This window comes from Lacticaseibacillus thailandensis DSM 22698 = JCM 13996 (assembly GCF_001312865.1).
GTDB lineage: Bacteria > Bacillota > Bacilli > Lactobacillales > Lactobacillaceae > Lacticaseibacillus > Lacticaseibacillus thailandensis.
Window position 1 is genome coordinate 1 of sequence record NZ_BBER01000008.1, and the last position, 57,671, is coordinate 57,671.

The following is a 57,671-nucleotide window of genomic DNA, read 5'->3' on the forward strand; positions in this document are numbered from 1 at the left end:
CATTCAAGAATCAGTCGTTGGACTGGTTCTTTTTTTTATGCCTGAAAAATTGAACCGTACACAAAACGACCGTCCTTCTGCACATGGACGGTCGTTCGAATTGATTCTTTCTGTTAATCAGGGAGGTTAGTGAAGACCCCATCAATTGCCTGGTATTCGTCCGCAGTCAACGTAACGGATAATGTTTGCGCATTTTGCTCGACCTGGGCGGCTTTGCGCGCACCCGGAATGACCACGGCGACCGCCGGGTTCTGGATGTACCACGCCAAAACCAGCTGACTTGGCGTTACGTGGTGTGCCGCCGCAATGTCCTTAACGCGGTCCATACCCGCAACAATTTGTTTAAACCGTGCGCCTTGGAAGTTCGGATTGTGGGACTGCCAGTCATCGGGGCCAAACTGCTCGTCCCCCGTGTACTTACCCGTCAGGATACCCGAGGCGAGTGGGTAGTAAGGCACAAAGCTGATGCCCTGCTGCTGTAAGTACGGAAACAGCTGTTGCTCGGCGTCACGCTGAACGAGGCTGTACGCATCCTCGACCACATCGACGTAACCGTCCTGGTTAGCCTCTTGCACCTGCGCCGGCTTGAAGTTGGACACACCGATTGCACGAATTTTGCCGGCTTCCTTTAACCGCTGCAAGGCACCCACCGCTTCATACTTAGGTGTATCCGCGTCTGGAAAGTGGATATAAAAGATATCGATGTAGTCGGTACCTAGCCGCTGCAAAGCCGCGTCGACTGCCCGGGTAAGAAATTCGGGGCGGTTGTTGGGGTGCAGATCCTGGTCGGGATCTTGCGCCCCTTTGTCAGCGATGACTACATCCTCACGCTTGTAGTCACGTAGTACTTCGCCAATAAGCTCTTCCGAGCGGCCCACGCCGTACATAAACGCGGTGTCCAACGTCTTCACGCCATGATCCAGCGCGGCCCGGACAACCGCACGCCCATCGTCGTCGTTCAGACCCGGGAACAGGTTGTGGCCGCCGACTTTGTTGGTGCCCAATCCCAGTGGGCCACTGGTAACCTCGCTATGACCAATTGTAATTGTCTTTGTCATGGTTCACACTCCTTACCAATAGTTAGTTTTATTGTAGCGCCCGTGTGTGAATGATGCTAGGCGTTAGATTAGGGCAAAGTGGCGTAACCCCTTTGGAATGCCCTTATGCATGTTATCGGCGGTCACAAACTCAGCAGCATGCCGGGCCTTGTGCGTCCCGTTCTGCATGGCCACAGGGTGGTCAACCGCGTCTAGTAACGGTAAGTCGTTATCGGCATCCCCGAATGCGTAGGTTGGCACACCGTGCAGCGCAGGCTGTGCGAGCAGTTCCGCGATGCCACTAGCTTTGGAAACGTCTTGGCTGATGGTATCCACGTCGTACGGTGAGTCACGATAAAACGCCATCTCGGGGAATTCACGCTGGTAAGCGGCTTTGACCTGATTGCCCGCGTCGTCGTTGCCAATGAACAGCAACATCCGGGTGAGGGGCGTGGTGGTATCGAAGTCGGGGTCGATCACCGGTTGCACCTGCTGGACGTCCGCGTAGTTAGCCCGCGTGAGGCTGTCGTTGCCTGACAACACAGCGTGGTGCTCATTGTAGTACGCCACCTTGAGGCCATCACGCTTGGCGGCCGCGTTGATACGTTCAACCAGTTTCGTCGGGATATAGTGCTGCCCCACGGTGTGGTGGTTAAACAGTACCGTTGCCCCGTTACCGGCCACGACGGTGTTGATCTTGGTGACAGCCATCAACGTGTCGATTTCCCATAGGTCGCGGCCGGTCGTAATGACCGGTAACACCCCGTTGGCCCGCAAACGTTTGATGGCCGAAAGGTTGCACGCCGGCAAAGTTTTGTCGTCCGCATACAACGTACCGTCCAGGTCAAAAAAAAGACTACCGCTCGATACATATCATCGTCTCCTTTAACGTATAAGTTAGGATAACCATAGCAGTTTTAGCAACCGCTTACAACACCACGCGTCCTGGTCCGCTGTAGTTGCGTTGTGTGCCAACTTACTTTAGAATTGTAAGCAGTAATGAACGGAATGCTGGGGAACTACGCGGACGTGTCACCCCCCAGCAAGGAGGATATTGATGCCACAAATGGTTACCTTTGATAATATTGATACTTATACTCAGCACGGCACGGTGGTGCTCGATCTGTGGGCGCCTTGGTGTGGTCCATGCAAAATTTTGAGCCCGCTACTCGCTGAATTGGAACAGGAGCTCGATGGTTTGACGGTGGTTAAGCAGAACGTGGACGATGACAAACGCCTTGCGGAGCGGTACCACGTCCAGTCGATTCCGACGATGGTCATTTTCCAAAACGGTCGCGCGGTGGAAAAGGTCACGGGCGCATTTCCTAAAGATAAGCTACGGCGGTATTTTGAGCAGAAGATTGCTGAGGGGCAAAACGACTAGCTTTATTTGGCTCCAAAATATGCAAACGAAAAATCGCGGTTGGGCCACGCAACGTTACGTGGCCGGGCCGTGCTTTTTTTATGCGTGCTACTTTGCCAGCCCCCTCGGCTGGGTTAAGATAGAGTGACAGAATTGACCTAGAGTGGGGTGACTAATAATGGCAACCGTCGATAAAGCGGAACTACTGGATACCTGCCTGTTAGCGGGACGAATCATGATCGAGGGTGGCAGCGAAATGTACCGGGTGGATGACACCATGGCGCGCATCATCGATAACGCGGGGGTCCGCGGTGTGTCGCTCTTTACCACGCCCACGGGCATCGTGGCCGGCTTGAACAACCAACAGTACGTGCAAGTGCGCCAGATTCAGCGGCGTGAGATTGACCTGGAGAAAGTGAGCCGGGTCAACCAGCTTTCCCGGGAGTTCGCCGCGGGCCAGTTAACGCTGGCGGAATTGCACCACCATCTACGGGCCTTAGCCCTCCACGTCCCCTTTTTCCCGATGTGGCTCCAAATTATTGGTGCTGGCGTGTTGAGCGCCACGATGATGGTGGTCTTCACCCAGCGGTACGATTGGTTCGACATTCCCATTGCGGCGGTAGCTGGCATCGTTGGTTTCTTGGTGTCCACCTACATCAGCCGGGTAACTAATGTCCGGTTCGTGGCTGAGCTCGCGGGGTCGTTGGCGCTGGCACTGGTCACGCTGGTGGCGTGCAAAGTTGGTTGGGGACTCAATCCCGATAATATTTTGATTGGTGCCGTGATGCCGATGGTACCCGGGGTGGCCATTACTAACTCGATTCGTGACATGATGGCGGGGCACCTGTTGACGGGACTTGCACGGGGGATGGAAGCCGTTCTGACTGCGTGCGCGATTGGTTTTGGCATCGCGGTCGTATTGCCGTACTTTTAGGAGGGCACCATGAATATATACATACAAGCATTAGTGCAGTGTGTCTTTGCCTATCTGGGGACCGTTGCCTTTGCGCTCATCATTAACGTTCCCCGACGGGCACTCAACTTAGGTGGTTGGGCCGGAGCGACTGGTTGGATGGTGTACTGGGTACTGTTCAAAGTCGGGTGCTCCATCGTGCTCGCTAACCTGCTGGGGGCGTTTGCGATTGGTATCGCCGCCATCGTCTTTGCCCGTTGGCGTAAAATACCGGTGATTGTCTTCACGATTCCTGGCCTGGTGCCGTTGGTGCCTGGCGGAACGGCGTACGAGGCCGTGCGCATGTTTGTGGAGGGGCAAACGGACGCGGGGATTGGGTACCTGGTGCGGGTCATCATGGTGGCAGGCGCGATTGCGGTCGGTTTCATGCTCGCCCAACTCTTTGGCGACCTCACCAAGCGTCGTATCCGGCTCCGGTAGCGTGAATCAGGACCGCACGCATAATTCTGTCTACTTGCGGTTGAGCGTTGGGGTACACCCAGCTCGCGGAATAGCGACGGCACGGCCACTTGTCCCGGACGCGGCTTTGCAGTAGAATAACAGTATGCGATGAGTCGAGTAACACACTATGTGTGAAAGAAAACGGCCAGCATGTTTCACCCACCGGATTTGCGGGCGCTGGTTTTCCCTCTGGATTGTGGAGTCCATGGAATCGGCCGTGGGTTACCACGACTGCGTGCATAAGCCTGCCGATATTTTCGGTAGGCCTTTTTTTATTTCTGGGTGGTGCGCCAACATTTCCTGGGTGTCGGCCACCAAAGATGGCAGGGAGGTTCTATTGATGGCGGCAATTTTAACTGTAGATGGCATACATAAATCCTTTGGCAGTCACCAAGTCCTGCGCAAAGTAAGCTTTACCGTGGAGCCAGGTCACGTGGTCGGCCTCGTTGGTCCTAACGGTGCCGGCAAGAGTACCATCATGAAAATCGTGCTGGGACTGATTCCCTACGACCGGGGTAGTGTCACGATCGATGGCGTTCCGGTCAGTATTACCAGCCACCGGACGTTGGGCCGTGTCGGTGCACTCATTGAGTATCCGGGTATCTACCCATTTCTGACTGGGCGGCAACACTTGCAACTCTTTGCACAGGGTGCGAACAAAAAGCAACGAATTCAGGCCGTAGTGCACGATTTGGGCATGGAAAAGTTTATTAATAACAAGGCCAAGCGGTACTCGCTGGGGATGAAGCAAAAGCTGGGTATTGCCCAGGCGTTCCTGAACGAGCCGGCACTAGTAATTCTGGATGAGCCCATGAACGGCCTCGACCCTGAGGCCGTCAAGCAACTGCGGGACCTGATCCGCGCCAAAGCCGACGCGGGTGTCAGCTTCCTGATTTCGAGTCATATTTTGAGTGAACTGGAAAAGGTCGCTGACGACGTCTTGATGCTGAACAAGGGACTGATTGTTGAGCAAACCACCATGCACGCCATGGTCAACCAGGGTGCAGAGGTGTACTTGGTACGTACTGCCGACGACCAGGCCACCAAGCAAGCGTTGGGCAACGCCAGTATCCCCATCATGGAGAGTCCGCAGGGGATTCTCATCAACCACGAGGACCTCAACGACGTGCTCCGCGTGCTCGTTATGTCCAACATTCACGTGGAGGACATTGCCCACGTCCAGCACGACCTGGAAAGCTCATTTCTCGATATGATCAACAGCGGCAAAGGGGGCGCGGTCGATGCTAACGCTCGTTAGACAAGAACTGTACAAGCTATTTCATAAAACGGGTACCTGGGTGGCAATGGTCATCATGGTAGCCATCCAAGTGGCGTTTGCTATCGCCGCGCGGCAACTCCCGGACATCTTTAACGCGACCGCACTTTTTAACGACCAGTTCGTGGGTGGCGAACTCGTTATCTTCTTGGCCATCGCCCTGACTGCTAGCATTATTGCCATGGAGTTCCAGTACGGGACGATTCGTCAGTTGCTGTACCGGCGCTATTACCGTAGCCAGGTGTTTGTCAGTAAAGTCATCACCGTCCTGATTGGCTTGGTGTTGATGGAGGTGCTCAGCAATGCCGTGACTTGGGCGCTGAAGTTCGGGCTGTTTCCACAAGTTGACCTCAATACTAAGGTAAACGGCGGGCGGACCTTGCTGGTGTATTACGCCCAGAATTTGGGCGCGACCCTACTGACGACGTTGCTACTTCTGAGTTTGGTGCTCCTACTGGCGACCCTATTTAAGAGCAATGCCGCTGCAATCGTTACCGGGATTATCGGCTACTTTGTGGCCAGTCTTGCCGGTAGCTTCTTAGTGTTACTCATTGGTCAGTACGAGTGGGTCAAGTGGAATCCGTTTACGATGCTGATGCTGGCAAACCAGGTGGATACGCCCAGTTATGCGCAGCTAACCATGCTGAGTACTCCGGTGATGATTGGTTGCTCGCTGGGGTACACGGTGGTACTCGGGTGCTGTGCCTACTTGAGTTTTCGGCACCGGAGCGTTTAAGATGATGTTGTTTTGGGGGTGCAATGATGATTAATGATCCACAGTTTCAGGCATTATCCGCCCGCGCACAACGGGTCGTGGGCCTAGTATTATGGCGGGGAAACCCAGACCGGGAGATTACCGTTGCGCAGGACACCTTTTATGCCCGGCTCAAGTTGTTTCCGGGCCAAACGGGGGCCACAATGGTCGAGCGGGCGCTAGCCGACTTGATCAACGAGTTGCGCCACTCGCTGCTACCTAACTTCATGATTCGCGTGGGCGATAATGATGTGGGGGAGCAGGAGCAGGTGCTGACGATTACTTACTAGACATTTGGTTTTGGGGGCGAGGACGTTACGGTCTAGCCCCTTTTTTTTATGCCCATGTAGGGGGTCGGTCGCCCGTATTTGGTCCAGAAGCGTTTTTTTGTCATCTTTAAGCGCACACAGATTGGACTATACTAGTGGTATAAGCGCCTTAATGTAATCCAGAATACGATGAGAAAGGAAATCAGTATGAGTAGGTTTGACCGTGTAATCACAATTGTCATGGATGGACTTGGTATTGGACCAGCCGCGGATAGCGCGCGGTTTGGGGACGCAGGTGCGGACACGTTGGGTCATATTGCGGAGTATATGGGTGCCGACTGGCGGTTGCCCAACCTGCAACGGCTGGGCCTCGGTAATATTCGTGAAGATGACGAGATGATCGGTATCACACCGGTCACGGCACCGCGGGCGGCGTATGGTCGCATGGCGGAAATCTCTGCCAGCAAGGACTCGGTGGCAGGTCACTGGGAGATGATGGGCGTACCCGTCACGGAGCCGCTGGCGCTCTTTCCGCATGGTTTTCCACGCGAACTCATCGAGAAGATCAGCAACTTTGCCCAACGACCGGTCATCGTGAACAAGCCATACTCCGGCGCTGCGGTCATTCATGACTATGGCGAGCAACAGCGCAGTACTGGGGCGCTGATCGTGTACACGTCCGCTGATTCGGTGCTGCAAATCGCGGCTAACGTGGACATTTTGCCACTGGATGAACTGTACCGGATCTGTGCGTACGTGCGGAGTATTACCACCAAGCCGCCGTACCGGATCGGCCGCGTTATTGCCCGGCCGTACACGTTTATGGCTCCAGACGACTTTACCCGGACCAGCGACCGGCGCGATTACACGCTTAAGCCGACCAGCACGACAGTGTTAGACCGGCTCCAAGCCGCGGGCGTGTCCACGTACGGCGTGGGGAAGATCAACGATATCTTCTCCGGAATGGGCCTCGATGATGGTGTCCATACCACCAGTAACCACGACGGCATGGCCCAAACTTTGCGGGTCGTACGTAGCGGTCGTGGTGGCCTGATTTTCACCAACCTAGTGGACCTCGACGCTAAGTATGGTCACCGGCGTGATCCCGCTGGTGCCGCACGGTCGCTGGAAGAGTTTGACCATGATGTGGGGACCTTGCTGCCAGAACTGGGTGACCGGGATCTACTGCTCATTACGGCGGATCATGGTAACGACCCCACATTCCACGGCACGGACCACACGCGTGAGCTGGTGCCACTGTTAGCCTACTCGCCAAGTTTGGTCAGCGCCACGGAGCACGACGCACCTGCACTGTTGCCGCTGGGGATCCGGGAGCCGTTCAGTGATTTGGGTGCGACCATCCTCGACAACTTTGGGGTCGATAACGGTCCGTTCGGCGCCTCCTTCATGAACGCCCTCAACGCCGAGCCAGCCATGGCTTAGCCGTAATGTAGGCCGCACACTTTGGTCGGGCTTGGGCCCCCCTACCCAAACGGCGGGTGAGTCTGCTATGCTAGTAGCAAGTAAAAGGGGGCAACGACCATGCGTGACCATAAATACGGGTTGGGGACATCCAACCTTTCGATTTTTCTCGTGTTAATGACAGTGGTGTTTGCCTTCGTGTTGGATAAGGCTTTTGACCGGTATTCGCTCATGTGGTGGCTGTGCGTGGTCACGTACCTGGTGATCATCGCTGCTATTGACCTGGCGGTGACTAACCAGCGTCGGCGCAGACAGCGTAACCAGGAGCAACACCGGCACAAGTAAGGTGGTACGTCAGTGGTAGCCAGCCACTGACAGTAGGTAAAGTAATAATCAAAGGGGCCGCGACAACGTCACAGCTCCTTTGTTAGTTATACGGAAAGTTGAGGTATGTATGCGTAACGAATTGGGACACGTCCGGCCAGTTGCACCGGCAGCCCGGCAGATGACAAATTGGGACATGTGCGCCACGTGGATCGGTGCCAACGCCAATAACGGAACCTGGTACATTGGCGGAGTCATCGCCGCGGCGGGGATGCTGACCGCGTCAACGGCCCTGGTCGTCTGTGGCCTGGTCTCGTACGTCCTGTTGGCGCTAGCCAGCTACATGGGTTACCGCACGGGATTACCCGCAATGGCGTTGACGCGTCCTGCCTTTGGGTTACGGGGGTCGCTGGTCCCGTCCGTGATCAACGTGGTTCAATTTATCGGTTGGGCGGCCGCCAACACGTTTATTGCCGCTATTTCGATTGCAACGATTCTGCACGACCTCCTTGGCTGGCCGGCGTATGGCACGCCTGGTGGGCACCGGGGCCTCATTGTGGGCATCCTGGTGATGTCAATGCTGCATATGGCTTCGATTGCGTTGGGTGAGCGGTCGGTGCGCATGATCGAACGGGTCGGGATCGTGTTAGTGATGGTTTTCGTGGTGTGGGAATCCATCGTCGTGTTTCAGCACGTCTCCCTGGGCGCCATCATGGCGTGGCGTCCAGCAACGCACTTACGCCTGACCGGTGGTGCCGCCATCGACGTTCTGGCGGCCTTCAACCTGGCGTGGGTCACCGCGGCGGCGGATTTTTCCCGGTTTACCAACAAACCCCACGCCGCAACGACCTGGTCCTTTGTGGGGGCCAACATCGGGCTGTTCTGGTTTGCCTTTATTGGCTTGGTGGCAACAATTGCAACGGCCATCACCATGAACCACTTTGATCCAAATGATTCTGATCCTTCCACCATTGCGACCAAGCTGGGTTTGGGTGTGTTGGCACTATTGGTGATCGTGATCACTAGCACTACGGCCAACGCGGTCAACCTGATGGCGGCGGGGTCTGCCGTCACCAACATGTGGCACCGCATGACGTTACGGCCCGCGTTGTGGTTGGTGACGGGTGTTGCCACCCTGGTGTCCTTCGTACCGCTGTTTTTTTGCCACGTTCCTGGATGCCTTCACGGCCTTTTTGGACATGATTGGGATGTTTCTGGGCCCTGAAATTGCCGTCTTTCTGGTGGACTTCTTCATCTTGCGGCACCGGCAGTACGACGCACCAGCGATGAACCGTCCGGGTGGCCAATACTGGTATTGGCACGGCGTCAACTGGCGGGCCTTGGGGGCCTGGGCGCTCGGCGTGCTGGGCTACTTTGCCTGTCGCCGCGTGCCGATGATTGCTGACCACGTGGGGGCCACCTTCGTCGCGATGGCGGGAACGGCCTGTGTGTACCGGGTGTTGAGTCGACGCCAGCAGTCAAAGTAGTGGTATACCGTCCGGATCAAAAAAGTGTTGCCTCAATCACGAGACAACACTTTTTTGTGCGCTAAGTTAACCCTGCAGCACCGGCAGCACGTGAATCAGTCCTACCCCTGCCGCAGCCAGCTGGCTGTGCCACCGCTGAACATCGGTGTCGGCGACCGGACCAGTGAGGACCGTCGTTCGTCCCCGGATACGCTGTACCCGACCGGTGATGCCGAGTGCGCGCAGTTGTTCCCGGGTGAAACCCGTTCCGGTGATGCTGACAAAGCGTGGTGCGACCCGGTGCGCGGAATCCGCCACAATGGCTGGGGTGTCCGTGTCAACGAAACGCTCCGGCGTGTTGCCGTAGTGGATATCGTCAGCCAGGTCGAGCAAGTCTGCGACGATGGAGTTAGCGGTGGGCAGCGAACCCGCGCCGGGGCCCACCATGCTCAACCGTTTAACGTTTTGGGAATCGATCAGTACGGCGTTGTTTTCATCGCGGACGGCCGCTAGTGGGTGGCCCAATGGTACTAAGTGCGGAGCGACCCGCAAACAGAGCCCGTCTGGCGTTAATTCACTCACCGCCAGGGGCTTGATTGCGTACCCCCAAATGCTGGCAGTCACGAAATCTTGGGGCTGGAGGGTGGTGATGCCTGAATATCCACGTCGTCCATAGACGGGTTCATGCCAAAGGCAAAGCGGGTCAGAATCAGCAACTTGTACGTGGCATCCAGCCCCTCAACGTCGTTCGCGGGGTTAGCTTCCGCAAACCCTTTGCGTTGGGCCAATGCCAGCGCGTCGTCGTACGAGGAGCCGTGGGCAATCATCTGGGTGAGGATGAAGTTACTGGTCCCGTTGGCGATCCCCGTGATCCGCGAAATGGGGTCGCCGGCGTAAGCGTTACGGAGCGTGCGTAGGACGGGGATAGCCCCCATGACTGCGGCTTCATAGTACAGCCCCACGTGGTGGGTGGCCGCAATCTGGCTGAGTTCGATACCGTCAGTGGCAATCAGGTCCTTATTGGCCGTGACGACGTGTTTACCAAAGGTGAGCGCCGTCTTGATCAGCTCCTTGGCCTTGGTGGTGCCGCCAATGGCTTCAACCACCACGTTGATTTTAGGGTCAGTCACGATACTTTGACTGTCGGTGGTGAGGGCGATACCGGGATATTGAGCTTGGCGCTCCGGCGTGACGGTGCGCACCGCAATGCGTGTGATGCGTAGCTGGCGGGCAGCGAGTCGTGGTTGGGGGTCCTGTAAAATGTTGACCAGGCCGGAGCCCACGGTCCCGAGGCCGAGTAGACCAATGTTAATTGTGTTCATGGTCACCGATCCCTTCTACGGTTGCGTGGCGCCGCCAATTTTGGCAAAGGCCTGGGCCAAGTCGGCAATCAAGTCGTCAGGATCCTCCAAACCGACGGAGAACCGCAATAAGCCAGGGGTAATCCCGGACTTAGCACGTTCTTCGGGACTCAGTTCGGCGTGGCTCATCTTGGGCGGGTAGGACAAAATCGTTTCGGTCCCGCCGAGGGAGACTGAGAACTCCGGAATCGTGGTGGTTTCGGCTACCGTACGGGCGGCGTCCTCGCTGCCCACGTCAAAGCTGAGCACGGCACCGCCGTTGACGGCCTGACGTTGTTGGGTGACGTAACCGGCGTTGCTTGGTAGCCCCGGGTAGCACACGCGCGTTACTTGGGGTTGTTGCTCCAACCACGCGGCAATTCGCTGGGCCGCCGCACTGGATTGTTGCATCCGCACACCCAGGGTCTTGATACCGCGCAACAGCAACCAGCAGTCGGTAACGCCCAACGTGGCCCCGACGGCGTTCTGGATAAAGTAGATGCGGTCAGCGAGGTCCTGGCGGTCGGTAACTACGGCGCCGGCCACGATGTCAGAGTGCCCGGCCAGGAACTTCGTGGCCGAGTGGACGACGATGTCCGCACCGAGGTGTAGCGGCTTTTGCAGTACTGGTGACATAAACGTGTTGTCCGCGATGGCAATGAGACCGTGTGCGTGGGCGATATCAGTGACGGCCTGAATATCAGTCACGGCCAGAATGGGGTTGGACGGCGTTTCGATGTAGATAGCTTTGGTGTTGGGCCGAATTGCGGCTTTGACTGCGTCCAGATCACCGAGATCCACAAAGGTGTGGTCAATGCCAAAGCGGGGCAGAACCTCCTCCAGCACGCGGAACGTCCCGCCATACACGTACTTGGACACGATCAGGTGGTCACCTTGGCTGAATGTCATCAGCACGGAGCTGACGGCCGCCATCCCGGTACTGAATAGGTAACCAAACTTACCGTCCTCCAACGTGGCGACGGCGTGCTCGGCGACGTCCCGGGTAGGGTTGCCGGAGCGGGAGTAGTCGTACTTCCCGAAGTTGTCGAAGCTGGCCTGGTTGAAGGTCGATGACAGCTGGATGGGGGTGTTGACCGCGCCCGAGACGGGGTCGGCCACGGTGGTGGCTTTAATAATTTTTGTCCAATCGTGCATAGTGGTTCTCCTTTATGAGTGCTGACAAAGTAACGGTAGTAATCCGACTACACGGACGTGACGCTATTAGTTGGTGGCGTCGGGTGCCGCGGCGGCAATGGCCTGGGTCAAATCGGCGAGCAGGTCGTCTTTGTCTTCAAGGCCGACCGACAGCCGGATGAGCTGGGGCGTGATGCCCAATTCGAGGCGGTCACCAACGGGCATGTCGTGGTGCGTCTGGACGTACGGCACGGTGACGAGTGACTCGGTGCCACCGAGACTCTCTGCGAACGAACAGACTTGTAGGGCGCGCAGAAAGCGGTCGACGTCAAAGTCGTCAGCGAGGTAGAAGCTGATCATGCCGCCGACGCAGCGTAGAGTACGCGGTCGACACCCGTAATTTCAGGCAACGCGTGGGCCAGGTACTGAGCGTTTTCGGTGTGGTACTTCATCCGCACGTGTAACGTCTTGAGTGACCGGATCAGCAGCCAGCTATCAAACGGGTCGAGGTTTTGGCCCGTCGTGGTGAGCTGGAAGCTTAACTTATCGGCCAGGTCATCATCTTTGACAATGACCGCGCCAGCCAGGATGTCGTTGTGGCCGCCGAGGTACTTGGTGGCTGAGTGGACGACGATGTCCGCGTCGTCATCGAGCGGATTCTGGTAGATGGGGGTCAGGAAGGTGTTGTCGACGGCAATGAGAATGTCCGGCCGGGTCGCGTGCACGGTGCGGGCCACCGCCTCGATGTCGATGATCTTCATGGTTGGGTTACTAGGTGTTTCCAGCCAGATTAGCTTGGTTTCAGGCTTGATCAGGAGGATCAGGTCGTCAACGTTTTTGCCGTTCCACTTATCGTAGTTCACGTGGTAGCGTTCTTGGCGTTCATCAAAGTAACGGAAGGAGCCACCGTACAGGTCGTCGCTGGCAATGAAGTGGTCGCCGGTGGCCGTGAGGGTAGAGAACACGAGGTCGATGGCGGCCATGCCGGAGCTGGTGGCAAAGGCATGGGTGCCGTGCTCGATGGCGGCGAGCTGCTTTTCTAGTTCGAGCCGCGTGGGCGTAGTCATCCGGGAATAGTCAAAGCCGGTTGATTGGCCGAGTCCAGGGTGACGGAATGCGGTCGAAAAGTTGAGGGGCACCACGACGGAGCCAGACCGGTCGTCCTCAGTACCATTAGTGCCTTGAACCAGTTGCGTTGCGATTTTAGTCATGTGCAGTAACCTCCTGTGGTGTTAATTGGTGAACCCAGTGACGGTAAAAAGTAGCGGTGTCGTGTTGCCACGAATTAACGGGCCGCATGTCATGATCAAAGTAATTACTTGGTGGTGCGACGGTCAAACCGCGGTGCTGGTCGCGGTGAAATTCACTCGCTAGCGTGCCGGTCCAGTACTCGAGGTGACCGGTGATGTAGGTTGAACGCAGCGCCGCGTCGGTGATAATGGTGGCGCCAATGCGGTCGTCGCCAGCAACCACTTTCCCGTGCTGTACGCTCGTGATTGGGATGGTGAAGTACCGCGAATGGGGCATCGTGACGCCATTGGTAGTGTAGATGCCGTTAATTTTGTGGGTGATTTGGTGCCCGTCCGCCACCCCGTCCACGTGGAGGGCGGCGTATGCGCCCCAGCACAGGAAGAGGCTGTGTTCTACGTGGGTTCGGCGCCACGTCAGTAGTTGCCGAAACTCAGCCAAAAGTCGACGGCGGTGAACGGTAATTGGTCGAGTGCCGCGCCGGTGACAATCAAACCGTCAAAATGTTGGTCGGCCATCTCAGCCAACGTCGGGTAGGCGGCCCGAATCGCCGCCGCGTGGTGGCGTACCTGGTGGGTGGCCGGTAAGGCAAAGGTCAGCGCCAAGTTCGTGTCGGTATTGCCCAAAGCCGCGGCAATCTGTTGCTCGGTCACAGCCCGAGTGGGCATTAGGTTGAGCACCAGGATCCGCCGGGCATTAGGCGCGGGCCGGATATGGTTACGGGTCAAGCCGGTAGTAATGGCAATGGTCATCTTGGGTCGCCTCCTTTGGTCAGTTGATGCCGATGGTATAAAAAAAACCGCCACACAAGTAATAAATACTCATGTAGCGGGACGATTGGCTCGTGTTACCACCCGTTTTCTGGTTGCCGTCACCGACAACCACTCTAACAGTACGGCGGCATGCACCACGATACTGACCCACGTTAACGGGTGGGTACCGGTGTATACTCACATACGCTCGTATACACTCGACTTTGCTCTGAGACCATATTCACGTGCCGTGCGGTGATCGGCTCCCAGCAACCTCCGATTCTCTGCGCACCCACGACGACGTTACTCATCTCCGCGTCATTAATATTGTCATTATATTAAATCATTATTAGAGATGGGTCAAGTAGCCTAATTTTGCGGGGAATCGTAGCTGACGGATCAATCACCTCAACCAGCCCAGGCCGTTGTCAGTTTGTGGTTAATGGCAACAATAAAAATGGCGGTACCAGTGAGCAAACGTTTGCTCACTGGTACCGCCGTGCATTTTCATCTATTACCCGTTAATCTAACGATACTTGTTGCTTATTAGCCTGGGTGACCTCGCTGTGGTGCGTACAGCTCAGCTCGTAGACTGCCCGTACGGCGTCGTCCGCCTGTTCGGCCGGCACACCCAGCATGATGCTGATCCGCGACGCACCCTGGTTGATCATCGTTGGCGCGATGCCCGCGTCGGCCAGGCTGACCATAATTCTGGCCAGCAGGTCGTTTTGTGCATAGAGCCCTTCGCCCACAATCATGAGGACGGCAAAGTCGTCGAACCAATCCAACTGGTCGGGCGCGATCTCCGCCTTGATGTCGGCCGTGATACCGCGCTTTTTGTCCGGTGACAACTGGCCCTTGTCGATGATCAGGGTCAGGTCGTCGATTCCTGACGGCATGTGTTCGTAGCTAACGTTGTACTTGCGCAGAATTTGTAGCAGGTGCAGGGTGAAGCCGACCTGTGTGTTGATGAGGTAGCGGTGCAGGTAGAGGCCCACAAAGTTGCGGTTGGCGGCCACCCCTGTGATGTGGTGGTGGTGGTTCACGTCTTTGGTGGGCGCGATGAACGTGCCCCGCGCTTCCGGATCATTGGTATTCTTCACGTTGACCCGGATACCCGCCTGGATCACGGGAATGATAGCTTCGTCATTAAAGACGGAGAAGCCGGAGTAGGCCAGTTCACGCATTTCGCGATAGGTCAGCGTGCGGATGGCACGGGGATGCTTGACGATGTGTGGGTCAACCGCGTACACGGAGGACACGTCGGTGAAGTTTTCGTACAGGTCGACGTTGAACCCCCGGGCGAGGATGGAACCGGTAATGTCGGATCCGCCGCGGGCAAAGGTGGCGATGTTACCATCCTTGTCGTAAGCAAAGAATCCTGGTACGACGATGATTTCGTCGGGGTGCAACTCAAACTGCGCGATCCGGGCGTAACTGTCATCGGTCACGGTCGCGGCGCGGGGTTCACCAGTGACGGTGATGCCTAGGTCGCGGGGGCCGACGAACCGTGCGTTGATGTCCTGATGGGCCATGACTTCAGCTACCAGCTGGGCGTTCATGAACTCGCCTTGAGCCATAAAGGCCGCGTACAGGTAGTCAGTGGTGGGGTAATTGCGGGCCGCCATGTCGCCGAGGTGGCGCCGCAACCGGTCAATGATGTCGGTGGGCACGCCAAAGTAGCGCGCGATGTCGACGTAGCGGCTGAGAATTTCTTCAGTAACGGGTTCGGTGTCCGTTCCGTCAACGACGGCGTCAGCGAGCTTGCTGAGTAGGTCAGTGACTTTGGTATCACCGGATTGACGTTTGCCGGGGGCGGAGACCACCATGATGCGGCGGTCAGCGTCTGCGGTTACGATGTTAATGGCCTTCTCGAGTTGTGGGCCTGTGGCCAGGGAGGAGCCACCGAATTTTACGACCTTCATGAACAATATGCCAACTTTCTCAAATGGTTTATATGATAACAATACTACATTGGGGCGGTGTTGCTACGCATAAATGTATGGGCGTATGTATATCTTATATTCACCTGCTAGTATACGAATCTCCACCCGCGGTAACAAGTCGGTGCGTTGAATCTGGGGTGGCAACAACTACATCTTTGGTCACCCCGCCGTCGTTCTGCTAGCACTCCTGGATTTTAACTACCAACTAGTTGTACCGTGAAACACCAGTTTAGCGTCAACGTTGGGTTGACAGAGTGCGTATATTAATTGTAACCTAACGATAATTAGAAAAGATAGAGGTTGCGGTTGCCATGAGTAGCGCGTCCAAGTTGATTACACTCAACGGTGCGGGCGCATGAAAGGGAAGACCGCCGAAATCAACTGGGCAAGTGTAAGCCTGGTTGGTTGGGCCACCGGTGAATAACCGCTGGACTGTCGCAGTTAACGGCTGCGGAGCGCTATCGTAAATCATTATGGACCAACGGTTTTTTTTAACGAAGACTTTGACAAGCCCATCTGGTATGCGAATAACGCACGCCGGATGGGCTTTTTCGTGCCATCTGAACGTGCTACCGTTCTGGCAACCGCCATGGTCAGCGCCCCCTCTATACCTTATAATATGCAGTAGTGTGTCCATTTGGTCGGACACGTAGTAATGACAATTGACGCGTAGGGGGTTTGGTTCATGCAGTCACAGCTGATCATCGTCCAACAAAATTATATATATCGCAGCATGCGGTAACGCACAACATCGCGGAGACGCGGAAGGCGGCACACGCCAAAACGGTCTTTCTGGCCGTGAAGGCGAACGCGTATGGTTTCGGGTTGCTCGAAATGAGTCGCGCCGCCGTGAATGGCGGTGCGGACGGGTTGGCGGTGGCCGTCCTGGACGAAGCACTAACGTTGCGGCAACACGGCTTTACGGTGCCCATCTTGGTGATGAGTATCGTGATGCCGCAGTACGCGGAGGAGTTAGCGGACAACGACCTGATTACGACCGTGGCCAGTGACCAGTGGCTCCACGACGCGCAGCCCTACTTGGCACAGGCAGCCCGGCCGCTCAAAGTATCGATGGGTATCGATACCGGTATGGGTCGGATCGGTTACCGTAGTCGCAAAGAAATGGACGCGAGCCTGCAGTTCATGCAGGACCATCCCCACGACTTTAACTACTACGGGCTGATGACCCACTTTTCCCAGGCAGACTCGTCCGAGGTCGACTACTTCCACAAGCAGCTGGCCCGCTGGCACGAGCTTACCGACACGTTTCCGCACCCGCCGATGGTGCACGTCGCCAACTCGGGGGCCGCGATGTACCATGCCGACGAAATCCCGACCGACGTCATCCGCGCTGGCACCGTGGTGTACGGCATTGAGCCGTCGTTGGGAGAGCTACGGGATGCTAGTTACCTGGAGCCGGTGCTAACGCTGACGACGCAACTGATCTTCGTCAAGCAGATGCATGCGGGTGACGGAATTTCCTACGGCCACATCTATGAGGCCAAAGAGGGCGAGTGGTCGGTACCATTCCGCTAGGTTATGGTGACGGTCTGACGCGGCGGCTGACTGGTGCTGAAGTGCTGGTCAACGGTCAGCGGTGCCAGATTTTGGGTAAGCTGGCCATGGACGCCATGATGATCCGGCTGCCCGGCCCGTTACCGTTAGGCACCAAGGTCACGGTGTTGGGTCGCGACGGGGATGAGGAAATCACCCTGGATGAGTGGGCTAACTTCACCGGCTTTGCCCCGTGGGAATTGTCGATCAACCTGAACGACCGGTTGATTCGTGAAATTAGTGATTAGAACACGTCGGTGCGCAATCGGGGCGCACCGTTAATGGAGGTATTGCATGACCATTCCGGTTTCAACGGACGCACAGGGGCGTCTGGCCATTGGTGGCGTCACTGCCAGTGAATTGGCGCGCGAGTTCGGTACGCCACTATATGCATATGACGTGGGCGTTATCCGCGCCAACATTCGCGCGTACCGGGCGGCGTTTGCGGCCCATCAGGTGGATTACACCGTCAGTTACGCCGCTAAGGCCTTTGCTACCATCGCCATGTTCCAGGTGGCGGTCAGTGAGGGTGCCCACCTCGACGTGGTATCAGGGGGCGAAATTGTGACCGCACAGCGCGCTGGGGTCAATATGGCTCACGTGTCGTTCAACGGTAACAATAAGTCTGACGCGGAACTGCAGCTGGCCCTGGATGCAGGGTTAGGTACGATTATCGTGGATAACCGCTTTGAGCTGAACCGCCTGGAAGAATTGGCGGCCGCCCGTCACGTGGTTCAGGATATCTTGCTACGTATTGCCCCGGACGTGTCGGCCCACACCCACGAGTACATCATGACGGGCCAAGCAGACAGTAAGTTTGGTTTTGACGTCGCCAGCGGGCAGGCACACGACGCGCTGATTGCCGCCCAGGCGGCCCCACACCTCAACTTGTTGGGCCTGCACGCCCACATTGGCTCGCAAATTTTTGCGGTTGATGGGTTCGTTGCGGAGGCGCAAAAGCTAGTCGACCTCGTTCGGGCGTGGGATTACGCCCCGCAAGTGTTGGATTTGGGCGGTGGCTTTGGCATTCAGTACACGGATGCCGACACGCCAATTCCCCCGACGGAGTTTGTGGACGCCCTCGTGTCGACAATCCAAACGGGGCTCGCCGACACGAATTGGACGCTGCCCGCTATTTGGATCGAGCCCGGGCGCTCCATCGTGGGTGCCGCCGGGATTACGCTATACACGGCCGGCGGGACCAAGCAGATTCCGGGTGTCCGGACGTACCAGACGGTCGACGGCGGGATGGGTGACAACATCCGTCCGGCTTTGTACCAAGCTGAATACGAAGCCGTGCTGGCCGACCGTCCGCACGCTGCAACCACGCAGGTCGTGACGTTAGCCGGTAAGTATTGTGAATCGGGTGACATCCTGGTTGAACGTGCGGCGCTGCCGCCAGTCGTACCGGGCGACATTCTGGCCGTACTCGCGACTGGCGCATATGGTTACTCCATGGCCTCGCACTACAACCGGAACCCGTTGCCCGCCGTCGTCTTTTGTGAGGACGGTCAGGCCCAAGTCGTGGTACGGCGCGAAACGTGGGCGGACCTCGTCGCCTTTGATGAACCATACCAGCACGATTAACATTGTGAATTAACCTTAAAAATTGATTGACGCAACCAACCATATAGGAGGAAGCAACACTATGGCACAACCATTTAACGCAGAACAGATTATCGAGTATATCGCCAACGCACCCAAGTCAACGCCGATGCACGTTGTTTTTGCTGGCGATACCAGCAACTGACCGCTGTACCGGCTGGCGTTGAGAGCTTTCTGGACGTCAAGACCGGTCAGCTATACGGCGACGCGGCTAGCATCAAGCCATGGCTGGACGCAAACAAAGCTGTAATTACCAACGCTCACGTTGAAGTGACCGGCCGTAACACCGGGGTGCCGATGCTCGACATTAGCAACATCAACGCGCGCATTGAGCCGGGTGCGATCATCCGTGAACACGTCACTATCGATGACAACGCCGTCATCATGATGGGGGCCGTCATCAACATTGGTTCTAAGATCGGTGAAGGTACCATGATCGACATGGGCGCCATCCTTGGTGGCCGTGCGACCGTGGGCAAGCACTGCCACATTGGTGCCGGGACCGTCCTGGCCGGCGTGGTCGAACCAGCGTCCGCCACACCCGTTATCGTTGAAGATGACGTTTTGATTGGCGCCAACGCGGTGGTGCTGGAAGGCATTCACATTGGCAAAGGTGCGGTTGTTGCTGCCGGTGCCGTGGTCATTGACGACGTGCCCGCCAATGCCGTGGTTGGCGGCGTGCCCGCCAAGGTCCTGAAGATGAAGGATGCCAAGACTGACAGCAAGACTGGGCTGATCGACGCACTGCGTCAGCTGTAGTTTTGGGCTGGCATAGCGTTAGTTGGGTTCAAGAAAAGGAGTTGTGTTTATGACAGACTTAGATGCCGACGCGTTGATCAAGATTCGACGCGACTTGCACCAAATTCCTGAGCTCGCGTTGCACGAAACGCGGACCCACGACTACCTCATGCAGCTGATCAAATCCTGCAAACGCCATGGATGACTATCAAAGGTGTGCCGGAAGTACCAACCGCCATCATGGTGCGGTTGGCCGGGACGGATCCGCTGCGAACGATTGGTTACCGTACCGATATTGACGCGTTGCCCGTCACTGAAGCCACCGGTTTGCCATTTGCTTCGACGATTCCAGGCCAGATGCACGCCTGCGGTCACGACGTACACATGACCGTGGCGCTGGGAATCCTCCAGCACTTTGCGGTCAACCAACCGCGTGACAACATGCTGTTCTTCTTCCAGCCTGCTGAGGAGGAAGATTACGGCGGTTACCGGGTCTACCAGGCGGGTGCGTTCAGCGGCGACTGGAAACCGGATGAATTCTTTGCCATTCACGACAATCCGGCCCTGCCAGCCGGTCAGCTGGCCACGCGGCAGGGGACGCTGTTTGCCGGAACTACGGAAATTTACATTACCTTCCGTGGCCTGAGTGGGCACGCGGCGTACCCGCAACGGGCCAAAGACCCACTGGTAGCGGCGGCAGCTTCGTGATGCAGGTGCAAACGATTGTGTCCCGTAACGTGGACCCGCTGCGTGGCGGGGTCGTCACGATTGGCGAGTTGCACGCCGGGACGGTGCCGAACATCATTCCCGGTGAGGCGTCATTGATGGGGACCATCCGGGCATTCCGGCAGTCGGATATTGAGATGATGCAGCAACGTGTGCGTGACATTGCTAACGGGGTCGGCGCCACGTACGGCATCGATGTGGACCTTAAGCTGATCCAGGGCGGATACATGCCGGTAGAAAACGCGCCCGAACAGACGGCGGACATGATGCAGTTCATGGCTGGCGATCCGCAGACCGACTTTGCGGAGGCAGAACCAGCGATGACCGGGGAGGATTTTGGCTTCCTGACGCAGAAGTTCCCGGGCACCATGGCGTGGCTCGGGGTCAACGACCCGGAGCACACGCTACACAGCGATAAGCTGAGTCCGGACGAGGCGTCCATCAAACCCGGCGTCGACGCCTTCATCCGCTTCTTCGAACACCGGATGCAGTAGTAGTTGGCGTGTGCCGCGAGCACAGATTCACGCGTCCACGGCGGCGGCCAACGCCACCAGCCGGTACCAAAACCAAACTAATTTAAAACGTTCACAACCAGAAAAAAAAGTGCTATCATTTGTGTTTCAAGAAAGGACGGAGAATATGTTTGAGAATGAACCGATTATGACGGCCATCATCACGCCGTTTACTGATGATGACCAAATCGATTTCGACGCCTTGGACAAGTTGGCCGACCGGCTGATCCACGAACACACCAACGGATTCGTTGTTGGTGCTACTACCGGTGAGGCACCAACCTTGACCCATGACGAAAAGATTGCGTTGTTCCAACACTTTACCAAGCACGTTGCCGGCCGCGCGAGCGTCGTCGCCAACGTGGGGACTAACAGCACCGCCGCTTCCGTGGCCTTTGCCAAAGAGGTTAGTGCAATCTCCGGGGTCGACGCCGTACTGGCGGTCAACCCGTTTTACAACAAGCCGAGCCAGGCGGGGATGGTGGCCCACTTTGAAGCCATCGCCGACGCTTCGGCGGTACCAGTGATCATCTACAACATTCCGGGACGCACGGTGGTCAAGCTGGACAACGATACGCTCGTCCAGCTGGCTAAGTACCCGAACATTGGCGGCGTAAAGCAGTGCACGACCGTGGACGACTTGGCTACCTGGTTCAGCACACGCCGGACGACTTTGCCGTCTACACCGGTGAGGACGGCCAGACGCTTGGTGCCATTAAGAGCGGTGCCCGCGGAGTGATCTCCGTGGCTTCCCACCTCTACGGCGAGCGAATGTACCAAATGATTACCGACTACCAGGCCGGCAAGACCGATGTCGCTCAGGAAACGATGGACTGGCTGCTGCCCCGGATGGACGCGTTGTTCGCCTACCCATCCCCAGAGCCAGTGAAGATGGCGTTGGCAAAGCGTGGCGAGATCAAGAACAACCTGCGTTTGCCCATGATTCCGTTGAACGACGCCGAGACACAGCACGTACTATCAGTATTGGAGGGTTAATTTTTTTATGACAACAGTATTTGTATCTGGTGCTTCCGGGAAGATGGGCCGTAGGGTAGCACACATGTTGCAGGCTACCGACGACATCCAGGTTGTTGGCGGACTGGACCGTGCCGCGAGCGATGCTGAAGATTTCCCCATTTTTGGTAGCACCGACGACATTAACGTGACCGCGGATGTGTGGGTGGACTTCACCATCCCCACTGCAGCCCGCAAGAATGCTGAATATTCCCTGACCCACGGTTTTGATACCGTCATCGGGACTAGTGGCATGAGTAACGATGATTTTGACGCCTTAGGCAAACTGGCTGCAGCTAACAACCGCAAGGTAATGATCGTGCCGAACTTTGCCATTTCTGCCGTACTAATGATGCAATTTGCTGCTAAGGCCGCAAAGTACATGCCGGACGCTGAAGTGGTGGAAATCCACCACAGTGACAAGGTCGACGCACCGTCTGGGACTGCCCGGGCCACGGCGCAGGCCATCAACAAGGCCCGCACCGCCAAGCCAATTGCACCCAAGCAGACGGACGCACCGGCGCGTGGTGAGTGGATTGACAACGTGCCGGTCCACGCACTGCGCTTACCAGGTTACGTGGCGCAGGAAGAAGTCATCTTTGGTGCCGAGGGCGAAAGCCTGAGCATCAGCCAAGTATCCTATGATCGTTCCTCGTTCATGGCCGGGATCCGTTTGGCCGTCCGCAAAGTGGCGACGTTGCCTAACGCCCTGACGGTGGGCCTGGATTCATTGCTGTAACAACCTACGCGCTCAGAAAGAAGACTAATTGTTATGCCAGAACTAAAGTCTAGCATCACGGGACTCGGCAACCAGGCGTTAAGCACGGTCCCACCGTCCGCCATCCGGGCGGTTGATAACAAAATTTCTAACATCCCCGGTATTATCAAACTGACGCTGGGGGAGCCGGACTTTGCGGTTCCGGAACACATCAAGGAGGCCACCAAAGCGGCGATCGACGCCAACTGGTCACACTACGCACCGTCCTTTGGTTACCTAGAATTGCGTGAGCAAATCAGCCAGTACCTGGCCGACCGCTTTGACGCCCACTACCAGGCTGACGGTGAAGTTGTGGTGACGGTGGGTGCAACTGAAGCCATTTTTGCCACCATTAGGGGGTTGTTCAACCCCGGTGATACCATCATTGTGCCAACCCCAGAATTTCCGCTGTACGCCAACGTGGCGGCCATCTGTGGCCTGAACGTGGTCACGGTCAGCACGGCGCCGGAGTTTGTCCTGACGCCGGCACGGTTACGCGCGACGTTAGCGGCGCACCCGGAGGCTAAAGCCATCGTGTTGAACTACCCGAACAACCCGACTGGTGCGACCTATACGCACGAACAAGTGCGCGCAGTAGCCCAAATTTTGGCGGATACGGACCTGGTGGTCCTGTCCGACGAAATATACGCGGAGCTGACCTACCGGGAGGACCATATCAGTATGGGGCACCTGTTGCCCGAGCAGACGATCCTGATCAGCGGTTTTTCCAAGTCGCACGCGATGACCGGTTACCGGGTCGGTTACGTGGCCGGTCCGGCCGCATTGATCAAGCTGGTGGGGAAGATGCACCAGTTCCTGGTCACCACGGCCGCTAGCCCGATGATGAAGGCGGCGGAGGAAGCGTTACGGCATGGCCGGACGGACGGCACGGATATGCGTGACATCTACCGTCAGCGCCGCGACCTGATTATGGGCGCGTTGAGCAAAGCGGGCTTTACTGCACCGACGCCAGCCGGGGCGTTCTACGTGTTCGCAAAGATTCCGGCGACGATGCCGCAGGATGATGTGCAGTTTGTGTATGATTTGGCTGAGCGGGCCAAAGTCGGAGTGGTTCCCGGGTCCGTCTTTGGTCCCGGCGGTGAGGGCTACATTCGCTTGTCGTACGCCGCGTCAACGGAGAACCTGGAGGAAGCCGGACGGCGGATCCAGGCATACGCAGCTGACTTAGTCGATTAATTGACAGTAAATGGGAGATTTGATCATGACAGAAAAGCAGTATGTAGTAGCAATTTTGGGTGCCACTGGGGCCGTGGGTACCCGGATGATCCAGCAGTTGGAACAGTCCACCATTCCGGTGAAGGAAGTGCACCTGTTGGCTTCCTACCGGTCCGCCGGTAAGACGCTTTACTTCAAGGGTGAACCCGTTACCGTTGAAGAAGCCAAGCCCGAATCCTTTGACGGTGTGGACCTGGTCCTGTCCTCAGCTGGTGGGTCCGTATCCGCAAAGCTGTTGCCTGAAGCCGTGAAGCGCGGGGCGGTTTGCGTGGACAACACCTCTTACTTCCGGATGAATGACGACGTACCGTTGGTTGTACCTGAAGTCAACGAGGATGCGTTGGAGGGTCACAACGGGATCATTGCCAACCCGAACTGCTCAACCATCCAGATGGTGGTGGCGCTGGAACCCGTACGGCAGAAGTTTGGGCTGAAGCGGATCATCGTGTCGACCTATCAGGCAGCTGGTGGTGCTGGCCAGTCCGCCATCAATGAGCTGAAGCGTGAAGCGCAGGAATACCTAGACGGCAAATCGATGAACGCCGAAATTTTGCCGGTCAAAGGGGCCAAGAAGCACTACCCACTAGCCTTCAACCTGTTGCCACAGATCGACGTCTTTGAAGACGATGGTTACACGCACGAAGAGTGGAAGATGATCCACGAAACCAAGAAGATTATGTTGGGCGACAAGAATTCTCCAGACATCAAGGTCACGGCTACCTGTGTGCGGGTACCCGTACCGGTTGGCCACGGTGAGTCCGTATGGTTTGAAGTCGGTGATGGCAACACGCCTACGCCGGACGAACTGCGGGCCGCAATGGCTGATTTCCCTGGTTTGGTGGTTCAGGACGACCCCGCGACGCAGTTGTACCCACAGCCACAGACGGCCGAGGGTAGCCGCGACACCTTTGTCGGCCGGATTCGTCCGGACCTCGAAACAAAGGGTGCGTACAACTCCTGGGTGGTTTCTGACAACCTGCTCAAGGGTGCGGCCTGGAACGCGGTCCAAATTGCGGAGTGCCTTGTGCGTCGCGATCTGGTGCGCGTGCCTGAAGGTGGCGCCGCTAAGTTTAACTAACGCGAATTGACATTGACGGGGCATACCGCGTGGTATGCCCCGTTTGCGTGGTGGTAGTCGATTATCGTGGATCCAACCGCCATCACCCAGAAATGCGTACGTAGGTATAAAATAAATCCTAAACTAACGGAGGCTAACACATTGCGGGTATTACTGACTGGAGATAGCTTAATGGCACGGCGCGAGGACGCGCACGGGCCGCTGATCAACAAGGCGTTGCGTAACCGGCGGCCAGGATTGGTCGTGGACAACACGGCGGTCAGCGGCGACCAAACGCCGGACCTCTTAGCGCGTGTGGATTACGACGTGGTTCAGCGGCCGCACGCCGACTGGGTGTTTGTGCTGATCGGCACCAATGACGCGGCGGCACACAAGTTGGTGCCACTCGCGCAATTTCGGGTCAACCTGGAGCAGATCGTGGCGCGCATCGTCGCGGTATATTCGGCCGATCGCGTGGTGCTGATCACGCCGCCACCAGTTAATGAACGGTTGCAGCGCCACCGAAGCAACGCGCGCATTCAGCAGTACGGTCAGGTGTTGAGCAAAGTCGCGGCGGCATATGACGCACGGGTGTTGGACCTCTACCACCTGTTTATGGTCACTCCCAATCTGGAAGCTACGGTGGACGGAGGCCTCCATGACGGGTTACACTTCGGCAAGTTTGGTTACGGCATCCTGCTGATGCGATGCTCAGGTTAATGGACGGAGCGACAAATTAGCGTCCTTTCCGGGCAGTGGCGTCGCTGGCGGACCGGTACAGCCGGCAATACGCATTTAGGCGCCTTTTTTCGGCAAATTTGCTGCTCATGTCACAAAGTGCACGTGCCGGACTTATAATTGACTTGCAGAGTGGGGTGTCGGCGTAATTGGCCAACTTGGTCGAATGAAGGAGCTGATAGTGATGTGGGAGCAAATTACCGGTTTAGTTGTTCTACTAGGTGCGGTGTGGCAGTTCTGGATTACCAGACAAACTTTTCGTGGGGTACGCGACCACGGCAACGCCGGTACCAGTCCGTTTATAGGGTTTGGTCTATGGTACAGCGTCGTGTTTGGGGTGCTTCTCCTCGGTGTGGGCATCGCGCTGGTGTTACGCTTATTCTAATAATTAATAAAAAAAGTATCAGCCGCAGATTCGTGGCTGATACTTTTTGGACTATTACGGGGTACTTATTACTGTTGCCGGTGGTCGAGCCGCCAGAAGACGAAAATCGTGATGCAGTAAACGAGTAGCAAGACGATCCAGTAAACAAACGGGATGGTGGCGCCGATTACGGTCATGACTAGCTGGAACACAAAGAAGATGAGGAAGAACACCCCGATGATCGGCCAGGCCTTGGTCCGTGCTTCACGGTCGGCGAGGATGGCGCTGCCGACAGGGAAGATGGCGATGTACAGCAAGGCCAGGGAACCAATAACGGCTAGACCAAATGAACCGGTGTGGGTGAGCCAAATCGACGCAAGGACGAGTGCCGTATAGACAATGGTATTGTATGTAAAACGTAAGCGTAACAAGAGTGGTGCCTCCAGTTTGTCCCGGCGTGCGGCCGGGTCATTTGTTTATCGACCATTATATCAAAAAAAAGAATGCGGTTACTTTGCATGGTGCTGTTCAATCAGCCACAAACTGACTAGGGCCAGCAGGTACAACACGCCAGTTAACGTCCACGTAATGGGACCGGTGGCTACGATGTACACCCGTACTAGCGTGTACAAAACGAGGTAGAGGACGTAGGGCCCAGCCAGCCGACCCAAAATGTGGACCCGTTCGTCGGCATTAGGAACCAGGGCGGTGCCGACGGGGCCCATCACGATCAGCAGGATACCCAGCAGCGGCAACACCCCCAGCCAAAACCCAGGGGTGTAGTGGCCGAACTTGGCCGTGATGGGTTCGATCCAGCCGAGGAAGATGGCAAAGGCGCTGAAAACTAGGGCGCTGTAAGCAAAAGTACGGTGGCGCACGGTGAGGCCTCCTTAACGTAGCGAGATAGTGGTGCTGAGTTGTCACAATCATTGTACAGCTTTGCGGTGACAAGCACTGAGGCGAACTGTAGCTAATTGAGCGTCAAATCCCGGCGCCGGTAGGTTAGTGTACCAGCCAGGAGTAGTGCTAGCCCCAGTCCGACCATCCAGCTAAAGGTGGGCCAGGCTACCTGCACGATGGGCACGTGGTTCACCCAACCATATGGCGTGATGCGCTGGCACCACTTGGGTAGATCAACTAGTGGCCCCAGGTACAGGGAAAAGACCCCGTAAATGGGGCAGACCCAAACCAGGTTTTGGGTTAGGGGCCAGCAACCTACTGACGGCGTTAGACCACGCCGGTTGACCAAAAATACTGGCATGACCGGACGTGGCGCGCAACTGGCCCAGTAAGATCCGGATGGTGGTGGACTTACCAGCCCCATTTGGCCCGATGAACCCAAAGACTTCTCCCGGATGAATCGTGAAGGTGACGTTGGTGAGTGCTTGGAACTTACCAAAACGTTTGGTGAGGTGATCAAGCTGTACAACTTCGGTCATGAATAGGCCTCCTTCAGCCGGTCCTGCGGCCTTGATGGCCTCAGTGTAGGCGGTTGCAAGTGGGGCGCCAACGGTTATTGGTTGATACACCGTGGATGGTTACCGTCCTGGTTCGGAAACAAAAACAAGCTCAGCAACGGGAAATCCCGGTGTTGAGCCTGTTGTGGGGTGAATGCTGCGTTAGTGGGGCTACTAGCGGGCTTGGCAACGAGCTGTGCGGACCAGAAAGCCCTGATGCTCGCGCTTCCTACCCGCGGGCTCTACTTGCTTAACCTCGCTGCTGCCTCTTCATCAATGAACAGAATCACGTTGTTATGCTTCTGCAGTACGGAGGCTGGCACGTCCTCTGTCACTGGACCTCGACTGTGGCCTTAATGGCGTCCGCCTTGTCTTCACCGAAGGCCAGCAGGATGATTTGCTTGCTCTTCATGATGGAACCAATGCCCATTGAAATGGCGTAACGTGGTACATCTTCTTCGTGTTCAAAGAAGCGGGCGTTAGCGTCAATCGTTGACTGGGTCAACGCTACTTTGTGCGTGCCACCGTCAAACGGCGTCCCCGGTTCGTTGAAACCAATGTGGCCGTTGCGCCCAATTCCCAATAACTGAATGTCGATTGGGTGTTCCTCAATGATGCGGTCATAGTCCTTGGCGGCCTGTTCAATGTCTGCCGCCTGGCCGTCCGGCACGAAGCTTTGCTTGAATGGCTTCTTACTGAACAGGTGCTGGTTCATGAAGTAGTGGTAACTCTGGTCGTTCTTGGGGTCCAAGCCCACGTATTCGTCCAGGTTAACGCTGGTCATGTGGGAGAAGTCCAGGTCACTACTCGTCATGTCGTCGTACAGGTCGACGGGGGAGCTACCCGTAGCCAGACCCAAAGTCTGAATGCCATGGTTCATCGCGTCCTTAATTACTTCAAATGCTGCCTTGCTTGCCGCTGCCTTACCATCAAATACACGTACGTCCATGATGTTATCCTCCTCGGTTGTGCTCTCTCTTTTGGTCTATACCAATAATAGTTCCATCGGGGGTAAAAGTCAACCCTTGGGGCATAGTGACCTGACAGTAAAAAGCCCTACCAACCATACAAGGTTGGTGGGGCTTTTTACGGTTGGTGTTACTTATCGCTCGGTTCAGGGTGTGCCGCCCAGAATTGCGTCAGCGTTTGCGCGAGTTCACGCGTGCTGCGCGTGGTCGCCGTGACCTGCCAGTGGGCGGGTAGTAACTGCCGGTAACGCGGCTCGTTAAAGCGTGCGTCCAGCAACAGGATGACCCCGACATCGTGTGCACCCCGAATCACGCGACCCCCCGCCTGGAGGACGTTGTTCAGCCCGGGCAACTGGTAGGCGTAGGCAAAGCCCTGGCCGTTACGTTGTTGGTAGTAATTTTTGATCCGGTCAGTTTCGCTGGACAACCCCGGGAGGCCCACCGACACGATGGCAACGCCAATGAGCGCCTGCCCCCGCAGGTCGATACCCTCGGCAAAGCTACCCCCGAGGACAGCGAAGCAACAACAGGTGGCTGGCCGGGGGCAAAGGCGTCCAGGAACCCTTGGCGTTCCGCCGCGGACATCGCACTACGTTGGGTGACCACGTCGAGCTTCGGGTTGGCCCGCACAAAGGCGTCGTGCACGGTTTGTAGGTAAGCGTAGGAGGGGCAAAAGACCAGGTAGTGACCGGCCCGCGCCGTCACTAAGACCGTCAGCGCCGCAATCAACGCTGGTAAGCTCCTGGTGCGCTCCCGGTAGGTAGTCTGCACGTTGCTGGCAATGACCACCGCTTGGTTGGCCGGCGGGAAGGGTGAAGGCAACGTGTAGGCGAGGCTGTTCTCGACGCCCCCAAGCACATCTTGGTAGTAGTTCATGGGCGTCAGGGTGGCGGAAAATAGCACCGCCCCGTGGCCGAGGGCCAACCGCGCGTCGACGAACTCGCTGGGGTTGAGGCACATTTGCTTGACCGTGATGTCATCACCGGTACGGGCGACGCGGGTTTCGAAGGCGTCGTCGTACAGCTCCGCAATTTTGAGGTAGGTGTTGGCGGCAAAGAAAGCGTCGAGCCCGGCGTCCTGCACCTGGTCGACTGCCGGTGACTTTTCGGCTTCCAACCATTCGTGAAACTGGGTGGCAAAGGCGTCCAGACTGTCGATCAACGGGTCGATGGGGTCCGCTTGGAAGTGTTCGTCCTGTTGGAGGTTCGCGTCGAGTACGTCAAACGTGTCCTCCACCCCGCGGATACTCTTGCGCAGGCGGGTGATGCGACCACCTTTGAGTCCCTTCAGTGCGGGGAGAATGTCCGCAAAGGCTTGGCGGGATACCGCCGCACTGTACATGTCGCGGGCGCGGTCCACCAGGTTGTGGGCTTCGTCCACCAGAAAGCAGTTTTCGGGGTCGGGATTAGCAAAAAAAGCGTTGCAAAAACACCCGCGGGTCGAACAGGTAGTTATAGTCGCAGATAATGACGTCACAAAAGAGGCTCGCGTCGAGGGAAAACTCGAACGGGTCGACCGTGTGCTTTTGGGCGTATTCTTCGACCACGGCCCGGGTGATGCGGTCGTTGTGCGCCAACATGTCCAGAAGGGCTGGCTTCAACCGGTCGTAATAACCCAGCATGTACGGATTTTGCGTTGGCTCGTCCGGTTCATCGTCAAACCGGATGGTGTCGCGGGCCGTGATGGTGATACTTTTGGCCACCAGGCCGGCATCCCCCATCAGGGTCATCGCGTCCTCGGCGACGTGCCGGGTGGCGGCTTTGGCCGTCAGGTAGAACGCCCGGTTAATCAAGCCCGCCCCCATGGCCTTGACCGCGGGAAACAGGGTGGAAATGGTCTTGCCGGTACCAGTGGGCGCCTGCACGAACAGACGCTGGCCGGTGTAGATGGTTTTGTATACGGCCCCGGCAAAGTCGTGTTGGCCGGCACGAAACTCAGGAAACGGAAACTTGAGAGCCGCGGCCGTCTCGTTACGGCGGTTAATGATGTCGCTGCGTAACTTGATCCAGCTGGCAAATTCCTTAATGAGGGCCGCATACTGGGTGGCGAGTTCTTCGGCGGTGTACTCGCGGCGATGGTGACTTTCGTCCTGATTTCGCGTGTTGACGTAGATGAGGTCGATGGTCAGCTCCGGTAGGTCCCGGTCCTGGCATAGATAGTGCCCGTACGTTGCTGCCTGGGCCCAGTACCGGTCAATGGTGTTGGCGGTCAGTTGGTCAAAATCGCGGGCCGACGTCTTGATTTCTTCCAGCACGACCGGTCCGTCCGGGAACGTAATGACCCCGTCGGCCCGGCCGTCGATGGTGTAGTCCGCCCCAGCAATGGTTTCGTCACGTTTAAGGTAGACCTCGGCTTCGTATTCATAGTCGGCGTTGTCGGCGTGTGCGTCCTGTATCCGCCGGTGAATGCGGCTACCCATCATGGCGGTATTATTGCTGGCTTGCGTAACTGGGTTGAGGTCACCGCTGCGGACGGTAAATTCAACTAGTTCGCGGACGCCAATTCTGGTTGTGGGCATTCACCACGCCTCCTTTACTATTACTAGGGCTATCGTATCCCAATTTTAAGGGGTTGATGGTAGCCGCGTGGTCAAGGGTACTTGCGTCATTCAGTATAGAGGTTTCAACAGTGCCTGACTACTAACAACCTTGCAGGGGGTGCGGGGGTTCGATATGATGAGTGCAGGTATGGGGGCACGGCGACGTGGCCCGCAATTAGAGGAGAGTCAATTTAAATGGAAATTAATGTACAGAAATACCTAGACGCCGTGACCAACACGGACTACGTCATCAGTGAACATACAGTTCAGCCAGTGGCAGTGGAACAAGAAGGGGTCGCCGCCGCGTTGGCGCCGTTGCTGGCAGATGCCCAGACTAATCTGGGTGCGGGCCGCATTATGCGCAGTGTGGTGACCATCGCCAGTGCCGAACCGACGACCGTGGCGCTAGAGGCGGGGGTGGTGAACCTCCCGATGGCGGACGCAAAGAAAATTACCAACTTTTTGGGCAACGATGAAATTGTGCCGGTGCGGTTGTACCTGGTGGTCGCAAACAAGTTTTTGAACGCATCGGGTCTCCGCATCGACGAAGTGGCCACGGCCGATGAGTTCTTGGCCCATCCCGACCAGTACGGTCAAGCAATCGTTGATTCCGTGACCGAGAAGCTGGCCCACATTGCGACTGAAGCTGCCAAGCCGCAGGAAGAGGTCAAGCCCAAGACTGCAGCGCAGGCCACGACCCGGCGGACGACGCGTACTGCCAAAAAAAGCCACCACAAAGAAGGCGTCAACCAAGCGCGCCACCGCGAAGAAGACCACGAGGAAGGCGACAACCAAAACCACGACCCGCAAGCGTAGTACCACGAAGAAGAACACCAAGTAACGCGGGTTGCCTTAGGGGGAGAATTTATGACCAACCAAATAATTTTGCTAATTATTACTGGTGTGGGTGCCGGTATTCTGGGGGCCATCATGGGCATCGGTGGGGGCATGATCATTACCCCCGTCCTGACTGTGTTGATGGGCTTACCCATCCAATACGCAATTGCCGCTAGTATCGTGGCCGTTATCGCGACTAGTTCCGGCGCGACCATCGCGTACTTGCGCGATGACATGTTGAACCTGCGGGTGGCGATGTTTCTGGAAATCGGGACTACGGTGGGGGCGATCGTAGGGGCCATCCTGACGGGGATGATCCCGTCCAGTATCCTGTACTGGTTGTTTGGGGCTCTGCTCGTCTTTTCCACCTACAACATGATCCGCAAGCTGATTGGGAAAACGGACGCCGCACCGGCTGACCACCCGGACGAGTTAGCCACCAAGCTGAAGCTGAACGGAACGTACTTCGACAAGTCGACCCAGAAGCAAGTTGATTACACCGTCACCAACGTCCCTGGGGGGATGACGATGATGTTTGGCGCCGGCTTGGCGTCGGGGATGCTCGGTATCGGTAGTGGGGCGTTCAAAGTGATTGCGATGGACACCATCATGAAGATGCCCTTGAAGCCCAGCAGTGCGACCTCCAACTTGATGATGGGGGTAACAGCGGCGGCTAGTGCCACGGTCTACTTCTTTAACGGCTCCTTGCACCCTGGTATTGCGGTACCACTGGCCTTAGGCATTTTGGGCGGCGCACTGATCGGTTCGCGCATTATGCCGCTGATGCCAACGCGTCTGTTGCGGATGATCTTTGTGCCCATTATTGGCTTCATGGGCATTCAGATGCTGCTGAAAGGATTCGGGGTGAACATCTAATGCAAAATCGTGAACGGGACCATGTCCGCGAAGAAAGTAAGTATGTGGCCTTAATGATTGGGCGCATCATGCGCATTGGGGTGATGGCGGCGGTCGTGGTCCTCCTAATTGGGTTAGTTATGATGATGTTTCAGGGGGGCCAGTTAACGGCTGCGACCCAACCCCACCGCTTTGGGACTATCTTTGTCGGGCTGATGCACGGACAAGCCGATGCGGTCATGATGGTGGGGCTATTCCTCCTCATCTTGACGCCGGTGCTGCGGGTAGTCGTGTCGATCTACGCCTTCATGGTGGAGCACGACCAACTCTACGTGTGGATCACGACGGTGGTGCTCATCATTTTGGTGGTCGCGATGATCATCGGCTACTTTGGATAAAATAACCCGAAAATACGTTTGGGGCTGTACTTACAAAAAAATAAGCTGCTAAGATAACTCTTGTAAGCAAAAACTAAAGGTGGTTATGAAAAACATGGAAACTAAATTGTTAGATTTGTTGAACCAGCGTCACTCCATTTACGCACTGGGCAAGAACGTTAAGCAGAGCGACGACGAAATCGTCGACCTGCTGGAGAACACCATTCAAGCAACGCCGCATGCGTTCAATGCCGTGACGACGCGCGCCGTATTTTTGTTTGGCGATAAGCATGACCAGCTGTGGGACATTGTGGTTAAGCGTCTGAAGAGTGAGGTACCAACTGAGGCAGCTTACGAGAAGACGAAGGCCAAGATTGCCAGCTTCAAGGCGGCTTACGGAACGATTCTGTACTTTGTGGACACCGACCAGGTTGCACAGCTGGAAAAGGACTTCCCACTGTACGCAGACAACTTTAAGGATTGGGCAGAGCAGGCCGAAGGTGCCATCCAGACGAATGCTTGGGTCGCACTGGCTGAGAATGGTTTGGGTGCTAACTTGCAGCACTACAACCCAATTATCGACGACTTGGTTAAGGATGCCTTCAACATCCCGGCTAACTGGAAGCTCCGCGCCCAGATGGACTTTGGTTCGATTGAGGCCGGTGCTGACGCCAAGGACAAGATGAGCAAGGACGACCAGTTCAAGGTCCTCAAGTAATACCGAATAACCCTATACACGTGCACCAACAATACAAATATTCAACCAAAGCCGCGATCACCATCGCGGCTTTTTTTTATGCGGTCGCTGGCCCGGTGACTGGTTAGGGTCGGCGGCGTGACGGCTTGGTGGACCGCCGCATCGGATCCGTAGGTGTTGAGGGATTAGCGTTATACTAAAGTTAGTAAGTTATGAGGAGGTACCAGTATGGTGAATATGGTCATGGGTATGCGGCTATTTGGTTTGCGCCACCTGATGCGCGAAGCAGCGCGGGGAAGCAATAATAGTGGCGGTAGCGGAGCAATTAACATCATCATCCTCATCGCCGTCATCTTTGCCCTCTGGTACTTGATCGTGCCCCGCCTGCGGGTACGGCGGCGTAATCAGCAGCAGCAACAACGGGTGACCGCCTTTTCCGATGCCGTCGAACAGCCCCGGCCTGAACGCAAAGCTACGGCGTTACCGCTTGGCGTGGGTAATCGCGATGAGTTTATGGCTTTGGCCCGGCAGGTGCAGGCGGCGATTGACCAGCGCGATACGACCGAGTTGACCCGCTACACGACTAAACAGGCGTGGACGCAACTGACGCGCGGTTGGACGCCTGATGCTGGACCGCAGGGTTACACCGAGCTGACCTTTGATGACTTGCAGCGGGTGGCCACGCCCAAAGATGAATTGCACATCCGGGCCACGATTACACGGGTGACCATGCGGGTCGGGGCCAGTGAACCGGATCCGGCGCAGACCACCACGCAACTGTGGGAATTGCAACGGTCTGAGCATGGCTGGGTCGTTAACAAAATTACGCCCGTGAAAAAATAGTTTTTTTTAATTACTGATAGTAGGTACTATAAGTAAGCAATTCTGTTAGTGCTTAATGATAAATGTGTTATTTTTAACTTTTGATAGTTGCAGATAGTAACAATAAACGGTACACTGACGTCAGTTTAAGATTCGTGTTTAGGCAATGATGAGAAGAGTAGCTATTTTAACCGTTATTCAGAGAGGTCCGCTTTGGTGTAAAGGATCAACGGTTTGGTAGTGAAGATGGCCTCGGAGCTGAAACCAGCAATACTGGTTCGTGGGCAAGCGTTACTTTGCCGGGTATCTACCATTTGTGGGTGGTGGTACCGTTGAGGCGTGCTTCGGCACGTGAACGTAGGGTGGTAACGCGCGTGGGCGTCCCTTAATCCGGTAACGGATTGTGGGGCGCCTCTTTTTGTCTCCCGGATAGTTGTGGCTATCCGGGTAAGGCTAAACATGATGAGATGAAGAAAGGGGGTGGTCGCATGGCCCAGCAGTTGTGTTGTTCGGTGTGTAAACAGGAAGCAGATGCAGAACCTTGCTGTATGCGCATGGGCATAGGGCGGACTTTTTTTGAAGAAGAACGGTGCGGTCACCCTCTACGTGACCGCCAGTTAAAACTGGAGGCAATTTAATATGCATAAGCAATCATGGGCCCGATTAGTGGCCACTGGGACAGTAGTACTCGCGTCGGCATTGGTACTCGCTGCGTGCGGTGCAAGTAGCAGTACGAGTAGCAGTAAAAAGCAGGTGCTCAACCTGGCCGCGTCGGCACAACTAGATACCATCGATATTTCTAAGTCCACGGGTTATGGCCAGACGGGGAACGTCTACGAAAGCTTTTACCGGTTAGGTAAGAACGGGAAGCTACGGCCGGTCTTGCCAAGTCCGCTTCAGTTTCGGCGGACGGGCGTACTTACACGTTCAAGTTGCGCAAAGCCAAGTTTAGTAACGGTGATCCGATTACCGCGCAATCCTTTGTTTACTCATGGCGCCGGACAATCAACCCGAAGACGACGTCCCCGTACTCATACTTATTCGCTGGGATCAAGAACGCCAACGACATCATCGCGGGGAAGAAGAGCCCCAACACGTTGGGCATTTCGGCTAAGGGGAAGGATACCGTGGTGGTGCAGCTGGACCAGCCCATCGCCTACTTTAAGGTCTTGATGGCCTACCCACTGTTTTCGCCGCAGGACCAGAAGGTGGTCGCTAAGTACGGCAAGAAGTACGGTACCAAGGCCCAGTACTCGGCTTACACGGGCCCGTTCAAGATTTCCAAGTGGAACGGTACGAGCAACAAGTGGACTTTCGTCAAGAACAAGGACTACTGGGACGCCAAGAAGGTTAAGCTGCAGAAGATCAACTACATGGTGGTTAGTGATGCCAGCACCAGCCTGGACCTTTACCAGACCGGCAAAATTGATCTGACACAGTTGGAGGCCACCCAGGTTAACAACTACGCACACAACAAGGAATACAAGATCTACCCGTACTCCTACGTCAGCTTTTTGGAATACAACCGGGCGGACAGCGATGCCAACAAGCAGAAGGTGTTGAACAACACCCACTTCCGGCAGGCAATTTCCGCGTTGGTCAACCGCAAGCAACTGGCCAAGAAGGTCGTCGGTCAGGGTACGGTGATCCCAACCGGTTTGGTTTCCACCTCACTGGCTGCTAGTCCAAAGACGGGGAAGGACTTCTCCAAGGACCAGGCCGTTGCCGGGACGCTGGACTACAATATCAAGCGGGCCAAGGCTGATTGGGCTGCTGCCCAGAAGGAAACCGGGGTCAAGAACATTTCCTTGACCATCTTGGCACCAAGTGACGATGGTGACGATAAGTCGTCACAGCAAGTGGTACAGTACCTGAAGGCACAGGCTGCTAAGTACTTGCCAGGACTGACGTTGAAGATTCAGAGCATGCCGTCACAGGCTACCCGCCAGAACGAGCAGCGGGGCAACTTTGACATCGCACTTGCTGGTTGGGGCGCCGACTTCAACGACCCAATTTCCTTCCTGCAGATTCTGCAGAAGGACGCTTCATACAACTACGGCAAGTACGATAGTGCTCAGTACGAAGCGCTGGTCAAGATGGCTTCCGTTACCGATGCCAACAACCCGGACAAGCGTTGGCAGGACATGATTGATGCCAGCCACGTAATTCTGAAGGATCAGGCCGTTACGCCGCTGTACCAGAGCGTATACTCCTTCCTGAAGAAGGACGATGTCCGTGGTATCATTCACAACACCGCCGGGACGCAATGGTCTTACAAGTACGCGTACATTAAGTAGTCAGTACTTGGTCACACAGGTCATGCAATAGTTAATAATGGCTCCGCCTTGATACGCACAACGTATCGGGACGGAGCCATTTTGGTTAGGTCAGCGCCAGTACATCGGTAATGGCACCATGGTTCGGGAATAGTACCGGATGGTTGGTGCAATTTATGTGATCGGTTGGCTGGACCGTGGGGTAATTTCCCCTCCGCAGTAGTCCAGCCACCACCAACTTCAGGATCGCCATGATAACGGTTTCGCTCAGATGCTGGAACCTGTATACTGAGAGTAAATAGCGGTTTGAGAGGAAGTGGACCCCGTGAAGCAACCCCTGAACAAGATACGACTCACCAGCCGTCAGTCGCGTTGGTTGTACGTGACCGTACAACTACTGCTCTTGGCGCTCCTGATTTTTGTTTGCACCAAAATCTCGTTTATTTTTGCGCCGTTGCGCACCTTTTTCTCTACCTTACTAGGTCCCTTCCTCATTGCAGGGTTCCTGTACTATCTATTGCGACCGCTGGTTAAACTGCTGATGAAGCTCAAAATGAAGCGGCGGGCCGCTAACATCACCGCCTTTGTGCTGTTACTAGTGCTGGTTATCGGCGGACTCGCCGTACTGATTCCACACATCACCAGCCAGGTTGTGAACATCGTGCAAAATCTGCCCCAGCTTGCCGGGCGGGTGCAAAAGCTCGCCAACCAATTGGCCGGGACTGACATTGCTCAGGGTCTCGGGCTGGACGCGGTGGTCAAAAAGCTCGACTTTGATAACCAAAAGTTGATCAAGTACCTCGCAAACCTGTTGGGTGATAACGCCACGGAGATTTCGTCGATCGTGAGTTGGATCGGTAACGCCTTGGTCAACATTTTTATGGCACCCATCATCCTCTACTTCTTGATGAAGAATGGTGACCGCCTCTCGGGCAACATCCAGCGGTTCTGCCCGCCAGCGCGCCGTCCCTTTGTGGCTAACTTGCTACACCGGGTCAACACCACCGTGGAGACTTACTTCACCGGTCAGTTTACGGATATGTTGATCGTTGCCATCCTGTCATGTATTGGTTACTACATCGTCGGGACGCCGTACGCGTTGGCCATCGGTTTTACCGCCGGGGTCATGAACATGGTGCCGTACATCGGCCCGTGGTTGGGGGCGGTACCGGCCGTGCTGGTAGCGATGACCGTATCCTGGCAAAACGTGTTGTGGGCCGTCGTGGTGGCGGTCGCTGTGCAGCAGATCGACAATAACTTTGTGTACCCGAACGTCATCGGCAAGACCCTCGACATTAGTCCGCTGACCGTGATCGTAATCCTGCTGACCGCGGGCAATATCTGGGGCCTGCTGGGCGTGATTCTGGGTATTCCGGCCTACGCGGTGGTTAAAACCGTGCTGACGTGCTTTATTGCGGAACCTAACAACGGCTTCTTTGATTACATGAACAGTACGGATGAACCCCAAGCGGATGACGACGTACCACGATCGTAACGAGACAACAATAACGGCCGCGCTCATGATGAGTGCGGCCGTTTTGTCGTGGGCTAACGTGCCTGCAGGGTGGTTGCCGCCGCCAGTGCAGTTTGCACCGCGTGGCCGAGACGGGCACAGCCGGCCGTGATTTCGGCTGGTGAGCAGTGGGTAAAGGCGAGGCGTATCCCGTTGTGGTGGTCGTGTAACGGGTAGGTCATGCTGCCGGGTACCAGCGCCAACGTGGCTTTGCATTGCCGGGCCAGCGCGTCCGTGTCCACCGCCGTGGGTAAGGTGACCCAGATGAAGAAGCCCCCTTGTGGTGAACTTAACTGCGCCGCGGCGGGTAGGTTGGCGCGCAATCCCTGGAGCATGACGTCCCGCTTGTGACGGTAGCTATGCCGCAGCGCCGTGATATGGGCGGTGATGTCGTTGTCGTGGAGGTACTGGCTCACACCACGCAACGTTAACGTGCTCGACTCGAGGTCGGCCCCGCTCTTGAGCGCAACCAGGTCATTAATGACTGCTTGGTTGGCGTGGACCCAGCCCACGCGCAGGCCCGGCGCCAGGATCTTGCTCATGCTGTCCACAAAGATGACGTGCTGACCATCGTCAAGTTCACTCAATGTGGGTAGATTGGTGCCGTCATACCGTAACCAGCGGTAGGGGGCGTCTTCAATAATCATGACGTCAAACTCGCGGGCCAGCGCCAACAGCGTCCGCCGCTTGGCGAGGGACATAACGGTCCCGGTGGGATTCTGAAAGTCCGGCACGGTGTAAATTAGCTTAACGTGCCGTGCGGTCAATATGCGGCGGAGGGCGACCATGTCCATGCCGTCACTTTGCACCGGCACGCCCGCATAGTGGGGTTCGTAGGTATCAAAGGCGCTGATGGCACCCGGGTAGGTGGGTGCCTCCACCACGATGGTGTCCCCAGGGTTGATGTACAGACGCGCGATGAGGTCGAGCGCTTGCTGGGCTCCCTGGGTCATGGCAATGGTGTCCGCGGTTGCCCGCACGCCGTCACGCTGCAGGAGCTGCGCCAACTGCACGCGTAAGGGTCGAAACCCTTGGGCGTCGGAGTACTGGAATTGGTCGCCAGAATGGTTGGCCAGTGCCGTGGCAAAGGCGAGGCTCAACTCTTGCTGAGGAAACAGTTGCGGATCGGGCAGGCCGCCCGCAAAGCTGATTTGGTTCTTGGTGGGCGCGGCCAACAGGTCACCTAACCCATTGTCCGTTGCTCGCTGTGTTCGTTCCGCGTAATCCATTGCTGTTCCTCCTTATGTAGTATGATCGTCGAGCTGCGTGGGCCCAAGCACCTAACGCTTTTACCCGCGGGGCTGCGCTCTGGTCCGTCGAGCTACGCCCCGCAAAAGCTACCGCGTAAGGCCCTTCAACCAAAAGGCCAAAAGCGGGCCTTTCGGTCAAAGCACCTTACGCTAACGCTTTTACCCGCGGGGCTCCGCTCTGGTTCGTCGAGCTACGCAATGCAGAAAGCTACTGCATAACCCACTTGAACTAAAAGGCCAAACCCGGGCCTTCCAGCCCAAGTCGGTTACACTCCGCTTTCTAACCGCATTGCTCCGCTCTGGTTTTCCTTGCCTTAACCCTACCGCCCGTCCTATAATAAATAAAGCTCAACTATTTCATTTGAACTTGAAATGTATTCAACTAGAGGTATGAACATGTCGAACTTTAGCTACCAAGTCTTTGCCGCCGTCGTGGCGCAGGGCACCTTTGCCCGGGCCGCCGCCGACCTGAACGTGACCCCTAGCGCCGTCAGTCACAGTGTTAGTCAGCTCGAAACGGAACTAGGCTTTCCGCTGTTCATCCGTAACCGTAGTGGGGTGGAGCTGACCAGCGACGGTCAAACCGTCCTACCCGTGATTCAGGGCATCCTGAACCTGGAGGGACAATTGCGGCAAGTGGCCGACGATATCAACGGTATGGCTGCCGGGCGCGTGCGCATCGGGGCGTTCTCGTCCGTGTCCACTAACTGGCTTCCACAAATCATTCAGCGATATAAGGCCAAGTATCCCCACGTCAACATTGAGGTGGTCCAGGCTGGCTTCAACGAGATCAACGAGCAGGTGCGCCTCGGGACCATCGACATCGGTTTTTCGCTATTGCCAGTTTCCAGTAATGTGGACGTGACGCCGCTGATTAAGGACCGCATCTTCTGCGTCACGCCGACGGACTTTAAGCCCCACAACGGCGAGTTTGTCGACGACGCGGATATTGGCGGCCGCAGTTTCATTTTGCAGCAGCAGGACTATGACCGTGACACCAAGCGAGCACTGGATCGTTACCACGTGTCCGGCAATTCATTGACGTATTCCATTGACGACCAGTCCATCCTGTCGATGGTGGAATCTGGTTTGGGTCTAGGAATTCTGCCGGAGTTGGCCCTCAACAAGTTGGTGGGGAACGTCAACGTCTACCCGTTTTCGACCGACTTTGAACGGACGCTGTGCATGGTGGTCAACCCGACCCAGGCGCAAGCCCCCAGCGTCGCCCACATGCGCGCAACGATCACCGATTACCTCCAGGAGGAGTACGGTAACCGTTATCTAGGTGCGCAGGCGTAACGCAGAGAAGCTTCCGAAATACCAGTTGGTTGGCGTTCCGGAAGCTTCTTTGCGTACACTACATTTTGTCCATGGTGGCGTTGAGGGCGGCGTCGACGCGGTTGTTATCGCGATTGTTGGCGTGACCCTTCACCTTGTTGAAGGTGAGGGAGTCAAAGCGGTCCACCTGGGCAAGGAGCTGCTGCCACAGCGCGGCGTTTTTGACCGGCTTGCCCTGCTTACGCCAACCGTTGGCGCGCCACTTCACGTACCACTGCTGCTGCATCGTGTTGATGACGTAGGCGGAATCGGAGTACAGGTTAACAGGGATGTCGGTGCGCTTGATGGCGGACAGGCCCTGAATGGCCGCCATGATTTCCATGTAGTTGTTGGTGCGGCCATACTCACCGCCGGACAGCATTTTCTCGTGGTCGCCGTAACGGAGCAGCGCCGCCCACGCACTTTTGTCAGTGGGGCGGACAGAACCACCCTTGTTGACGCCGGTGTTGCGGTTGCCACCGTCCGTGTAGAGCTCAATTGTCTTAGGCATCATTCGTCCTCCTCGGTTTGCTTACCGTCCCAGTTTAGCACAGCGGCGTAGTCGGTTGGTTGCAGGTACGCGTTGCAACTGGGCGGCATGGCGTCAATAGATGTGTTAGAATTGAATGACTGTTTTTTTGACGTGTACGTAAGGGGTAAAAGATGGAAAAACAACGTTTAACCCGTAGCAACCTGTTTTTTTATCGGGTCCATGCTGTTCGGGATGTTCTTCGGTGCTGGCAACTTAATCTTTCCGGTATTCCTGGGCCAAGCCTCAGGTAAGAACGTGATTCCTGCATTGATTGGCTTCCTGATCTCCGGTGTGGGCCTGCCACTACTTGGGGTCGCCGCCATTGGGTTGTCCCGGACGGACGGGGTCTTCGCCTTAGCCCAGAAGGTCGGCCGGCCCTACGCCTTTTTCTTTACGATTATCCTGTACCTGTGCATGGGTCCACTTTTCGCCACGCCGCGCCTGGCTACGATTTCCTACGAGATTGGCCTATCGACGTTTATTCCGGCCGACCACGCTAAGTTGGCGCTGTTGATATTCTCGTTCTGTTTTTTTCCTCGTCGCTTGGCTCCTGGCGCGGCGACCAGGGCGTATCATGACGTACGTCGGCAAAGTATTAACGCCGGCCTTTCTGGTGGCGTTGGCCCTGTTACTGGCTTTTGCATTATCTTTCCGTTGGGGCACTTTAGTCAGGACATGGTTTCCGGTGCTTATCGGCACGCGCCCCTCATCAAGGGTTTCACCAACGGGTACATGACCATGGACGCGCTGGCTAGCCTGGCATTTGGTGTCGTGGTGGTCAACGCGATTCGTGATTTGGGTGTGACGAAACCCAAAGCCATTGCGACCGACACCATTAAGGCCGGCGGGATCGCGGCCTTGCTGATGGCGATCCTGTACGCTGCTCTGGCCTTCATGGGGCTGACGTCGCTGGGGCAATTTGACTTTGCCAGCAATGGTGGCGTTATTATTGCCGAAATTTCCAATTATTATTTTGGTACCCTGGGCAGTATCCTGACGGCCATCATTGTGATCCTCGCCTGCCTGAAAACGGGGATTGGCTTGCTGACGTCATTTGGTGACACGGCCGTGGAGCTGTTTCCGCGGCTCCATTACCGGACGGTGGTGTTCTGGTCAGCGCTGGTCTCGCTGATCATTGCAAACGTGGGCCTCAACGCTATCCTGGCCATTTCCGAGCCGGTGATGTACTTCCTCTACCCGCTAGCGATCGTCCTAATTTTGACGGCGCTGGCGGAGCACCTGTTTGATAATGACCGCGTGGTGTACGTGATGACCACCGTCTTTACGTTTATCCCCGCACTACTGGACGGGCTCAACGCACTGCCGACTGGACTTAAAGGTGCGTGGGTGCACCAGGTCGTTGGGTGGGGTCAGTACCTACCTGGATTTAGCCTCGGACTGGGGTGGGTTTGTCCAGCTTTGCTTGGCTTCGTCATTGGTCTAGTAGCCCATGGTTACCGGCGACACCGCTTAATAATGAAATCATAAATCAACAACAAAATTCTTTTTTTTAAAAATGAACGCCGTGACGGGCGTTTTTTTTATCGCCGTAAATAGGGTTAATAGTTAGCGTTATTTACTTCTGTAAGCGGTTTCCGTGATGAACCGAATTTTGTGCAATTGTGAGCCGACGTAATTGAATACGTCGGCTTATTTGATTGTGTAGATTGTGGTTATAGGAGATTACGCGGAAACCGGTAAGGGAGGGATGTGTGGCAAAGCAAGATGAGTGGCAGTTTGGATGAAGGGAGGGTAATAGCATGAAACGACTGATTAACGCTTGTGCCGTCATGTTGCTGGTGCTGCTGCAGCTGCAGGGCTTCTGGGGGCATGTACAGCCGGTGACCGCCGCTGATAATACGGCCACGGTACTCGATGACTCGGCGGCGCGGGTCACGGTCACCCCGACGGTCGTGGATGACCGGATCGACTGGCAGATCGACTTTGATCGCCACGATCCGACCGACCACACCACTAGGGCGATTCGGATCCGCGTGGCGCAAGCGGAAAATGGCAGTGGGACCGTCGTTCGGCGTGACGGTGACCTGGAACGGTCGACCGATCCGGACGACGAATGGTACCACGAAGCCGAGTATAGCGTTGCGGCCCAGGGCCAGTTGGTGGTGAGCACCGATTTGGATGCCACGCAGCTGGTGGTCTGGGTCCAACTTGATGGCAAGGACATGGGCGGCACGGTGACGTCCGACCTGTTGCAGGATGAGGCAGCGCAGCCACACACGGTGGCGTTGCCGGCGAGTCTGCAGGAGGCAGTGGCAGCAGCCAAAGAGGCGGCGGCCGCGAAGGAAGCACCGGACATTGACACCACTACGGATGTGAGTGCGCCGGAGCTGCCAGTTGCAGTGCCGGCAGAAGCGGCACCGACGACCGAGGAGGAACCCGCTGAGGAGTCACCTGCGACTGACACACCGGAAACGGCGACCGACAAGGCCGAGGAGGACGTACCGGCGGCCACGACGAAAATTGAGGCCCCGGGGAACAGCATTCTGCACGCCACTAACTTACGGTTGCTGGGGAATGCGACGGCCAATTTGCAGGTAGATGTGAACGATGCTGGTATTGGCGCCAGCATAACGCCTAAGGGTAGCAGCGCGGGAGCTGGTGAATATAACAACGCTGGCGCGATGCAGACCAACCGGTACAAGGAATACGCGGTCGCCGGGTCAACTGCGGTGATTTTCAGTAGTCGGTATAGTAACAACGTGGGTAACGTTAACCTAACGTTGGAATACGACTACGTGGGGACGGTGCTGGATGGCAATGGCCAAGTGGTTGATATTGGTGCCTACGTGAAGATCGACAACGTCGTTACTCATGGTAACGATTGGGGTGGTGTCAACCAATTTGCGTTTGATTTTTCCCACAATTTCTATTCTGGATTGGTGCTGGCTAACGTACGCAGCTTCGATTGGACCGTCACCTTCTTCGTGAAGGGGGATAAAAACACTCGCGTTAGTTTTGGCGACGATGGTGGACTGACGAATCAAGCCCAGCTGACCTTTACCTCGCTGAATCCGGGTGAGTTTGTTGAACCTCTGAGTGGCGGCTTTGGTGAGGCCGAGTATGATTCAACCCATATTTCTCACCTTCAATTCTACGGAAATACACGTGTTGGGGTCGCAAAGGGTAATTTTGCGACTGAATACGAAAACACTAAGTCGGGTGGTGAACAAACGATGGGTTACACCTCCCACACTTGGGGCGAATGGGGCAAGACGGCTTACGACCCCAATAATGCTGATCACGAATGGGAAGACTGGGCCGGCGCGGCCACTTTCTACAAAGGTGCTGTCGCCCTGGATATAACCGGTGACACGTTCACCTTTAAACGGGGCACGTACGGTGCCTCCTACAATGCTTGGCTAGCCCTATCGAGCGGTTCCCGTGAACACGTGATTCCGGATTACTTGGAAAACCGGAAGAGTGTTAGCACGCAGAAACTCGATGGTGGGGGTAGCCCCGACCAAGTAAATCTGGATGACGACGCGACGTGGACCAACAACGATTTAGACGAGGGCTTGGTGAACCAGTACCACCCGAACGGGACATTCTACTACTACATCAACCAGCAGACGTACTCGTTAACTGATTATCTGACCAAGCCAGAGAAGATCACCATTAGCGACCTGCTCCCGGAACACCTGGTCTTAACTGGTGGTGATGATCAAGTCACGTTGTTCAGCGACTTCATTACTGGGGATTCATCGACCGGAATTAATCTTAACAATCAAAATGTGCACACAAGCATGGTCAACGGACGACAACAAGTCACAATTACGATGACCAACGGTGATTACGTGCGTGACATCGCCTTTACTGGTGGTTACTTCACCATCCGGTTAGCGGTCAAAGTCACGACGAATCCGACGGACGTTGACCCACGCGCCAAGTTGGACAACCAGGCAACGGTGACAATGATGCCGGTTGCAGGTCAGGGAGAGTACAGCCGTCAAACTAACGAAGTAACCGTCTACCTTGGCGACAAGGTGAACGGCAAGATTCGTTTCAACAAAGTTGACGGCGACGGTCAGCCACTGGCCCGAGCCGGCTTCACCCTCTACCGTGATGGTAAACCGGTGGGAGCCGAGGTGTTTGCTGACAAGGACGGCCAGGTCGTCTTCGCTGACGTCGCACCAGGTGAATACACCATCAAGGAAACGACGCCACCAGCCGGGTTCGTACCGAACACGACGATTTATCAGGTACAGGTGCAGAATGACGGCAGTGTTGCGTGGACCGGAGGGATGCCGACCAATACGCAAGTCGTGAACCACCTCAAACCGTTCGTTTTAACGCTACTCAAGCGTAACGGCGAGAACAAGGAGCCACTGGCGGGCGCGCAGTTTGAACTGACTGATGCTCAAGGCAACCAGCTAGATGAACAGACGTCTGGTCATGACGGCAAGTTAACCTTTGCACACAAGTTAACGGCCGGCACGTACTTTATCAACGAAACGCAGGCGCCGACCGGGTTTGAAAGCCTCACCCGCCGCATCAAGCTGGTGGTGACGGCTACTGGTATCACGGCCACCTACGTGGATGTCACTGGCGACCCAATTACGGGTGACCAAGTAGCGTTGGATTACCAGCTTCTGCCAGACAAGCAGGACAACACAGCCCACATCACGGTTGATAACACGCCGGTGACCCCACATCCGGGTAAACTTCCCGACACGGGTAGCCGCGGACTCTGGGGCTACATGGTGGGCGGATTGTTGCTGGTAATGATCGGTAGTGCTTGGGCACTGGTGCAGCGCCGGCGGGGAGGTGATGGTCATGACTAAGTTACGTTGGTTGGTAGTCACCATCCTGGCGGTACTGGGACTGACCCTCATGTTTATGGTTACCCAGCCGGTCGCGGCGGAGACCACGACTACGGTGACCATCCACAAACGGCTGTACCATAGCCGGGATGAACTACCGAGTATTGCGAATCAGGGTACGGAGTTGGCGACTGACCACGCGGCGTTAGCAACAGTGTTGGTTTAAACGGCGTGCGGATGACGGTTTACGATGCGACCGAGTACCTGCGCGACTTTGACGGCGGCCTGGACCGTTTCGTTCAGGTCTATGGCAACGGCGATATGACCGCCACCGCCATGGCCGACGTGGCAGCCAAACAGGAGTTGCCTGTAGCTGCGGACGTGACTACCGCTACTAGTAGCAGTGGCGAACGCGGCGTAGCGAGCTTCCCGGTGGCGCGGGTGCGTGACGGGCAGCCGACCGCGTACTTCATCGTGGAGGATGCTGATACTGCCGGGGCGGCGAACGTTGACGTGACGTCCCTACCGGGGATGTTGGTGGTGCCGAACATGTACAGCACCAGCACCGCAGCTTTGCACATCTACCCGAAGAACGTGGCGTACCAGCGTGACCCGTACTTCTTCAAAATTGGGCGGCAAGCTAATGGCACTGAGAGCCGGTTAACGGGCGCGGCGTTCGTGGTACGGCGGCAGCAAGCCGGTAGCTGGCAATACCTGGCCGCCGAGCAGGACAACCTACAGGAACTGCAGTGGGTAACCAGCACGCAACCGCAAACGGACGCCAAGTTACGTCGGTTCACGTCTGGCGACCACGGTCTGTTAACTACGGGCGAAATTATGTTTCCGGCGGGGGACTACCAGTGGGTCGAAGTGACGGCTCCTGACGGTTACCAGCTGCTGGAACAGCCCGTGGCGATGACGGTACCGACGAGCACGTACCACGCGGATGGAACCTATAATCCGGTCGTGATCAACGGGCAGGCGGTGACCGAGACGAGTAGTGGTAGTTTGACGGCTGCCATTATCCAGCGCGGCCGCCCGTACGTGTACAACAACGCCAAGACCACCACGGTGCCAGAAACCGGCGGGACCACGCCGGGGCTTGGGAGTCCGACCAGTACTACGGGTCCGGCCCGGACGGGTACCACCGCGACGGGCAAAGCGACGCGGGGATGGCTACCGCAGTTGGGCCAATACTGGTCCGTTCTGGCTGTGATTATTGGTCTGGGCATGATTGGTTTAGCGATAATTTGGCGCCGGCGGCTACGTCGGGCCACAGTGGAGGTTCAGACAAAGAATGCGCACAAGCATCAATGATGACTGGTAATGAGGGGGTGCAGCACGCACGCTGGCGTCCCCAACAAGATGAGGAGGAAACGCCATGAAACGCGCAAAAATAGGTTATTGGGGGAGCCTGCTAGGCACGCTGATCCTGTTGATTGGGGTTCTTGCGAGCCTAGCCACGCTCCGGCCGGTGGGGGCCGCAACCGCCACCACGGATGATGTTAGCATCACGATTCACAAGTCTAAACTGACGGAAAACACCACGATTGAGAACAGTGGGTTGGAACAAACAATGCCCGGTGAGCCCCTGGAAGGCGCTGGGTTTACGATCTACAACATCAGTGAACAGTTCTATCAGGAATATGATGGGAAGAACGGCCAGACGTTGGCGGAAAAATTTACTAACAATCTCGCCGCACTGGGTGACTACGAAGATGGTGCAATTGGTGCTGAAAAGTTCACCGATACCGAGGGTGGAATCAATTGGCAACACCTACCAGCTAAAACGCAGCTGACGAGTGGGGCCTCCATGAACTCGGTGTTTATCATCGTTGAAACGACGGTACCAGGGACGGTCACGTCCGGGTCACTGCCAATGGTGGTAGCCCTGCCAGTTGCGGATCCAAACAACGAGGGTCAAAGCTTGCGGGACATCCACCTGTACCCAAAGAACTATGGGGTCGACAAGGTGCTCCTGGATGACGAAGGGGCACCGGCGACGGAGACTCAGCGTCATGAAGTTGGGGACCGGTTCGACTACCAGGCCAGGTTCACGATTCCAAGTAACATTACGGACATGAAGATGTTTAACATCTGGGACGCATTTCAGGGTACTGGTGCACAGTATGACGCTATCAAGAGCATCACGGTCAACGGCACGAGTGATGATTACCTGGCTGGATTCTTAGCCCAGGGTACTTTCGTTTTCAATGACTCGCGGACTAAGTGGCAGTATGACTTTAACCTGACGGACGCGGACAGCAAAGCCTTCTTTGCTAGCCTGGCCGGCAAGACGGTGACGATTACGTACTCTGCGTTCATCACGGACGACGCGACGCCAGATACGAAAATCGGTAACAAATTCTACGTTACCTACCAAACGGCCAACGACCAGAAACACGATCTCGATGATGATTCGACTGAAGTGGCAACTGGTGGGCACAAGTTCGTTAAGGTTTCCACGGTTGGCAACGACAAGACGTTGAAAGGCGCTAAATTCGTGGTTCAACGTGGTAGCCAATACGCGGTAGTTGGTAAAGATGAAATTAACTGGACGGATGATATCAATGCTGCCACGACGTACACGTCTGGCGAAGACGGTCTGGTAGTAGTGCGGGGCTTGGCGGATGGCCAGTACCAGCTAGTAGAAACCCAGGCACCGGACGGCTACGTCATCAAGGACAAGAGCACGCGTTTCACGATTAAGGATGGTAGCTTTGATGACACGGCGAAGATCTATGTTCAAAACGATCCCGAAAACTTTGGCTTCCTGCCAATGACTGGTGGGATGGGCTGGTTGGCCTTCCTACTGGCGGGTATTGGCTTGATGGGTGCGGCCCTGCTGCTGATGCGGCGGCGCCACGCACAAGCATAGCGGTAGCAGCATGATCAACGGTAACCCACAGTATCGTGGGTTACATACATATAATGGAAGGGAGTGGCGGCACATGCGGCAAATATGGGCACGAATCATCCTGGTGGCGGGGCTTTGTGTGTGCGCGTACCCCTTTGTGAGTCAGCTGGTGAATGACGTGGTGGTTTACCACCAGACGCAACGCGCAGCGGACAAAGATGCGGCCAAGTACGCCGCCCGGTTGCAGCGTCAGGACGCAGCGACTCCAGAAGACAGCTTTGATGCCAAGAACCTGAGCAAAGACGTGCGGGCACACCTTCTGGCAGTATTACCATCGCGCGGATCGGCGTGCGGCTACCGCTGTTCGACAACGTTGGTGCGCAAGCGTTGCACGTAGGCGCGGGTGTGGTGCCAGGAACCGACGCACCCACGGGCGGTCGCGGTACACACACGGCGATATCGGCACACAGCGGGGTGCCATCCAAGCGTCTATTTACAAATCTTCACCGGCTGCGTAAAGGGGACACCTTCGTCATGACCGTAGCGGGTAAACATTACGCCTACCAGGTATTCCGTATTCAGACGGTGTTGCCCACCGCCGTGCGGGAGTTGGCACCGGAACGAGGGGAGGACTTGGCTACGCTGATTACGTGCACACCGTACATGGTCAACTCCCACCGGCTGCTGGTGACCGGCCGGCGGGTACCGTATACGGCCCAAGTAGCGCGAGCGACCAAGGACGACGCTGAGTCGCGGTATCACCGCAGCGTTGCGCTCCTCGTGGGCATTGTCGCAGCCATTTTGTCCGTTGGCGCCACCTTGATCTGGCGGTGGCGGCGGAAATCAGTTAGTGGTGTTAGCTAGGTTAGTTGTCAACTTCGTCCTGGCTGTTAATTTCGTGGAGGCCGCGTCACCTGCGAGGCGCCACTACGCCAGAACCAATGACACACAACAAGTCGGAGGTGGTGGAATTTGCCATGTCTGTTAGAATAAGAGATAAAAACGAATTAAGGGGACCCGGACATGGAACCACATTTGATCATTACGGATATTGACGGCACGTTGGCGGTGGACCACCAGCACGTATCACCCGACACCGTCACAGCACTTAACTTAGCCATGGATGCGGGTCACCCGTTCTTTGTGGCGACGGGGCGGATGTACGCGCTCGCCAAGATCATCGCCGAGCAGGTCAGCGACCGTGCCGGCGTGATTGGCGCTAACGGGGCGGTCTATGACTTTTCCGGTCAGCGGGTGCACCACCTGCTGGGCAAAGAAGCCCTGACACAGACTAACAACGTGACTTCGCGTCATGGTTTGTCCGCCTTTTACTTCAGCGATGATACGGTGTACTACACCCAGACGCCGCCGACTTTTGTTGAAGCCGCACTGCGCGTGTTCCAGCCGGATGGGTTGACTGTCGGCGTTAAACAGGTCGGCACCCTAGAAAACCTGTTGAAGCGTGCTGACAGGATCACTAACGGGATCGTCATCAGTCCGCGCGACGCCGAGGGGTTACGGCGCACACAGGAAGAATTGGCCGCTATGGACTTGATGCACGTTTCGGCATCGAACCACGACAACATGGAACTGATTCCCCGTGGCATTGATAAGTCCACGGCGGTGCGGGAATTGCAGGCCAAAACGGGGATCCCGGCGTCCCGGACTATCGTCTTTGGTGACGGCATGAACGATATTGGCATGATGCAGGAAGCGGGTGTCAGCGTGGCTATGGGCAACGCGGTACCGGCCGTGAAGAAAATCGCTGCGTACACGACGGACGATAATGAGCATGACGGTATTGCCAAATTTTTGGCGGATTACCTCAAAACTGAGTAAATGAGAATAATTACGCAAAGGGGCTCATGTGAACGCATGGGCCCTTTCATTTTGTTCCGGATTGGTGTTCCTCTGTGACCGTTTACAAGTCCGTGATTAGTGGGTTTACTCTCGGCACTTTCTAATCGGTTGGCCACTGCAAAACGTTGTGTCAGTAGGGGCCGACCGTATCAAAAATAAGTTTAAGAATTGTGGCAGGTGGCCAATTCGTGAGCAAATACTATTTACTTTAATGGCATTTTAATGTATTGTTTTACTATTAGATTTAGCGTAGTGACATTTTTGTGACTACCAAACAAATACATACCGTCATTATTGTTGAGTGGCATTATGTTTGTTTAAGTAAGCGAGGGAGTACGCACATGGCAAAATATCTTGCAAAACGAATCTTTTTTTCTGATTTTAACGCTGTTCATTGTTGCGTCCATTACCTTCTTCCTGATGAAGATGTTACCAGGGACGCCATACAACAACCCGAAAGTTACCGGTGCGCAATTAGCCGCGCTGAACAAAGCCAACGGGTTGGACAAACCAGTCTGGTACCAGTACATCAAGTACCTGGTGGGCTTGCTCCATGGGGACATGGGTACGAGCTACCAGTTCGCTGGGCAAAGCGTTAGTCACCTGATCATTTCCCGCGTGGGCCCGTCCTTCCAGATCGGTGCCCAGGCAATGATCGTGGGGACTGCTGGGGATCCTGCTGGGGGCCATCGCGGCTATCCGCAAGAACTCCTGGGTCGACTCCACGGCGATGATTTTCGCCATCCTGGGTCGGTCCATCCCTAACTTCGTCTTTGCCTGCCTGCTGCAGTTCTGGTTGGCCTACAAGTACCAGATCTTCCCAATCGCGCTGTGGGATGGCTTCAGTTCTTCCATTCTGCCAACGATTGCCCTGGCCATGGCGCCACTGGCACAGACGGCTCGGTTCATGCGGACCGAAATGGTGGACGTGCTGAACTCCGATTACATCGAACTGGCCCGGTCCAAAGGGGACTCCCGTTGGCAGGTCGTTGCCAAGCACGCCCTGCGGAACTCGATGATTCCTATCATTACTATCATTGGACCAATGGCCGTCGACTTGATGGTTGGGTCACTGGTTGTTGAGAACATCTTTGCTATTCCTGGTATTGGTGAACAATTTGTCCGTTCCATTCTGACCAATGACTACCCAACCATCATGGGTCTGACCATGCTGTACAGTGTCATGCTGGTCGTCATCATCCTGGTCGTCGACATTCTCTACGGGTTCATTGACCCACGTATTCGTTTATCCGGGGAGGCAAACTAATGGCTGACTACAAAATCACCGCCGACAGTTTCAAGCCGGCGCACATTGCCAAAGAGCAGCAGGAAAAGCTCGGCACCGACAACATGACTTTCATGCAGGATGCCCTGCGTCGCCTGCGGCACAACAAGATGGCGATGATTTCGTTATGGATCATCATTGCGTTTATCGTCATTTCCGTCCTGAGCATTTGGATTTCACCATCCAACCCTAATACTCAACACTTGAAGTGGAATAACTTACCACCCAAGATTGCTAATTGGAGTATTCCAGGATTCCGTGGTTACGGGGTCTCTGCGGGTGAAAAGGTCAACGTTTACGCCCAGAACAACGTGCCCAAGAACGTCTGGTTCGTCTTAGGGACTGACAGCCTGGGTCGTGACATCTTTAGCCGGATCCTTGTTGGTACCCGTGTTTCCCTATTCATTGCCTTTATGGCCACGTTGTTTGACCTGACCATCGGTGTGGTTTACGGGTTGATTTCTGGTTGGAAGGGCGGCATGGTTGATACCGTTCTCCAACGTATCATTGAAATCATCAGTTCGATTCCTAACCTGGTTGTGGCCATTCTGATGTTGCTGGTCTTCAAACCTGGGTTGACCTCCATCATTATCGCCATCGGGTTTACTGGATGGGTCACCATGGCCCGACTGGTGCGTGCGCAAACCTTGCAGATCAAGGACCAGGAGTATGTCCTGGCCGCACGCACTTTAGGTGAATCATCGGTCAAGATTGCGATGAAGCACCTGATTCCTAACCTGAGTTCAACGATTATTATTCAAACGATGTTCACGATCCCAACCGCCATCTTCTTCGAGGCCTTCCTGAGTTACATCGGGATCGGGATTCCATCACCAACGGCTTCCCTAGGGACGTTGCTCTCCGATGGGCAGAAGAACTTCCGGTTCCTGCCGTACCAGATGGTTTATCCAGCGATTGTGATTTCGGTATTGATGATTAGTTTCAACCTGTTAGCCGATGGGCTGCGGGATGCATTTGACCCACGCACTACACGCTAGGAGGTGAGCCTGTTGAGTAAAATTCTTGAAGTCAAAGATCTACAAATTGATTTCCATACCTACGCCGGCACGGTTCACGCTATTCGTAACGTTTCGTTTAGTTTGGAAAAAGGTGAGACGCTCGCCATTGTTGGTGAATCCGGTTCTGGGAAGTCCGTTACTTTGCGGACACTGATGGGGTTGTTGGCGAACAACGCCGTCGTTAAGAGCGGAGAAGTTATCTTCAACGGCGAAGATGTACTGAAGAAGTCGGAAAAGGAACTGGACGCCATGCGCGGTAACGATATCGCCATGATCTTCCAGGACCCCATGACGTCACTAGACCCAACAATGAACATTGGTAAGCAAGTCGCTGAGCCACTGTTGTTACACAACAAGATCAGTAAGAAGGACGCGATGAAGGAAGCGGCCCGGGTGCTCGACCTGGTCGGGATTCCGAACGCTAATAACCGGCTAAAGGATTACCCACACCAGTTCTCTGGTGGGCAACGTCAGCGGATTGTTATCGCGATTGCGATCATCAACAACCCGCAGATTCTGATTGCCGATGAACCAACGACTGCCCTGGACGTAACCATCCAGGCCCAGATTATTGACCTATTGAAGGAACTGCAGACGAAGATCGATACCAGTATCATTTTCATCACGCATGACTTAGGGGTTGTGGCTGGGATTGCTGACCGTGTGGCCGTTATGTACGCGGGGAAGATCATCGAGTACGGGACCGTGGACGAAATCTTCTACAATCCAAAGCACCCCTACACTTGGGGCCTACTTGAATCCATGCCCACGCTGGAAACCAAGAGTGACCGTCTGTACGCGATTCCTGGTACGCCGCCCAGCTTGATCGACCCACCAAAGGGTGATGCGTTCGCCGCCCGGAACCACTTTGCTTTGCAAATCGATACCGAGCAGGAACCACCATTCTTCCAGGTATCCCCAACGCACGCCGCGGCAACGTGGTTGTTGCATCCGGACGCCCCAAAGGTGGAATTACCACCAGAAATTAAGCGTCGCCAAGCAATTTGGCGGCAGATGCATCCAGAAAAGGCGGGTGACTAACCGATGGCAGAAGAACGTGAAAAGCTGGTCCAGGTGCGTCACCTGGTTCAAACCTTTAATCCCGGCAAGAAGTCCGAGGTACGTGCCATTCAGGACGTTTCCTTTGACATTTACCGTGGCGAGACGCTGGGCCTGGTTGGTGAATCTGGTTCTGGTAAGACGACCACGGGTCGGGCCATTATCCGGTTGTACAAACCAACGAGCGGGGAAATCCTGTTTGATGGCAACGACATTGCCGGCTTGCACAACGGTTCCAAGCAGATGAAGGAATTTCGGCGGGAAATGCAGATGATTTTCCAGGATCCTTACGCTTCGCTGAACCCCCGGATGAAGGTCAAGGACATCATTGCTGAGGGGATCGATATTCACCACTTAGCCAAAGATGATGCTGACCGTGATGCGCAGGTGGCTAACCTGTTGCAACTGGTTGGGTTGAACCCTGACCACGCAACGCGTTACCCCCACGAATTTTCTGGTGGGCAACGGCAACGGATCGGGATTGCCCGGGCGTTGGCTGTGCAGCCACAGTTCATCATTGCCGACGAACCAATCTCCGCGTTGGACGTGTCCATTCAGGCCCAGGTTGTCAACTTGCTGAAGAATATTCAGGAGCAGCGGAATCTGACCTACTTGTTCATTGCCCATGACCTGTCCATGGTTAAGTACATTTCCGACCGGATTGCCGTTATGCATTACGGCCGGATCGTGGAATTATCCACGGCCGACGAAGTGTATAACCACCCGTTGCACCCGTACACGCAGAGTTTACTATCTGCGATTCCCATTCCGGATCCGGAAAAGCAAAAAAATGCGTGAGCGGATCTACTATGACGCTAGTGCCGAAAACGACGGGGCTGAGCGGAGCATGGTAGAAATCACACCAGGCCACTTTGTTTTTGCGTCCGAGGATGAAATCCAAGGATACAAGGACCAGGCGGCAAAGTACGCCGAGGCCGAGCAAAAGTAACACGTTAAATAACAGCCGCAAAAATCCTCTCCCCCTGGAAAAGGGGTGGGGGATTTTTTTTGTTGCCACGAGCGTGCAAAAATGCATAAAATTAATAATTAAATAGTTCACGTTATCAACGCTGATAGCATCGCAAACGATTGACATCGCGGGCTAAATATCATTTAATAAGTTGGACGCGGTGTATTCATTATTCAATTATTAACAATATATATTGGGGTTGCGTTAAGTGCCTGTGTGTTGCGTTTGGGGGAAGTATTATGACTTTACGTGGTGAAACTAAGGTTCATTACAAGATGTTCAAATCCGGTAAGAAATGGGTCATAGCGGGTATCGCCGTTGCGGCGATGGTACCAATCATGATGGCACCTACCGTTTTGGCACCATTGGCACCAGTTCGGGCTGCGGATAATAGCAGTGTGGACAAGAGTGCAACGGGTTTGCTCAACCATTACTTTCCGGGTAGCAGTTGGGCCAGTGATGAAATTAAGACGGCTGTCGACGAAGGGGCCTTTATTGACGCCACGCCTAGCGGGTATGGTACCGTCAGCATTGGGTCACCCGATTACGTGAAGACCATCGCGGCAGCCGGGCTGCGGCTGACCATCAATGGCAACACGTGGACGATCAGCCCGCGCGATAGTAGTAAAAATGTTGAGCTGAGCAGTGTGCTCAGTTCCTTTGGCGTACCCAGCGCCAGTGTTCTCGCTGCGCCAACTTCAGCAGCAAACATGCAGACCATCCTCACGTATTTGAACGGCACTACTTTGAACAGTATGAACGGTGGCAAGGGCCTCACGTCCGGCTTCCCGTACAGCCTGCTGAGTGGTGGCGAGATGGATATGACCGACAACGTACCGTTCACTGGGGCCACGACTGACGGTTACAGCGCCATTACGGCTGGTAACGTCACGCTGACGAACAACAACTCCACACCGACAGGTAACGTGCTGATCACTGATGGGGGTAGCCTCACCGGGACGGGCACACTACCAAACGCCATTGCTAACAGCATTAGTAAGTACCAGTTCAGTACGGATTCTCTGGTTACGACTGAGCGTGCCATCAAGACGGCTGCTCTAGCAATCGGTAAGCAGCTGGTTGCCAATAACAGTACGCCCGTGGCCGCAGTGGCGGGTAACAGCGAGATCGACTTGGATTTCAGTAAGGCCAAAGCCGAGAACGGCACCTACGTATTTACGGTTGATGCTACCAAGTTGGGTAACTTGCATAACGACTTTGTGTTCAAGAACGCCAGTGATTACGACGGCAGTAGCAAAGTGGTGATCAACGTCACTGGTGGTAGCGGTGCCACGATGACCGTTCCCGGAATTAAGAGTGATTCGACGAAGTTACAGCGCGTTTACCTGACCAGTACGGATGGTACCACGCTCGACCTGACTAACGAGCAATTTGGTATTAAGACCACGCTGCTCGCGCCCACCTCCAACGTCAAGCTCTCAGGTAGTGCTACCATCAGCGGCTTTGTCGGCGCCATTAACGGCGACGGGAGTGGTGATGGCTACGTGGCGACAACGACGCCATCGAATCCGACTAACCCGACGACACCAACGACTAGCACGTACACCGTGCAGTTTGTTGATAAGAATAACGGTAACAAAGTGGTGGGCACCACGACGGTTGATGGGACTGCGGGTGACAGCAAGACCGTCACCGTTCCTAACGGTTGGGTTCTGGCCAGCGGCGCATCTAACACCGTGAAGTTGACCGATGACCCGTCCACACCAATTCAGGTGCCGGTCGTGCAGGTCAAGACCGCGACGGTAACCCAGACAATTACGAGTACGGCGGTTAAATCTGTTACTGACAACACGCCAGTGACGGACAACGACACTGACGACCAAGGCAATACCATTACGTACGCGGGCAAAGTCAGCGACTTACCTCAGCCGCAAACACGTACTACAACGGTGAAGTACACCGTTGAGGGTACGGGTGATAACGCCATTGTGAACGTGCTGAGTGGTGCGGCTGACGGGGTCGTCTTTGATCCCATTGCCGCGCAGGATGTTTCTGGTTGGATTGAAGACCAAACGAGCGTGGCTAACACCTACCTGGATGAAAGCACCTTAATTAGTAAATTAAAGACTCTCGATAGTGAGGATGGGAACGTGGCGGTTGCCGCGCAGTTGATCTACTACCCATCTTCTACTAGCGTGCACAAAACGATGACGTTTACGGACCACGTCTCGTTCGAGTTTAGTGACGATACCGATGGCGATTGGGATCAGTTGCCAGACGATTTCGACCGGAACGCTACGGTGGGTTATACCGAAACTACTAACTACAACGGCACGGTCACCAAGAGCAACTTTGCCATTGAAGATGGCGGTAGTCTTCCGGACGTGACGGCG

The 57,671-nt window shown here is 55.7% G+C and carries 43 protein-coding genes, 13 pseudogenes and 1 riboswitch (1 of these 57 running past the window's edge); of the genes and pseudogenes, 41 read left to right on the forward strand and 15 right to left on the reverse strand.

Annotated features, from left to right (window positions below; translation table 11 throughout):
* Positions 1-113 precede the first annotated feature (113 nt).
* A complete protein-coding gene (locus tag JCM13996_RS08625) occupies positions 114-1,058 on the reverse strand; it encodes an aldo/keto reductase (RefSeq protein ID WP_054750824.1) in 945 nt (314 codons plus the stop codon).
* A gap of 63 nt (positions 1,059-1,121) precedes the next feature.
* Positions 1,122-1,880, reverse strand: a complete 759-nt coding sequence (locus JCM13996_RS08630; protein WP_082383903.1) for a Cof-type HAD-IIB family hydrolase — start codon at positions 1,878-1,880, stop codon at positions 1,122-1,124.
* A 214-nt stretch (positions 1,881-2,094) separates the two neighbouring features.
* On the opposite strand from JCM13996_RS08630, the gene trxA reads away from it, so the two are divergent.
* The 9 genes and pseudogenes from trxA (at position 2,095) to JCM13996_RS08675 (ending at position 9,346) form a co-directional block, all read left to right on the forward strand.
* Positions 2,095-2,421 (forward strand): thioredoxin, encoded by a 327-nt coding sequence (gene trxA / locus JCM13996_RS08635; protein ID WP_054750826.1) that lies wholly within the window; start codon positions 2,095-2,097, stop codon positions 2,419-2,421.
* 157 nt (positions 2,422-2,578) lie between these two features.
* Positions 2,579-3,334, forward strand: a complete 756-nt coding sequence (locus tag JCM13996_RS08640) for a threonine/serine exporter family protein (protein WP_054750827.1) — start codon at positions 2,579-2,581, stop codon at positions 3,332-3,334.
* Positions 3,335-3,343: 9 nt separating this feature from the next.
* Positions 3,344-3,793: a threonine/serine exporter family protein gene (locus tag JCM13996_RS08645; protein WP_054750828.1), complete on the forward strand. Its 450-nt coding sequence runs from the start codon at positions 3,344-3,346 to the stop codon at positions 3,791-3,793.
* A gap of 361 nt (positions 3,794-4,154) precedes the next feature.
* The gene (locus tag JCM13996_RS08650) at positions 4,155-5,072 is read left to right on the forward strand and encodes an ABC transporter ATP-binding protein (protein ID WP_054750829.1); all 918 of its coding nucleotides are present in this window, start codon (positions 4,155-4,157) and stop codon (positions 5,070-5,072) included.
* A complete protein-coding gene (locus JCM13996_RS08655) occupies positions 5,056-5,826 on the forward strand; it encodes a DUF2705 family protein (RefSeq protein ID WP_054750830.1) in 771 nt (256 codons plus the stop codon). The genes JCM13996_RS08650 and JCM13996_RS08655 overlap by 17 nt, the downstream gene beginning before the upstream one ends.
* A 23-nt stretch (positions 5,827-5,849) precedes the next feature.
* On the forward strand, positions 5,850-6,134 hold the full coding sequence (locus tag JCM13996_RS08660) for a hypothetical protein (protein WP_156321933.1): 285 nt from the start codon (positions 5,850-5,852) through the stop codon (positions 6,132-6,134).
* Positions 6,135-6,320: 186 nt separating this feature from the next.
* Positions 6,321-7,556, forward strand: a complete 1,236-nt coding sequence (locus JCM13996_RS08665) for a phosphopentomutase (RefSeq protein ID WP_054750832.1) — start codon at positions 6,321-6,323, stop codon at positions 7,554-7,556.
* A 99-nt stretch (positions 7,557-7,655) separates the two neighbouring features.
* Positions 7,656-7,880 carry a hypothetical protein gene (locus tag JCM13996_RS08670; RefSeq protein ID WP_054750833.1) on the forward strand — a complete coding sequence of 75 codons (225 nt, stop codon included), beginning with the start codon at positions 7,656-7,658 and terminating at the stop codon, positions 7,878-7,880.
* Between the two features lie 109 nt (positions 7,881-7,989).
* A pseudogene (locus tag JCM13996_RS08675) lies at positions 7,990-9,346 on the forward strand (cytosine permease).
* A gap of 66 nt (positions 9,347-9,412) precedes the next feature.
* Here the strand turns inward: JCM13996_RS08675 and JCM13996_RS12985 are convergent.
* The 5 genes and pseudogenes from JCM13996_RS12985 to JCM13996_RS08710 form a co-directional block, all read right to left on the reverse strand.
* Positions 9,413-10,647: pseudogene (locus JCM13996_RS12985) on the reverse strand (homoserine dehydrogenase).
* Between the two features lie 15 nt (positions 10,648-10,662).
* The gene (locus JCM13996_RS08690; protein WP_054750836.1) at positions 10,663-11,820 is read right to left on the reverse strand and encodes a trans-sulfuration enzyme family protein; all 1,158 of its coding nucleotides are present in this window, start codon (positions 11,818-11,820) and stop codon (positions 10,663-10,665) included.
* A gap of 66 nt (positions 11,821-11,886) precedes the next feature.
* A pseudogene (locus JCM13996_RS08695) lies at positions 11,887-13,010 on the reverse strand (trans-sulfuration enzyme family protein).
* Positions 13,003-13,799: pseudogene (locus JCM13996_RS12990) on the reverse strand (homoserine O-acetyltransferase/O-succinyltransferase family protein). Before JCM13996_RS12990 ends, JCM13996_RS08695 begins: the two co-directional pseudogenes overlap by 8 nt.
* A 521-nt stretch (positions 13,800-14,320) precedes the next feature.
* Positions 14,321-15,724 (reverse strand): aspartate kinase, encoded by a 1,404-nt coding sequence (locus JCM13996_RS08710; RefSeq protein ID WP_082383906.1) that lies wholly within the window; start codon positions 15,722-15,724, stop codon positions 14,321-14,323.
* A gap of 307 nt (positions 15,725-16,031) precedes the next feature.
* Positions 16,032-16,214, forward strand: a riboswitch (Lysine riboswitch).
* A gap of 209 nt (positions 16,215-16,423) precedes the next feature.
* Here JCM13996_RS08710 and alr point away from each other — a divergent pair.
* The 11 genes and pseudogenes from alr (at position 16,424) to JCM13996_RS08760 (ending at position 26,067) form a co-directional block, all read left to right on the forward strand.
* A complete protein-coding gene (gene alr, locus JCM13996_RS08715; RefSeq protein WP_369395711.1) occupies positions 16,424-17,281 on the forward strand; it encodes an alanine racemase in 858 nt (285 codons plus the stop codon).
* Positions 17,260-17,547 (forward strand): alanine racemase C-terminal domain-containing protein, encoded by a 288-nt coding sequence (locus tag JCM13996_RS12995; RefSeq protein ID WP_369395712.1) that lies wholly within the window; start codon positions 17,260-17,262, stop codon positions 17,545-17,547. The genes alr and JCM13996_RS12995 overlap by 22 nt, the downstream gene beginning before the upstream one ends.
* Positions 17,548-17,599: 52 nt before the next feature.
* Positions 17,600-18,886 (forward strand): diaminopimelate decarboxylase, encoded by a 1,287-nt coding sequence (gene lysA / locus JCM13996_RS08720; protein WP_156321938.1) that lies wholly within the window; start codon positions 17,600-17,602, stop codon positions 18,884-18,886.
* 61 nt (positions 18,887-18,947) lie between these two features.
* Positions 18,948-19,663, forward strand: a pseudogene (gene dapD, locus JCM13996_RS08725) (2,3,4,5-tetrahydropyridine-2,6-dicarboxylate N-acetyltransferase).
* Between the two features lie 49 nt (positions 19,664-19,712).
* Positions 19,713-20,862 (forward strand): annotated as a pseudogene (locus tag JCM13996_RS08730) (N-acetyldiaminopimelate deacetylase).
* Positions 20,863-21,028: 166 nt separating this feature from the next.
* Positions 21,029-21,876: pseudogene (dapA, locus tag JCM13996_RS08735) on the forward strand (4-hydroxy-tetrahydrodipicolinate synthase).
* 7 nt (positions 21,877-21,883) lie between these two features.
* Positions 21,884-22,633 (forward strand): 4-hydroxy-tetrahydrodipicolinate reductase, encoded by a 750-nt coding sequence (gene dapB / locus JCM13996_RS08740; RefSeq protein ID WP_054750841.1) that lies wholly within the window; start codon positions 21,884-21,886, stop codon positions 22,631-22,633.
* Positions 22,634-22,666: 33 nt separating this feature from the next.
* Entirely contained in the window at positions 22,667-23,848 is a 1,182-nt protein-coding gene (locus JCM13996_RS08745; protein ID WP_054750842.1) for an aminotransferase class I/II-fold pyridoxal phosphate-dependent enzyme, read from the forward strand.
* 25 nt (positions 23,849-23,873) lie between these two features.
* Entirely contained in the window at positions 23,874-24,965 is a 1,092-nt protein-coding gene (locus JCM13996_RS08750; protein ID WP_054750843.1) for an aspartate-semialdehyde dehydrogenase, read from the forward strand.
* Positions 24,966-25,031: 66 nt separating this feature from the next.
* A complete protein-coding gene (locus tag JCM13996_RS08755; RefSeq protein WP_263848906.1) occupies positions 25,032-25,664 on the forward strand; it encodes a GDSL-type esterase/lipase family protein in 633 nt (210 codons plus the stop codon).
* Between the two features lie 202 nt (positions 25,665-25,866).
* Positions 25,867-26,067 carry a hypothetical protein gene (locus JCM13996_RS08760; protein ID WP_054750845.1) on the forward strand — a complete coding sequence of 67 codons (201 nt, stop codon included), beginning with the start codon at positions 25,867-25,869 and terminating at the stop codon, positions 26,065-26,067.
* Between the two features lie 68 nt (positions 26,068-26,135).
* On the opposite strand, the gene JCM13996_RS08765 is transcribed toward JCM13996_RS08760, so the two are convergent.
* The 6 genes and pseudogenes from JCM13996_RS08765 to JCM13996_RS08785 form a co-directional block, all read right to left on the reverse strand.
* Complete coding sequence (locus JCM13996_RS08765; protein WP_054750846.1) at positions 26,136-26,477, reverse strand: hypothetical protein; 342 nt, start codon at positions 26,475-26,477, stop codon at positions 26,136-26,138.
* 78 nt (positions 26,478-26,555) lie between these two features.
* A complete protein-coding gene (locus tag JCM13996_RS08770) occupies positions 26,556-26,924 on the reverse strand; it encodes a hypothetical protein (protein ID WP_054750847.1) in 369 nt (122 codons plus the stop codon).
* 92 nt (positions 26,925-27,016) lie between these two features.
* The gene (locus JCM13996_RS13300; RefSeq protein WP_500778415.1) at positions 27,017-27,370 is read right to left on the reverse strand and encodes an efflux permease Rv1217c-related protein; all 354 of its coding nucleotides are present in this window, start codon (positions 27,368-27,370) and stop codon (positions 27,017-27,019) included.
* Positions 27,279-27,485 (reverse strand): annotated as a pseudogene (locus JCM13996_RS08775) (ATP-binding cassette domain-containing protein); the annotation flags it as partial. The gene JCM13996_RS13300 and the pseudogene JCM13996_RS08775, both read right to left, overlap by 92 nt.
* 260 nt (positions 27,486-27,745) lie before the next feature.
* A pseudogene (locus JCM13996_RS08780) lies at positions 27,746-28,452 on the reverse strand (glucosamine-6-phosphate deaminase).
* Between the two features lie 149 nt (positions 28,453-28,601).
* A pseudogene (locus tag JCM13996_RS08785) lies at positions 28,602-30,989 on the reverse strand (helicase C-terminal domain-containing protein).
* 216 nt (positions 30,990-31,205) lie between these two features.
* On the opposite strand from JCM13996_RS08785, the gene JCM13996_RS08790 reads away from it, so the two are divergent.
* The 7 genes and pseudogenes from JCM13996_RS08790 (at position 31,206) to JCM13996_RS08820 (ending at position 38,369) form a co-directional block, all read left to right on the forward strand.
* Positions 31,206-31,826: a hypothetical protein gene (locus JCM13996_RS08790; RefSeq protein ID WP_054750849.1), complete on the forward strand. Its 621-nt coding sequence runs from the start codon at positions 31,206-31,208 to the stop codon at positions 31,824-31,826.
* A 51-nt stretch (positions 31,827-31,877) separates the two neighbouring features.
* Entirely contained in the window at positions 31,878-32,723 is an 846-nt protein-coding gene (locus tag JCM13996_RS08795) for a sulfite exporter TauE/SafE family protein (protein ID WP_054750850.1), read from the forward strand.
* On the forward strand, positions 32,723-33,100 hold the full coding sequence (locus tag JCM13996_RS08800) for a DUF1634 domain-containing protein (RefSeq protein ID WP_054750851.1): 378 nt from the start codon (positions 32,723-32,725) through the stop codon (positions 33,098-33,100). The genes JCM13996_RS08795 and JCM13996_RS08800 overlap by 1 nt, the downstream gene beginning before the upstream one ends.
* 94 nt (positions 33,101-33,194) lie before the next feature.
* Entirely contained in the window at positions 33,195-33,797 is a 603-nt protein-coding gene (locus tag JCM13996_RS08805; RefSeq protein ID WP_054750852.1) for a nitroreductase family protein, read from the forward strand.
* Between the two features lie 207 nt (positions 33,798-34,004).
* Positions 34,005-34,619: a hypothetical protein gene (locus JCM13996_RS08810; RefSeq protein ID WP_054750853.1), complete on the forward strand. Its 615-nt coding sequence runs from the start codon at positions 34,005-34,007 to the stop codon at positions 34,617-34,619.
* Positions 34,620-35,237: 618 nt separating this feature from the next.
* Positions 35,238-36,895 (forward strand): annotated as a pseudogene (locus JCM13996_RS08815) (peptide ABC transporter substrate-binding protein).
* 304 nt (positions 36,896-37,199) lie between these two features.
* A complete protein-coding gene (locus JCM13996_RS08820; protein WP_054750854.1) occupies positions 37,200-38,369 on the forward strand; it encodes an AI-2E family transporter in 1,170 nt (389 codons plus the stop codon).
* 53 nt (positions 38,370-38,422) lie between these two features.
* Here the strand turns inward: JCM13996_RS08820 and JCM13996_RS08825 are convergent, their stop codons facing one another.
* On the reverse strand, positions 38,423-39,616 hold the full coding sequence (locus JCM13996_RS08825; RefSeq protein ID WP_054750855.1) for an aminotransferase-like domain-containing protein: 1,194 nt from the start codon (positions 39,614-39,616) through the stop codon (positions 38,423-38,425).
* Between the two features lie 417 nt (positions 39,617-40,033).
* On the opposite strand from JCM13996_RS08825, the gene JCM13996_RS08830 reads away from it, so the two are divergent.
* Complete coding sequence (locus JCM13996_RS08830) at positions 40,034-40,936, forward strand: LysR family transcriptional regulator (RefSeq protein ID WP_054750856.1); 903 nt, start codon at positions 40,034-40,036, stop codon at positions 40,934-40,936.
* A gap of 58 nt (positions 40,937-40,994) precedes the next feature.
* Here the strand turns inward: JCM13996_RS08830 and JCM13996_RS08835 are convergent, their stop codons facing one another.
* Positions 40,995-41,465: a ribonuclease H family protein gene (locus JCM13996_RS08835; protein ID WP_054750857.1), complete on the reverse strand. Its 471-nt coding sequence runs from the start codon at positions 41,463-41,465 to the stop codon at positions 40,995-40,997.
* Between the two features lie 192 nt (positions 41,466-41,657).
* Between JCM13996_RS08835 and JCM13996_RS13245 the strand changes: the two genes are divergently transcribed.
* The 13 genes and pseudogenes from JCM13996_RS13245 to JCM13996_RS08900 all read left to right on the forward strand — a co-directional run.
* Positions 41,658-42,974, forward strand: a complete 1,317-nt coding sequence (locus tag JCM13996_RS13245) for a branched-chain amino acid transport system II carrier protein (RefSeq protein WP_439646481.1) — start codon at positions 41,658-41,660, stop codon at positions 42,972-42,974.
* Between the two features lie 272 nt (positions 42,975-43,246).
* On the forward strand, positions 43,247-46,288 hold the full coding sequence (locus JCM13996_RS08845; protein ID WP_054750858.1) for an MSCRAMM family protein: 3,042 nt from the start codon (positions 43,247-43,249) through the stop codon (positions 46,286-46,288).
* Entirely contained in the window at positions 46,281-46,493 is a 213-nt protein-coding gene (locus JCM13996_RS08850; protein ID WP_054750859.1) for a hypothetical protein, read from the forward strand. Before JCM13996_RS08845 ends, JCM13996_RS08850 begins: the two co-directional genes overlap by 8 nt.
* Before the next feature lie 11 nt (positions 46,494-46,504).
* Positions 46,505-47,584: a pilin N-terminal domain-containing protein gene (locus JCM13996_RS08855; RefSeq protein ID WP_054750860.1), complete on the forward strand. Its 1,080-nt coding sequence runs from the start codon at positions 46,505-46,507 to the stop codon at positions 47,582-47,584.
* Positions 47,585-47,648: 64 nt separating this feature from the next.
* Positions 47,649-49,145 carry a SpaH/EbpB family LPXTG-anchored major pilin gene (locus JCM13996_RS08860; protein WP_054750861.1) on the forward strand — a complete coding sequence of 499 codons (1,497 nt, stop codon included), beginning with the start codon at positions 47,649-47,651 and terminating at the stop codon, positions 49,143-49,145.
* Positions 49,146-49,218: 73 nt separating this feature from the next.
* On the forward strand, positions 49,219-49,521 hold the full coding sequence (locus JCM13996_RS08865; protein ID WP_156321935.1) for a hypothetical protein: 303 nt from the start codon (positions 49,219-49,221) through the stop codon (positions 49,519-49,521).
* Positions 49,473-49,988, forward strand: coding sequence for a class C sortase (locus JCM13996_RS10560; RefSeq protein WP_162205210.1), 516 nt, complete (start codon positions 49,473-49,475; stop codon positions 49,986-49,988). The genes JCM13996_RS08865 and JCM13996_RS10560 overlap by 49 nt, the downstream gene beginning before the upstream one ends.
* 159 nt (positions 49,989-50,147) lie before the next feature.
* Positions 50,148-50,963, forward strand: a complete 816-nt coding sequence (locus JCM13996_RS08875; protein ID WP_054750864.1) for a Cof-type HAD-IIB family hydrolase — start codon at positions 50,148-50,150, stop codon at positions 50,961-50,963.
* A gap of 362 nt (positions 50,964-51,325) precedes the next feature.
* A pseudogene (gene opp3b / locus JCM13996_RS08880) lies at positions 51,326-52,251 on the forward strand (oligopeptide ABC transporter permease).
* Positions 52,251-53,267: an ABC transporter permease gene (locus JCM13996_RS08885; protein ID WP_054750865.1), complete on the forward strand. Its 1,017-nt coding sequence runs from the start codon at positions 52,251-52,253 to the stop codon at positions 53,265-53,267. The pseudogene opp3b and the gene JCM13996_RS08885 overlap by 1 nt, the downstream one beginning before the upstream one ends.
* A gap of 12 nt (positions 53,268-53,279) precedes the next feature.
* Positions 53,280-54,329, forward strand: a complete 1,050-nt coding sequence (locus tag JCM13996_RS08890; RefSeq protein WP_054750866.1) for an ABC transporter ATP-binding protein — start codon at positions 53,280-53,282, stop codon at positions 54,327-54,329.
* A 3-nt stretch (positions 54,330-54,332) separates the two neighbouring features.
* Positions 54,333-55,296: pseudogene (locus tag JCM13996_RS08895) on the forward strand (ABC transporter ATP-binding protein).
* A gap of 260 nt (positions 55,297-55,556) precedes the next feature.
* Positions 55,557-57,671: part of a mucin-binding protein coding region (locus tag JCM13996_RS08900; RefSeq protein WP_054750867.1), annotated on the forward strand (this coding region is incomplete at its 3' end). Its footprint extends 2,079 nt past the window's final position; the window shows 2,115 of its 4,194 annotated nt.

Coding starts and splice junctions, on each gene's coding strand:
- JCM13996_RS08795 (WP_054750850.1), top strand. CDS start 31,878: ATGACCAACCAAATAATTTTGCTAATTATTACTGGTGTGGGTGCCGGT.
- JCM13996_RS08885 (WP_054750865.1), top strand. CDS start 52,251: ATGGCTGACTACAAAATCACCGCCGACAGTTTCAAGCCGGCGCACATT.
- JCM13996_RS08670 (WP_054750833.1), top strand. CDS start 7,656: ATGCGTGACCATAAATACGGGTTGGGGACATCCAACCTTTCGATTTTT.
- JCM13996_RS08625 (WP_054750824.1), bottom strand. CDS start 1,058: ATGACAAAGACAATTACAATTGGTCATAGCGAGGTTACCAGTGGCCCA.
- JCM13996_RS08645 (WP_054750828.1), top strand. CDS start 3,344: ATGAATATATACATACAAGCATTAGTGCAGTGTGTCTTTGCCTATCTG.
- JCM13996_RS08745 (WP_054750842.1), top strand. CDS start 22,667: ATGCCAGAACTAAAGTCTAGCATCACGGGACTCGGCAACCAGGCGTTA.
- JCM13996_RS08865 (WP_156321935.1), top strand. CDS start 49,219: ATGCGGCAAATATGGGCACGAATCATCCTGGTGGCGGGGCTTTGTGTG.
- JCM13996_RS08790 (WP_054750849.1), top strand. CDS start 31,206: ATGGAAATTAATGTACAGAAATACCTAGACGCCGTGACCAACACGGAC.
- JCM13996_RS08655 (WP_054750830.1), top strand. CDS start 5,056: ATGCTAACGCTCGTTAGACAAGAACTGTACAAGCTATTTCATAAAACG.
- JCM13996_RS08845 (WP_054750858.1), top strand. CDS start 43,247: ATGAAACGACTGATTAACGCTTGTGCCGTCATGTTGCTGGTGCTGCTG.
- JCM13996_RS08800 (WP_054750851.1), top strand. CDS start 32,723: ATGCAAAATCGTGAACGGGACCATGTCCGCGAAGAAAGTAAGTATGTG.
- JCM13996_RS08660 (WP_156321933.1), top strand. CDS start 5,850: ATGATGATTAATGATCCACAGTTTCAGGCATTATCCGCCCGCGCACAA.
- JCM13996_RS08640 (WP_054750827.1), top strand. CDS start 2,579: ATGGCAACCGTCGATAAAGCGGAACTACTGGATACCTGCCTGTTAGCG.
- JCM13996_RS08830 (WP_054750856.1), top strand. CDS start 40,034: ATGTCGAACTTTAGCTACCAAGTCTTTGCCGCCGTCGTGGCGCAGGGC.
- JCM13996_RS08805 (WP_054750852.1), top strand. CDS start 33,195: ATGGAAACTAAATTGTTAGATTTGTTGAACCAGCGTCACTCCATTTAC.
- dapB (WP_054750841.1), top strand. CDS start 21,884: ATGACAACAGTATTTGTATCTGGTGCTTCCGGGAAGATGGGCCGTAGG.
- JCM13996_RS08855 (WP_054750860.1), top strand. CDS start 46,505: ATGACGGTTTACGATGCGACCGAGTACCTGCGCGACTTTGACGGCGGC.
- JCM13996_RS08850 (WP_054750859.1), top strand. CDS start 46,281: ATGACTAAGTTACGTTGGTTGGTAGTCACCATCCTGGCGGTACTGGGA.
- JCM13996_RS08690 (WP_054750836.1), bottom strand. CDS start 11,820: ATGCACGATTGGACAAAAATTATTAAAGCCACCACCGTGGCCGACCCC.
- JCM13996_RS08665 (WP_054750832.1), top strand. CDS start 6,321: ATGAGTAGGTTTGACCGTGTAATCACAATTGTCATGGATGGACTTGGT.
- trxA (WP_054750826.1), top strand. CDS start 2,095: ATGCCACAAATGGTTACCTTTGATAATATTGATACTTATACTCAGCAC.
- JCM13996_RS08825 (WP_054750855.1), bottom strand. CDS start 39,616: ATGGATTACGCGGAACGAACACAGCGAGCAACGGACAATGGGTTAGGT.
- JCM13996_RS08650 (WP_054750829.1), top strand. CDS start 4,155: ATGGCGGCAATTTTAACTGTAGATGGCATACATAAATCCTTTGGCAGT.
- JCM13996_RS08860 (WP_054750861.1), top strand. CDS start 47,649: ATGAAACGCGCAAAAATAGGTTATTGGGGGAGCCTGCTAGGCACGCTG.
- JCM13996_RS08760 (WP_054750845.1), top strand. CDS start 25,867: ATGTGGGAGCAAATTACCGGTTTAGTTGTTCTACTAGGTGCGGTGTGG.
- JCM13996_RS08750 (WP_054750843.1), top strand. CDS start 23,874: ATGACAGAAAAGCAGTATGTAGTAGCAATTTTGGGTGCCACTGGGGCC.
- JCM13996_RS13300 (WP_500778415.1), bottom strand. CDS start 27,370: ATGGGGCTGGTAAGTCCACCACCATCCGGATCTTACTGGGCCAGTTGC.
- JCM13996_RS08875 (WP_054750864.1), top strand. CDS start 50,148: ATGGAACCACATTTGATCATTACGGATATTGACGGCACGTTGGCGGTG.
- JCM13996_RS08810 (WP_054750853.1), top strand. CDS start 34,005: ATGGTGAATATGGTCATGGGTATGCGGCTATTTGGTTTGCGCCACCTG.
- JCM13996_RS08835 (WP_054750857.1), bottom strand. CDS start 41,465: ATGCCTAAGACAATTGAGCTCTACACGGACGGTGGCAACCGCAACACC.
- JCM13996_RS08710 (WP_082383906.1), bottom strand. CDS start 15,724: ATGAAGGTCGTAAAATTCGGTGGCTCCTCCCTGGCCACAGGCCCACAA.